Source organism: Methylobacterium mesophilicum SR1.6/6, assembly GCF_000364445.2.
Taxonomy (GTDB): Bacteria; Pseudomonadota; Alphaproteobacteria; order Rhizobiales; family Beijerinckiaceae; genus Methylobacterium; species Methylobacterium mesophilicum_A.
Genome location: NZ_CP043538.1, coordinates 977701 through 1035371, shown reverse-complemented (window position 1 = coordinate 1035371; position 57671 = coordinate 977701). Strand labels below are relative to the sequence as shown.

General features: G+C 68.7%; 51 protein-coding genes (2 of these 51 only partly in view). 39 read left to right on the top strand and 12 right to left on the bottom strand.

Going from position 1 to position 57671, the window contains the following annotated elements; all coding sequences use genetic code 11:
* The 3 genes in view from MMSR116_RS04740 to MMSR116_RS04730 are tightly spaced (at most 26 nt apart) and all read left to right on the top strand, a layout consistent with a single transcriptional unit that may run on beyond the window.
* On the top strand, positions 1-906 hold the 3' portion of the coding sequence (locus tag MMSR116_RS04740; RefSeq protein ID WP_010685104.1) for an L-aspartate oxidase. The gene continues 819 nt to the left of window position 1, outside the view; the window shows 906 of its 1725 coding nt (coding positions 820-1725); the start codon falls outside the window, past its left edge; it ends in the stop codon at positions 904-906.
* Positions 907-919: 13 nt separating this feature from the next.
* Positions 920-2545 carry a thiamine pyrophosphate-binding protein gene (locus MMSR116_RS04735; protein WP_010685103.1) on the top strand — a complete coding sequence of 542 codons (1626 nt, stop codon included), beginning with the start codon at positions 920-922 and terminating at the stop codon, positions 2543-2545.
* A 26-nt stretch (positions 2546-2571) separates the two neighbouring features.
* Entirely contained in the window at positions 2572-3570 is a 999-nt protein-coding gene (locus MMSR116_RS04730) for an ABC transporter substrate-binding protein (RefSeq protein ID WP_010685102.1), read from the top strand.
* Between the two features lie 18 nt (positions 3571-3588).
* Here MMSR116_RS04730 and MMSR116_RS04725 read toward each other — a convergent pair whose 3' ends face one another.
* On the bottom strand, positions 3589-4335 hold the full coding sequence (locus MMSR116_RS04725; RefSeq protein WP_010685101.1) for a sulfite exporter TauE/SafE family protein: 747 nt from the start codon (positions 4333-4335) through the stop codon (positions 3589-3591).
* A gap of 635 nt (positions 4336-4970) precedes the next feature.
* On the opposite strand from MMSR116_RS04725, the gene MMSR116_RS04720 reads away from it, so the two are divergent.
* The 9 genes from MMSR116_RS04720 (at position 4971) to MMSR116_RS04680 (ending at position 13720) form a co-directional block, all read left to right on the top strand.
* The gene (locus MMSR116_RS04720) at positions 4971-5288 is read left to right on the top strand and encodes a UxaA family hydrolase (protein WP_010685100.1); all 318 of its coding nucleotides are present in this window, start codon (positions 4971-4973) and stop codon (positions 5286-5288) included.
* 7 nt (positions 5289-5295) lie between these two features.
* On the top strand, positions 5296-6576 hold the full coding sequence (locus tag MMSR116_RS04715; RefSeq protein ID WP_010685099.1) for a UxaA family hydrolase: 1281 nt from the start codon (positions 5296-5298) through the stop codon (positions 6574-6576).
* A 151-nt stretch (positions 6577-6727) separates the two neighbouring features.
* Positions 6728-8092, top strand: a complete 1365-nt coding sequence (locus MMSR116_RS04710; protein WP_010685098.1) for a C4-dicarboxylate transporter DctA — start codon at positions 6728-6730, stop codon at positions 8090-8092.
* Between the two features lie 12 nt (positions 8093-8104).
* Positions 8105-9046, top strand: a complete 942-nt coding sequence (locus tag MMSR116_RS04705) for a hydroxyacid dehydrogenase (protein ID WP_010685097.1) — start codon at positions 8105-8107, stop codon at positions 9044-9046.
* A gap of 4 nt (positions 9047-9050) precedes the next feature.
* Positions 9051-10040, top strand: coding sequence for an Ldh family oxidoreductase (locus MMSR116_RS04700; protein ID WP_010685096.1), 990 nt, complete (start codon positions 9051-9053; stop codon positions 10038-10040).
* A 75-nt stretch (positions 10041-10115) separates the two neighbouring features.
* A complete protein-coding gene (locus tag MMSR116_RS04695) occupies positions 10116-10940 on the top strand; it encodes a GntR family transcriptional regulator (RefSeq protein WP_010685095.1) in 825 nt (274 codons plus the stop codon).
* Between the two features lie 91 nt (positions 10941-11031).
* The gene (locus MMSR116_RS04690; RefSeq protein ID WP_010685094.1) at positions 11032-12237 is read left to right on the top strand and encodes a molybdopterin-dependent oxidoreductase; all 1206 of its coding nucleotides are present in this window, start codon (positions 11032-11034) and stop codon (positions 12235-12237) included.
* 12 nt (positions 12238-12249) lie between these two features.
* Positions 12250-12591: a cytochrome c gene (locus MMSR116_RS04685; RefSeq protein WP_010685093.1), complete on the top strand. Its 342-nt coding sequence runs from the start codon at positions 12250-12252 to the stop codon at positions 12589-12591.
* A gap of 28 nt (positions 12592-12619) precedes the next feature.
* Positions 12620-13720: a YeiH family protein gene (locus tag MMSR116_RS04680; protein ID WP_010685092.1), complete on the top strand. Its 1101-nt coding sequence runs from the start codon at positions 12620-12622 to the stop codon at positions 13718-13720.
* 125 nt (positions 13721-13845) lie between these two features.
* Here the strand turns inward: MMSR116_RS04680 and MMSR116_RS04675 are convergent, their stop codons facing one another.
* The 4 genes from MMSR116_RS04675 to MMSR116_RS04660 all read right to left on the bottom strand — a co-directional run bounded on the left by MMSR116_RS04675 (position 13846) and on the right by MMSR116_RS04660 (position 18931).
* The gene (locus MMSR116_RS04675) at positions 13846-14466 is read right to left on the bottom strand and encodes a hypothetical protein (protein WP_010685091.1); all 621 of its coding nucleotides are present in this window, start codon (positions 14464-14466) and stop codon (positions 13846-13848) included.
* A gap of 743 nt (positions 14467-15209) precedes the next feature.
* Positions 15210-16529 carry an MFS transporter gene (locus tag MMSR116_RS04670; RefSeq protein WP_010685090.1) on the bottom strand — a complete coding sequence of 440 codons (1320 nt, stop codon included), beginning with the start codon at positions 16527-16529 and terminating at the stop codon, positions 15210-15212.
* A gap of 112 nt (positions 16530-16641) precedes the next feature.
* Positions 16642-17487, bottom strand: a complete 846-nt coding sequence (locus tag MMSR116_RS04665) for an aspartate dehydrogenase (protein WP_010685089.1) — start codon at positions 17485-17487, stop codon at positions 16642-16644.
* 160 nt (positions 17488-17647) lie between these two features.
* A complete protein-coding gene (locus MMSR116_RS04660) occupies positions 17648-18931 on the bottom strand; it encodes an MFS transporter (RefSeq protein ID WP_244625601.1) in 1284 nt (427 codons plus the stop codon).
* 198 nt (positions 18932-19129) lie between these two features.
* Between MMSR116_RS04660 and MMSR116_RS04655 the strand changes: the two genes are divergently transcribed.
* Positions 19130-20239, top strand: a complete 1110-nt coding sequence (locus MMSR116_RS04655) for an enolase C-terminal domain-like protein (RefSeq protein ID WP_010685087.1) — start codon at positions 19130-19132, stop codon at positions 20237-20239.
* Between the two features lie 31 nt (positions 20240-20270).
* On the opposite strand, the gene MMSR116_RS04650 is transcribed toward MMSR116_RS04655, so the two are convergent.
* Positions 20271-20987 carry a GntR family transcriptional regulator gene (locus tag MMSR116_RS04650; protein ID WP_010685086.1) on the bottom strand — a complete coding sequence of 239 codons (717 nt, stop codon included), beginning with the start codon at positions 20985-20987 and terminating at the stop codon, positions 20271-20273.
* 132 nt (positions 20988-21119) lie between these two features.
* On the opposite strand from MMSR116_RS04650, the gene MMSR116_RS04645 reads away from it, so the two are divergent.
* The 7 genes from MMSR116_RS04645 to MMSR116_RS04615 all read left to right on the top strand — a co-directional run bounded on the left by MMSR116_RS04645 (position 21120) and on the right by MMSR116_RS04615 (position 28396).
* Positions 21120-22085, top strand: a complete 966-nt coding sequence (locus MMSR116_RS04645; RefSeq protein ID WP_010685085.1) for a Bug family tripartite tricarboxylate transporter substrate binding protein — start codon at positions 21120-21122, stop codon at positions 22083-22085.
* 56 nt (positions 22086-22141) lie between these two features.
* Entirely contained in the window at positions 22142-23284 is a 1143-nt protein-coding gene (locus tag MMSR116_RS04640; protein ID WP_010685084.1) for a mandelate racemase/muconate lactonizing enzyme family protein, read from the top strand.
* Positions 23285-23295: 11 nt separating this feature from the next.
* Positions 23296-24189 carry a fumarylacetoacetate hydrolase family protein gene (locus tag MMSR116_RS04635; RefSeq protein ID WP_010685083.1) on the top strand — a complete coding sequence of 298 codons (894 nt, stop codon included), beginning with the start codon at positions 23296-23298 and terminating at the stop codon, positions 24187-24189.
* Positions 24186-25160, top strand: coding sequence for a hydroxyacid dehydrogenase (locus tag MMSR116_RS04630; protein WP_010685082.1), 975 nt, complete (start codon positions 24186-24188; stop codon positions 25158-25160). Before MMSR116_RS04635 ends, MMSR116_RS04630 begins: the two co-directional genes overlap by 4 nt.
* A 10-nt stretch (positions 25161-25170) precedes the next feature.
* On the top strand, positions 25171-26310 hold the full coding sequence (locus tag MMSR116_RS04625; protein WP_010685081.1) for a mandelate racemase/muconate lactonizing enzyme family protein: 1140 nt from the start codon (positions 25171-25173) through the stop codon (positions 26308-26310).
* 86 nt (positions 26311-26396) lie between these two features.
* On the top strand, positions 26397-26873 hold the full coding sequence (locus tag MMSR116_RS04620) for a tripartite tricarboxylate transporter TctB family protein (RefSeq protein ID WP_010685080.1): 477 nt from the start codon (positions 26397-26399) through the stop codon (positions 26871-26873).
* Entirely contained in the window at positions 26870-28396 is a 1527-nt protein-coding gene (locus tag MMSR116_RS04615; protein WP_010685079.1) for a tripartite tricarboxylate transporter permease, read from the top strand. The genes MMSR116_RS04620 and MMSR116_RS04615 overlap by 4 nt, the downstream gene beginning before the upstream one ends.
* A gap of 529 nt (positions 28397-28925) precedes the next feature.
* Here MMSR116_RS04615 and MMSR116_RS04610 read toward each other — a convergent pair.
* Both MMSR116_RS04610 and MMSR116_RS04605 read right to left on the bottom strand, forming a co-directional pair.
* Positions 28926-29999 (bottom strand): M28 family peptidase, encoded by a 1074-nt coding sequence (locus MMSR116_RS04610; protein WP_158168516.1) that lies wholly within the window; start codon positions 29997-29999, stop codon positions 28926-28928.
* A gap of 182 nt (positions 30000-30181) precedes the next feature.
* A complete protein-coding gene (locus MMSR116_RS04605; RefSeq protein ID WP_010685077.1) occupies positions 30182-31081 on the bottom strand; it encodes a LysR family transcriptional regulator in 900 nt (299 codons plus the stop codon).
* A gap of 109 nt (positions 31082-31190) precedes the next feature.
* Between MMSR116_RS04605 and MMSR116_RS04600 the strand changes: the two genes are divergently transcribed.
* From MMSR116_RS04600 to MMSR116_RS04570, 7 genes are all read left to right on the top strand, one after another.
* Entirely contained in the window at positions 31191-31955 is a 765-nt protein-coding gene (locus tag MMSR116_RS04600) for an amino acid ABC transporter ATP-binding protein (RefSeq protein WP_010685076.1), read from the top strand.
* 32 nt (positions 31956-31987) lie between these two features.
* Entirely contained in the window at positions 31988-32797 is an 810-nt protein-coding gene (locus MMSR116_RS04595) for an ABC transporter substrate-binding protein (RefSeq protein WP_010685075.1), read from the top strand.
* A 10-nt stretch (positions 32798-32807) separates the two neighbouring features.
* On the top strand, positions 32808-33473 hold the full coding sequence (locus MMSR116_RS04590; RefSeq protein ID WP_010685074.1) for an amino acid ABC transporter permease: 666 nt from the start codon (positions 32808-32810) through the stop codon (positions 33471-33473).
* The gene (locus tag MMSR116_RS04585; RefSeq protein WP_010685073.1) at positions 33460-34719 is read left to right on the top strand and encodes a M20/M25/M40 family metallo-hydrolase; all 1260 of its coding nucleotides are present in this window, start codon (positions 33460-33462) and stop codon (positions 34717-34719) included. The genes MMSR116_RS04590 and MMSR116_RS04585 overlap by 14 nt, the downstream gene beginning before the upstream one ends.
* Positions 34716-35654, top strand: coding sequence for an arginase family protein (locus tag MMSR116_RS04580; protein ID WP_010685072.1), 939 nt, complete (start codon positions 34716-34718; stop codon positions 35652-35654). The genes MMSR116_RS04585 and MMSR116_RS04580 overlap by 4 nt, the downstream gene beginning before the upstream one ends.
* 738 nt (positions 35655-36392) lie before the next feature.
* Entirely contained in the window at positions 36393-37778 is a 1386-nt protein-coding gene (locus MMSR116_RS04575; RefSeq protein ID WP_010685070.1) for a site-specific DNA-methyltransferase, read from the top strand.
* Positions 37778-38320 (top strand): DUF5681 domain-containing protein, encoded by a 543-nt coding sequence (locus tag MMSR116_RS04570; RefSeq protein ID WP_010685069.1) that lies wholly within the window; start codon positions 37778-37780, stop codon positions 38318-38320. Before MMSR116_RS04575 ends, MMSR116_RS04570 begins: the two co-directional genes overlap by 1 nt.
* A 277-nt stretch (positions 38321-38597) precedes the next feature.
* Here the strand turns inward: MMSR116_RS04570 and MMSR116_RS04565 are convergent, their stop codons facing one another.
* Positions 38598-43970 carry a DUF3320 domain-containing protein gene (locus MMSR116_RS04565; RefSeq protein ID WP_010685068.1) on the bottom strand — a complete coding sequence of 1791 codons (5373 nt, stop codon included), beginning with the start codon at positions 43968-43970 and terminating at the stop codon, positions 38598-38600.
* A 78-nt stretch (positions 43971-44048) separates the two neighbouring features.
* Positions 44049-44495 (bottom strand): hypothetical protein, encoded by a 447-nt coding sequence (locus tag MMSR116_RS31720; protein WP_244625600.1) that lies wholly within the window; start codon positions 44493-44495, stop codon positions 44049-44051.
* A gap of 1212 nt (positions 44496-45707) precedes the next feature.
* On the opposite strand from MMSR116_RS31720, the gene MMSR116_RS04560 reads away from it, so the two are divergent.
* Together MMSR116_RS04560 and MMSR116_RS04555 are read left to right on the top strand one after the other, a co-directional pair.
* Positions 45708-46151 (top strand): hypothetical protein, encoded by a 444-nt coding sequence (locus MMSR116_RS04560; protein WP_010685065.1) that lies wholly within the window; start codon positions 45708-45710, stop codon positions 46149-46151.
* Positions 46151-46750, top strand: a complete 600-nt coding sequence (locus tag MMSR116_RS04555) for an HNH endonuclease (RefSeq protein ID WP_083920264.1) — start codon at positions 46151-46153, stop codon at positions 46748-46750. Before MMSR116_RS04560 ends, MMSR116_RS04555 begins: the two co-directional genes overlap by 1 nt.
* A gap of 74 nt (positions 46751-46824) precedes the next feature.
* Here MMSR116_RS04555 and MMSR116_RS32195 read toward each other — a convergent pair whose 3' ends face one another.
* Positions 46825-48258 (bottom strand): SDR family NAD(P)-dependent oxidoreductase, encoded by a 1434-nt coding sequence (locus tag MMSR116_RS32195; RefSeq protein ID WP_010685063.1) that lies wholly within the window; start codon positions 48256-48258, stop codon positions 46825-46827.
* A 179-nt stretch (positions 48259-48437) separates the two neighbouring features.
* On the opposite strand from MMSR116_RS32195, the gene MMSR116_RS04545 reads away from it, so the two are divergent.
* The 10 genes from MMSR116_RS04545 (at position 48438) to MMSR116_RS04500 (ending at position 57134) form a co-directional block, all read left to right on the top strand.
* Entirely contained in the window at positions 48438-50045 is a 1608-nt protein-coding gene (locus tag MMSR116_RS04545) for an HAD-IIIC family phosphatase (protein ID WP_010685062.1), read from the top strand.
* Positions 50011-50328: a hypothetical protein gene (locus MMSR116_RS04540; protein WP_039893832.1), complete on the top strand. Its 318-nt coding sequence runs from the start codon at positions 50011-50013 to the stop codon at positions 50326-50328. The genes MMSR116_RS04545 and MMSR116_RS04540 overlap by 35 nt, the downstream gene beginning before the upstream one ends.
* Positions 50321-51361, top strand: a complete 1041-nt coding sequence (locus MMSR116_RS04535) for a ketoacyl-ACP synthase III (protein ID WP_010685060.1) — start codon at positions 50321-50323, stop codon at positions 51359-51361. Before MMSR116_RS04540 ends, MMSR116_RS04535 begins: the two co-directional genes overlap by 8 nt.
* Positions 51358-51585 (top strand): hypothetical protein, encoded by a 228-nt coding sequence (locus MMSR116_RS04530; protein WP_010685059.1) that lies wholly within the window; start codon positions 51358-51360, stop codon positions 51583-51585. The genes MMSR116_RS04535 and MMSR116_RS04530 overlap by 4 nt, the downstream gene beginning before the upstream one ends.
* 4 nt (positions 51586-51589) lie before the next feature.
* Positions 51590-52315 carry an SDR family NAD(P)-dependent oxidoreductase gene (locus MMSR116_RS04525; protein WP_010685058.1) on the top strand — a complete coding sequence of 242 codons (726 nt, stop codon included), beginning with the start codon at positions 51590-51592 and terminating at the stop codon, positions 52313-52315.
* Positions 52312-52962 (top strand): acetyltransferase, encoded by a 651-nt coding sequence (locus tag MMSR116_RS04520; RefSeq protein ID WP_010685057.1) that lies wholly within the window; start codon positions 52312-52314, stop codon positions 52960-52962. Before MMSR116_RS04525 ends, MMSR116_RS04520 begins: the two co-directional genes overlap by 4 nt.
* A gap of 99 nt (positions 52963-53061) precedes the next feature.
* A complete protein-coding gene (locus tag MMSR116_RS04515; protein WP_010685056.1) occupies positions 53062-54228 on the top strand; it encodes a DegT/DnrJ/EryC1/StrS family aminotransferase in 1167 nt (388 codons plus the stop codon).
* A 24-nt stretch (positions 54229-54252) separates the two neighbouring features.
* On the top strand, positions 54253-54552 hold the full coding sequence (locus MMSR116_RS04510; RefSeq protein WP_010685055.1) for a hypothetical protein: 300 nt from the start codon (positions 54253-54255) through the stop codon (positions 54550-54552).
* A gap of 379 nt (positions 54553-54931) precedes the next feature.
* Complete coding sequence (locus tag MMSR116_RS04505) at positions 54932-55525, top strand: GNAT family N-acetyltransferase (RefSeq protein WP_010685054.1); 594 nt, start codon at positions 54932-54934, stop codon at positions 55523-55525.
* Between the two features lie 544 nt (positions 55526-56069).
* Complete coding sequence (locus MMSR116_RS04500) at positions 56070-57134, top strand: glycosyltransferase family 61 protein (protein ID WP_158168514.1); 1065 nt, start codon at positions 56070-56072, stop codon at positions 57132-57134.
* A gap of 412 nt (positions 57135-57546) precedes the next feature.
* Here the strand turns inward: MMSR116_RS04500 and MMSR116_RS04495 are convergent, their stop codons facing one another.
* Positions 57547-57671: the 3' portion of a hypothetical protein gene (locus MMSR116_RS04495; protein ID WP_010685051.1), read on the bottom strand. Its footprint extends 43 nt past the window's final position; the window shows 125 of its 168 coding nt (coding positions 44-168); the start codon falls outside the window, past its right edge; the stop codon is at positions 57547-57549.

Sequence of the window (57671 nt, the reverse complement as noted above, 5' to 3'; positions counted from 1 at the left end):
TTCATGGAGGCCTACGACCCGCGGGCCGAGCGGGCGACCCGGGACGTGGTCAGCCGCTCGATCATGCGGCGGCTGCGTGAGGGCTTCGCCACGCCGAGCGGGGGCGTCCACATCCAGATGAGCCACCTCGGTCCCGACGACGTGCGCCGCCGGTTCAAGGGCATGGTCGAGCGCTGCGCCGATTGCGGCTTCGATCTCGCGGGCGGGCTCGTCGAGGTCATCCCCACGGCCCATTACATGATGGGCGGCCTCCAGTTCGCGGTCGACTGCACCACGGCGCTGCCGCGCCTTTACGCTGCCGGCGAGGATACCGGCGGCGTCCACGGGGCGAACCGGCTGGGCGGCAACGGCGTGGCGAACTCCACGGTGTTCGGAGGCTTGGCCGGCCAGTCCATGGCGCGGGCCGTGCGGCGCGAGGGGCGCCTCGCCGAGCCCGATCCCGCCGCCATCGAGGCGGGCCTCGCCCGCGCCTACGGCCCGCTCGGCCGGCCGGCGGAGTCGCTGCCGGAGATCCGCGAGGCGCTCTACGAGACGATGTGGGCCGATGTCGGCATCCTGCGGGACGCGGCCGGCCTCACAAGGGCGCTCGCCACCCTCGACGGGCTCTCCGACGCGGTCGCCCAGGCCGGCGCGCCGGACGGCGACCGCCGCTACGCGCTCACCTGGATGGACCGGCTGAACCTCGAGAACCTCGTCCTGGTCTCGCAGGCCGTCGCCCGGGCGGCGCTCGCCCGCACCGACAGCCGCGGCGCCCATTTCCGCGAGGATTTCCCGGAGGCCTCGGATCTCGCGACCTCGCACTTCACCGTGGTGCGCCAGCGCGGCGGCGCCCTCGACCTCGCGATGGAGCCGGTGCACTTCACCCATGTCCGGCCGGGGGGCTCCCTCCTCGACGCGGCCGCCTGAGGTGGCTTGAACCATGCAGACCCTGCGCGGCGCCGACATCGTGGCCCGGACCCTGGAGGCGCTCGGCGTCACCCGGATCTTCACACTCTCCGGCAACCACATCATGCCGGTCTTCGACGCCCTGCTGGAGACCGGGATCAGCCTCGTCCACACCCGCCAGGAGGCGGCCTGCGTCCACATAGCCGACGCCTGGGGCCGGCTGACCGGCGAGGTCGGCGTCGCCCTGGTGACCGGTGGGCAGGGCCACACCAACGGCGCGGCGGCGCTCACCACGGCGCTCGCGGCCGAGTCGCCGGTCCTGCTGCTCTCCGGCCATGCGGGCCTGTCGGAGCTCGGGCGCGGCGCCTTCCAGGAACTGGCCCAGGCCGACATCGCCCGGCCGATGACCAAGGCCGCCTGGACCGCCGGGTCGGTCGCCGCCCTCGGGCCGGACCTCGCCCGGGCCTTCCGGATCGCCCGGGAGGGGCGGCCCGGCCCGGTCCATCTGAGCCTGCCGGTCGACCTGCTGGACACGGCCGTCCCCGCCGCCTCGGTGCGGATCCCGGACCGGGCCGCGGCCGCCATCCGGGTCGCCGAGCCGGCGCCGGATCTCGTGGCCGACCTCCTCGCCGCCCTCGCGGGGGCGGAACGGCCGCTGATCGCCTGCGGCCCGGCGCTGTGCGACGCCTCCGGCCGGGCTGCCATGGCAACGCTGGAAGAAACTCTCGGCCTGCCGGTCGTCGGCATGGAGAGCCCGCGCGGGGTCAACGATCCGGCGCTCGGCGCCTTCGCCGAGGTCCTGGCGCGGACCGACCTCCTCGTGCTCCTCGGCAAGCCGCTCGACTTCACCCTGCGCTTCGGCGCGGCGCCCGCCCTCGCGCCCGACTGCCGCTTCGCCCTCGTCGATCCCGATCCGGCGCTGCTGGCCCGCGCGCCGGCCGACCGCCTCGCGGTCTCGGGCCTCGCCGATCCGCGGCCGGTGCTGGCGGCGCTCACCGCCCGCGCCACCGCCCTCCCCCGCCGGGACGCCTGGCACCGGGAGTCGCGGGCCGCCCTCGCCTACCGGCCGCCCGCCTGGGCGGATTTCCACGGGACGGGTCAGCGCCTGCACCCGGTGGAGCTGTGCCGGGCGGTCGACGCCTTCCTGGAACGCCACCCCGACGGCACGCTGATCTGCGACGGCGGCGAGATCGGGCAATGGCCGCAGGCCCTGGTCCGCGGCGGGCGCCGGCTGATCAACGGCGTCTCGGGCACGATCGGCGCGTCGATCCCCTTCGCGCTCGCCGCCGCCCTGGAGCGCCCCGGCGCCCCGGTGGTCGCGGTGCTGGGCGACGGCACCTTCGGCTTCCACATGGCCGAGTTCGACACCGCCGTGCGCTATCGAATCCCGTTCATCGCGGTGGTGGGCAACGACGCGCGCTGGAACGCCGAGCACCAGATCCAGCTGCGCAGCTACGGCCCCGGGCGGACGCGCCACTGCGACCTGCTCCCGACCCGCTACGACGCGGTGGTCCAGGCGCTCGGCGGTTTCGGCGCGCTGGTCACCGAGGCCGCCGACCTCCCGGCGGCGCTGGAGGCCGCCCATGCCAGCGGCCTGCCGGCCTGCGTCAACGTGATGATCGAGAGCGTGCCGGCACCCATGATCCGCCGCCCCGGCTGAGGGGACGTTTCTCGGGAGGAGATCTCATGCGCAGACGCGACGTTCTGGCGGGCGCCGCGGCGCTCCTGGCGGGTCCCGTCCCGGGGCGGGCCGCGGAGGTCGGCGCCGTGGCGATCGCCCGCCAGCCGAGCCTCGGCCACCTGCCGCTGATGGAGGAACAGGGCCTGCTCCAGAAGGCCGCGGCCGCCCGCGGCGTGGCGGGGCTCCAGGCCCGCTACCTCACCCTCGCGGGCGGCGCGGCGATGAACGACGCCCTGCTCTCCGGGACGATCCAGTTCGCGGCGGGCGGCGTGCCGCCCCTCGTGCTGCTCTGGTCGAAAACCGAGGGCACCGCCATGGCGGTGAAGGGCGTGGCGGCGATGAACAGCATGCCGCTCCTGATGAACACCAGCAATCCGAAGGTGCGCACGCTCGCCGACTTCACCGACCGGGACAAGATCGCGCTCCCCGCCGTCAAGGTCTCGGTCCAGGCGATGTTCCTGCAGATGGCGGCCGAGAAGGAACTCGGCGCCGCCCATCGCAACGACCTCGACCGGCTCACCGTCACCCTCTCCCATCCCGACGGGATGGCGGCGCTCCTCGGGGGCAGCGAGGTGACGGCCCATTTCACCGCCGCGCCGATCCAGGAGCTGGAGCTGCGCCGGCCCGGCATCCGCACGGTGCTCAACAGCTTCGACGTCCTGGGCGAGCCCTCGACCTTCAACGTGGTCTGGGCCTCCGCGGCCTTTGCGGCGGCCAGTCCCCGCGTCTTCGAGGCGTTCGGCGCCGCCCTCGACGAGGCCCTCGCGGGGATCGTGGCCGACAAGGCGGAGGCGGCCCGCGCCTACGTGCGCCTCGCCCGCGACGGGAGCGATGTCGGCCTCATCACCGAGATCCTGAACGACCCGCAGGTCTCCTTCACGGCGACGCCCCGGGCCATCGGCAAGGTCGCGGACTTCATGGCCCGCACCGGCTCGATCCGCCGCCGCCCGGACAGCTGGAAGGACCTGTTCTTCGCGGGCGTTCACGGCAAGGCCGGGAGCTGAGCCGCCCCGGCGGCCGCCTCAACCCTGCAGCAGGCCGGGCAGCGCCAGCGCGGTGGTGGTCAGCCCGATCGCCGCGAGCAGGGCGAGGACGAGGGTGCGGAAGCGCCGCTGGTCGATCCGGGCGAACAGCGAGAGCCCGGCGAGCACGCTCACCAGCACCACTGGCAGCGCCAGCGCCAGGTCGCCGACGAGTTCGGGGGGGATCGGGTCGAGGTAGACGAGGATCGAGAAGGCCCAGACCTGCATCACCAGGGTGAAGGACTGGTAGACCGCCCGCTGGGTGCGCCGGTCCCAGCCGCGCACGAGGCTCCAGGCCGTCGGCAGGGCGCCGGACAGGCCCGCGATGCCCCCCAGCACGCCGCCGAGGAAGCCGATCGCGCCGTCGCTCCAGCGATTGCCGAAGCCCACCCGGTAATCGGCGCGCAGCAGGGCGATGCCGCCGCTGTAGAGGACCAGGAAGGCGCCGATGGCGACCTTGATGAAGCGTGGATCGAGGTCGTGCAGCAGGTGGATGCCGATCGGCGCCCCGACGAGGCCGGGCAGGATCATCGCGAAGGCGGTGCCCCGCGGCGGCCAGGTGCGCAGCCGCAGGATCGAGATCACCTGCGAGAGGATGCTGCAGACGAGCACCAGGGCGGTCGCCTCGACGGGCGTGCGGATCGACAGCAGCGTGCCCGAGGCGATCAGCGCGAAGGCGAAGCCCGTGAGGCCCGAGATCACGCCGGCGCAGCCGACGCACAGGATGAGGAGGAGCGTCTCGTTCACCGCGGGCACCCGGCCCGGCCGATGCCCTGCGCGGGCGCGCTAACCATCCTCGTCCTCCCGGCCGGCGTCCCGCCGGAGGCGAGCCGCTCATGATATGTAACTTATATAAGACATGGCGTGAGGAGCAAGGCGTGATTGCCGCACGAGAGATCTGGGAGACTGCTCGCACGGACGCTCGCTGATCGCTTCGTGCGCTCGATGGGAAAGGCAGGCCAGACCTGACACGCGCCCTCCCTCCCTCGCAGAGGCTTGCGGATTCACACTTCTCTGTCCGACACTCAACCCTCTCGGAACAAAGCGCTTTTCCCTCCCTCTTGTGGGGAGGGGCCAGGGGTGGGGGTGGAGCAGAAGGCACCACCGGGCTCGATCCTGCGCCGCCCCCACCTCCAGCTCCACTCCACGAGCTCGAGCGATCCCGGGCAAGCCCGGGATCGCCAGGGGAGGAGCGCGCGTCGGCGTAGATGTGTGAATGTCGTAGCCCGCAGAGGGGAGAGGGACACGCGCGGAGCCGGATCGGGCCTCGAACAATGAAATCGACCTCCCCGGTCAATCACCCGTTGACGTCCGCCGCCTCATAGGTCTTATATAAGACTAGTCGCCGCCGAGAAGCCGACGACAGCTATCAGGAGGACCGCATGAGCAGCCACGCCGCGTCCGGCGAGGGGCACCGCAAGCCGCATCTTCTCGCCCATTCCCCCCAGGACAACGTCGCCGTCGCGGTGATCGAGGGCCTGAGCGCGAACACCGACGCCTTCGGGGTGGTCACCGAGAACGACTCCACCTTCGCGGTCCATGTCCGCCACGACATCCCGATCGGCCACAAGGTCGCGCTCACCGACCTGAAGGCCGGCGATACGGCCATCAAGTACGGCCAGGACATCGGCAAGGTCATCAAGGACGTCGCCAAGGGCGAGCACGTCCATGTCCACAACGTCAAGACGAAGCGCTGGTGAGGTGACGATGTTCAAGGAAGCCGCTCAGCTCGAACACGAGATCGCCACCCCCTTCGTCGGCGGTGCGCCCGATCAGTTCGCCACCCAGGCGCTCGCGACCAAGCGCGCCTCGGAGAACTACACCTCCGCCACCTTCATGGGCTGGCGCCGGGAGAACGGCCGGGTCGGCGTACGCAACCACGTCGTGCTCCTGCCGCTGGACGATCTGTCCAACGCCGCCTGCGAGGCGGTCGCCAACAATGTGAAGGGCACGATGGCGCTGCCCCACGCCTACGGCCGGCTCCAGTTCGGCGAGGATCTGGACCTTCATTTCCGCACCCTGATCGGCATCGGCTCGAACCCGAACGTCGCCGCCGTCGTGGTGATCGGCATCGAGGACCAGTGGACCAACCGCGTGGTCGAGGGCATCGCCAAGACCGGCAAGCCGGTGGTCGGCTTCGGCATCGAGGGCCACGGCGACATCGCGATCGTCGCCAAGGCGAGCTACCAGGCCAAGCGCTTCGTGCAATGGGCCACAGAGCTCCAGCGCGAGGAATGCCCGATCGCCGACCTCTGGGTCTCGACCAAGTGCGGCGAGTCCGACACCACCACCGGCCTCGCCTCCTGCCCGACCGTCGGCAACATGTACGACAAGCTGATCCCGCACGGGATCTACGGGGTGTTCGGCGAGACCTCGGAGATCACCGGCGCGGAGCACCTCTGTCGGGAGCGGGCGATCAGCCCCGAAATCTCCGACAAGTGGTACACGATGTGGAAGGCCTACCAGGACGACGTGATCGAGGCCCACAAGACCGACGATCTCTCGGACTCGCAGCCCACCAAGGGCAACATCGCGGGCGGACTCACCACGATCGAGGAGAAGGCGCTCGGCAACCTCGAGAAGATCGGCCACGAGTGCCGGTTCATCGACGCGCTGCAGCCCGCGGAGGCGCCCGCCAAGGGACCGGGCCTCTACTTCATGGACACGTCCTCGGCGGCGGCCGAGTGCGTCACCCTGATGGCGGCGGCCGGCTACGTGGTCCACACCTTCCCGACCGGTCAGGGCAACGTGATCGGCAACCCGATCGTCCCGGTGATCAAGATCACCGGCAATCCCCGGACCGTGCGGACCATGGGCGAGCATATCGACGTCGACGTGTCGGGCGTGCTCACCCGGGAGATGACCATCCCGCAGGCCGGCGACGCGCTGATCGACATGGTGGTGCGCACCGCCAACGGCCGGCTCACGGCGGCCGAGTCCCTCGGCCACCGGGAATTCGTGATGACGAAGCTCTACCGCAGCGCCTGACGCGCGAGTCGTTGACTCACCAGTCCCGCGCCCGCGGACCGCGATCCGGTCCGCGGGCGCGGCCCCGACGCCACGGGGTCTGGACCACGAGGGAGCGCACGACCGCGGGCGAAACCGCGGCGGCCTCCGTCCCGTCATTCTGGAGGAACGCATGAGGCTGCTTCGGTCGATCTACGGCCAGGTTCTGCTCGGCATCGCGCTGGGCATCGGCGTCGGCGTGGTCGCGCCCGACTTCGCGGTGGGCTGCAAGATCCTCGGCGACATGTTCATCAACCTGATCAAGATGATCGTCGCGCCCGTGATCTTCTGCACGGTCGTGGTCGGCATCGCGCATGTCGGCGACATGAAGAGCGTCGGCCGGATGGGCCTGAAGACCATCCTCTACTTCGAGGTCGCTACCACGGTGGCGCTCGCCGCGGGCCTCCTGTTCGTCAACCTGCTGCGGCCGGGCGACGGCGTGAACGCCACCGTCGACAGCCTCGACGCCAAGCTCGTGGCCGGCATCGCCGGCAAGGCCCACGCGCAGTCGCCGATGGAGATCGTCGCCAACATCATTCCGCACAGCGCGGTCGACGCCTTCGCCAAGGGCGACCTGATCCAGGTGATGTTCTTCTCGGTGCTCGTCGGCATGGGGCTGGCGATGCTGGGCCGGCGCGGCGAGTTCCCGCTCAAGGTGGTCCACGCCTTCGGCGACGTGCTGATGAAGGTCGTCGGCCTGATCATGCACTTCGCCCCCGTCGGCGCCTTCGGCGCGATGGCCTTCACCATCGGCAAGTTCGGGCTCGGCATCCTCGCCCAGTACGGGATGCTGATCGTCTCGCTCTACCTGACCTTCATCGTGTTCATCGCGGTCTTCCTCGGCGGCGTGATGCGGTTCTACGTCGGCCTGAGCCTGTGGAAGCTGTTCCGCTATAGCCGCGAGGAGCTGTTCATCCTGCTCGGCACCACGAGCTCGGAGTCGGTGCTGCCCCGCATCATGGCCAAGCTCAACGGGCTCGGGGTCGACAAGAGCGTCACCGGCCTCGTGATGCCGGCCGGCCTGTCCTTCAACATGGACGGCTCCTGCATCTACCTGACCATGGCGATCGGCTTCATCGCGCAGGCCCTCAACATCCCGCTGACCTGGGAGCAGGAACTCGGCATCCTGGCCATCGCGCTGGTGACCTCGAAGGGCGTGGCGGGCGTGGCCGGCGCCATCCTGTTCGTGCTCGCCGCGACGCTCCAGGCCTCGCAGCTCCTGCCGGTGGCGGGCATCGCCCTGATCATCGGGGTGGACCGCATCCTGAACGAGCTGCGCTGCGTGACCAACGCGGTCGGCAACATGGTGGCGACCCTCGTGATCGCCCGCTGGGAGGGCAAGATCGACCTCGCCCACGCCCGGGCGGTGCTCGACGGCCGCATCACCCCGAATCTCGATCTCCTCGACGACGAGGACGCGGTGGCGGACGCGATCCCAGCCCGCGAGCCGGCGGCGGCCTTCCGCCGCCCCCTCCCGGCCGCCGTGCCGGCGACCTGAGAAGGACCCTCCATGCCCAAGGTCATCATCAGCGAGTTCATGGACGAGGCGGCGATCGCGGCCGAGCTCGCCGGATTCGACGTCCTGTACGATCCCGGCCTCGTCGACCGGCCCGCGGATCTCGCCGCCGCCGTGGCGGGGGCCGACGCCCTGATCGTGCGCAACCGGACGCAGGTGCGCGGCGCCCTGCTCGATGCCGCCCGCGACCTCAAGGTCGTCGGCCGCCTCGGCGTCGGCCTCGACAACATCGACGTCCCGGCCTGCCGGGATCGGGGCATCGCGGTCTACCCGGCGACCGGCGCCAACGACGTCGCGGTGGCCGAGTACGTGGTCGCCACCGCGATGCTGCTCCTGCGGGGCGCCTACGGGGCCACGGCCCGCGTCGCGGCCGGAACGTGGCCGCGCAACGCCCTGATGGGCCGCGAGATCTCCGGCAAGCGCCTCGGCCTCGTCGGCTTCGGCGCCATCGCCCGCGAGACCGCCCAGCGGGCGGCGGCCCTCGGCATGGCGATCGCCGCCCACGACCCCTTCGTGGCCCAGGGCGACCCGGCCTGGAACCCGGCCTACGGCCCCGTGCAGAGCCAGGCACTCGACGCCCTGATCGCCCAGAGCGACGTGCTCTCGCTGCACGTGCCGCTCACCGATCAGACCCGCGGCCTGATCGACGCGGCGGCGCTGGCCCGGATGCCCGAGGGCGCGATCCTGATCAACGCGGCCCGGGGCGGCGTGGTCGACGAGGGCGCCGTGGCCGAAGCCCTGCGGTCCGGGCATCTCGGCGGCGCGGCGCTGGACGTGTTCGACCGGGAACCCCTCGACGCGGCGGCCGGCGCCGTCTTCGCGGACGTGCCGAACCTGATCCTGACCCCGCACATCGCCGGGGTGACTCAGGAATCGAACGTGCGCGTCTCCGCCGTCACGGCGCAGGCCGTCCGCCGCCATCTCACGGAGCGCTGAGCCGATGCCGAACCTCACTCTGTCGGAGGCGGAGGCCCTCGCCGAGGCGGCCCTGATCCGCTGCGGCACGGCCGAGGCCGCAGCGCGGAGCGTCGCCCGGGCGCTGGTCGGCGCCGAGGCGGACGGCTTGAAGGGCCACGGCCTGTCGCGGGTGGCGCCCTACGGCGCGCAGGTGCGCGCCGGCAAGGTCGTGGGCGACGCGGCCCCGCGGGCGGAGCGTCCGCGGCCGGGCCTGCTCGCGGTCGACGCCGCCCACGGCTTCGCCTATCCGGCCCTCGACCTCGCCCTGGAGGCGCTGCCCGGCCTCGCCCGTCAGCAGGGCGTGGCGGCGGCCGGCATCCGCCGCTCGCACCATTGCGGCGCGGCCGGACGCCCTGTGGAGGCCCTGGCCGAGCAGGGCTGCGTCGCCCTGCTCTTCGCCAACACGCCCGCCGCGATGGCCCCCTGGGGCGGGCGTCAGGCGGTGTTCGGCACCAACCCGCTGGCCTTCGCCTGCCCGCTGCCGGGCCGCGCGCCGATCGTGGTCGACCTCGCCCTGTCGAAGGTGGCCCGCGCCAACATCGTCGGGGCGGCCAAGCGCGGCGAGCCGATCCCCGAGGGTTGGGCCCTCGACGCGGAGGGACGCCCGACGACCGACGCCAAGGCGGCCCTCGACGGCACGATGGTGCCGCTGGGCGACGCCAAGGGCACGGCGCTCGCCCTGATGGTCGAGCTGCTCGCCGCCGGCCTCGTCGGCGCGCGCTTCGCCGGCGAGGCCTCCTCGTTCCTCGACGCCGCGGGCGACCCGCCGGGGACCGGGCAGTTGATCCTCGCCCTCGACGCCTCGGCGCTCAGCCCGGACGCGCCGGAGCGCTGCGCGGCGCTGGCCGACGCGATCGAGACGCAGGACGGCGCCCGGCTCCCCGGGAGCCGCCGGCTGGCGCTGCGCCGCCGGGCCGCCGAGGCGGGGCTCGACGTGGCCGAAGCCCTCGTCGCCGAGATCCGGGCTCTGTGAGGCGGATCGCCTGTGCGGGGGAAAAACCTGTGATTGCTCCCGTCGGCGGAGCCACGTAAGCGAGAGGAGGGAGAGGTGCTGGACACATCCTTCGACGCTCTACCCACGGATGGGGCTCTGCGTCGTCACGCGATGGAACGGTCAGGCGAAGGGCAGGCAGGTTCGGGACGCGCGGATTCGGGAGGCGCCCGCACGGTCGGCTTCCGGCCGCTCTACCGGCAGGTCTACGACACGCTGCTGAGGCGCCTGGCCGACGCGGTCTGGCAGCCCGGCCAGATCCTGCCGAGCGAGGGGCAGCTCGCCCTCGAGCTGGGGGTCAGCCAGGGAACGGTGCGCAAGGCCCTCGACGCGCTCACCGCCGACAGCCTGCTGGTGCGCCGCCAGGGCCGCGGGACCTTCGTGGCCGACCACGACGACAAGCAGAGCGTCTTCCGCTTCCTGAAGCTGCGGCCGGACGGCGACGGCACCGGCATGCCCACGAGCCGGGTCACGGGGATCGCGGAAGCCGCCGCCAGCGCCGACGAGCGCGGGCGCCTCGACCTCGTGCGGTCCGCCCGGGTGGTCCGGATCGAGCGCGTGCGCGCCGTCGACGCCAAGCTGTGCGTGGTCGAGACGATCAGCGTGCCCGCCGGCCTGTTCCCGGGCATCGCCCAGCTCGAGCTGCCCAACACCCTCTACAGCCTCTACGCCACCCGCTACGGCATCACGATCGCCACCGCCAAGGAGCGCCTGAAGGCGGTGGCGCTCGGGCCCCGCGAGGCGGAACTGCTTCAGGTGCCCGCCGGGACTCCGGCCCTCGAGATCGACCGCGTCGCCATCGACCTCGAGGAGCGGCCGGTCGAGTGGCGCCTCTCGACCTGCCTGACGCAGGACATCCACTACCTCTCGGTCCTGCGCTGACCGGGATCCCCTCCGCGGCGTCGCCCCGCGATCGCGGATGGGGCGCGCCGAACCGGAACTCCGCCGCGACAGCCTGAACGAGGAGCGCGCGATGACCGATCGTGGAAGACGGGACTTCATGCGGCTGAGCGCGCTCGGCGCGCTGGCCGCCGTCGGCGGCGTGCCGCGCGCACGGGCGGGCGACACCGCCACGCTGCCCTTCGGCAACGGCGAGCGGCCGCTCGTCGCCTATCCGGGCAAGCGGCCGCTCCTGCAGATGACCGCGCGCCCGCCGCAGCTGGAGACGCCGTTCGCGGTCTTCGACGAGGGCGCGATCACGCCCAACGACGCGTTCTTCGTGCGCTACCACCTCGCCGACATCCCGACCGAGATCGACGCGCAGGCCTTCCGCGTCGCGGTGACCGGGCAGGTCGAGCGCCCGCTCTCCCTGTCGCTCGCCGACCTCAAGGCCATGCCGCAGACCGAGATCGTGGCGGTCAACCAGTGCTCGGGCAATTCCCGCGGCTTCTTCGAGCCGCGCATCGCCGGCGGCCAGCTCGCCAACGGCGCCATGGGCTGCGCCCGCTGGACCGGCGTGCCGCTCAAGGCCGTGCTCGACAAGGCCGGCGTCAAGGCCGGCGCCGTGCAGGTGTCCTTCGAGGGCCTCGACGGACCGGTCCTGCCCGAGACGCCGGACTTCGCCAAGGCGCTGACCCTCGACCACGCCCGGGACGGCGCGGTGATGCTGGCCTGGGGCATGAACGGGCAGGACCTGCCCTGGCTCAACGGCTTCCCGCTGCGCCTGATCGTGCCCGGCTTCTACGGCACCTACTGGGTCAAGCACCTCAACAGCATCAGCATCCTCGACAAGCCGTTCGAGGGCTTCTGGATGAAGAGCGCCTACCGCATCCCCGACAATGCCTGTGCCTGCACGGAACCCGGCAAGGCGCCCGACAAGACCGTGCCGATCGGCCGCTTCAACGTCCGCTCGTTCGTGACCAACCTGACCGACGGCGCGCAGGTGACGGCCGGGCGCGTGCCCCTGCGCGGCATCGCCTTCGACGGCGGCTCGGGCATCAAGGCTGTGGCGGTCTCGACCGACGACGGCCGGAGCTGGGGCGAGGCCCGGCTCGGCCAGGATCTCGGCCGCTACGCCTTCCGCACTTGGACCGCGGAGGTCGAGCTGACGCCGGGCACGCACGCCCTGCGGGTGCGGGCCACGGGCAACGACGGCGGCACCCAGCCGATGGAGCCGCGCTGGAACCCCGCCGGGTACATGCGCAACGTGGTCGAGACCACCCGCGTTCGGGCGGCCTGAAGGAGGATCGGCATGTTCAGCCCCTGCCCGCTTCGCGCGTCGATCATCGCCGCCCTCGCGCTGGCCCCCGCGCTGGCCGCGACCTCCGCGCGCGCCGCGCCCGACACCTACGCGCTGCCGGAGCCGACGGCGCAGTTCCGGCCGGCCCCGGATGCCGCGCACGCGGCCGGCTTCCAGGCCGCGCAGGAGAACTGCATGACCTGCCACTCGGCCGACTACGTCGCCATGCAGCCGCCGAAGAAGGGGCAGGCCTTCTGGGACGCCGAGGTCGCCAAGATGATCAAGGTCTACCGGGCGCCGATCGCCGAGGAGCAGGCCAAGGCCATCGCCGCCTATCTCGGCACGGCCTACTGAGCGCCGACACCGGACAGGAGGCCGCGCGATGATCGCCAGACCCGCCGTGCTGGACCGGTCCGGGACCGCACCGTCCCGGTCGCGGCGCGCATCCGCCTGGGCCGGGACGGCCGGCACCCTGCTCCCGGGCCTGCTCCTGTGCCTGGGCCTGACCGTGGTGGCGCAGGGTCTGCAGGCTGGCGAGGAGCACCTGACCGGCCATCCCTACGTCGAGGCGCTGGTGCTGGCCATCTTGCTGGGGACGGCCCTGCGCTCCGCCTGGGTGCCGGGCGCGCGCTTCAAGGCCGGGATCGCCTTCTCGGCCAAGCAGGTGCTGGAGGTGGCCGTGACCCTGCTGGGCGCCGCGGTGAGCCTGGGGGCCATTGTCGCCTCGGGGCCGGCGCTGCTGGCCGGCATCGTCGGGGCGGTGGCGCTGACCATCCTGGCGAGCTGCGCCCTCTGCCGCGCCCTCGGGCTGCCGGTGCGCATGGCGCTGCTGATCGCCTGCGGCAACGCGATCTGCGGCAACTCGGCGATCGCCGCGGTGGCGCCGGTGATCGGGGCGGACAGCCGGGACGTGGCGGCCGCCATCGCGTTCACGGCCGTGCTGGGCGTGCTGATGGTGCTGGGCCTGCCGCTGTTCGTGCCGCTCGTCGGCTTCAGCGAGCACCAGTACGGCGTGCTGGCGGGGCTGACCGTCTACGCGGTGCCGCAGGTCCTGGCCGCGACCGTCCCGGTGGGCCCGCTCGCCACGCAGGTGGGCACGCTGGTCAAGCTGGTTCGGGTGCTGATGCTCGGACCGGTGGTGCTGGCCTTGTCGCTGCTCGCGCCGCGCCTGCCGGCGGCGGGGGCGACCGCCCGGACCATCCGGAGCCGGCCCGGCTTCTTCAAGCTGGTGCCGTGGTTCATCCTCGGCTTCCTGGCATTGGCGAGCCTGCGCTCGCTCGGGCTGATCCCGGACGCCTGGATCGCGCCGATCTCCCGCCTCGCCGGCTTCCTCACGATCGTGTCGATGGCCGCGCTGGGCCTCGGGGTGGACGTGCGTGTGCTGGCACAGGTGGGCGGCCGGGTCACGATGGCGGTCACCGCCTCGCTCCTCGTCTTGCTGGCCACCGCCATCCTGCTCATCCGCGGCCTCGGGCTCGGCTGAGCGGGCCGCTTCTCAACGACGACTGTTCGAAGGCGGATCGTATCTGGCCGCAGGTCGGCCATCGGCGCGAAGCGGCCGAGCCGGCTGAGCTGGAATCCGCTGATCCGGGATGGGTCAGGCCGAGGCTAATCTATGGCCGGGGCAGCGGCATCCCATTCACGATCCTGCTGTGCGAGCAGGGCGGCCCGACGGGATGCGATGGTCTCGGTCTCCGTCTCGGGCGCGTCTTCGGCCACCTGCGCGGACAGAGAAGCGGTCGTCCTGCTCCCGCCCAGGAGTTCGGCGAGCGTCGTGATGATGCGATCCACATCGCGGGCGATCATGCGTCCCGTGCCGAGGAGTTCGGTGCGTGAACGGCCGGCCAGATCCGCGCAGGTGCAACCGGCGCAGCCGAGCGCGGCGATCGCGTCGGCGGCCAGGGGCAGGCCTTCGACCGGCCTGTCTCGCAGGCGTCCGAGCCTCCGCTCTCCGGTGGCCCCCCTTGCGTGCCTCTCACGGGCACCCGGCAGCCAGCGCGCGATCTCGTTGAGGATGAGATCCCGAACGCGGTCGACGCGGACCGGACCGAACTTCCTGATGCTGGCGATCGCCTCCGGTGAAGCCTGGGCCAGTTGGCCGAGATCCCGATACCCGGCCTTGCGCAGGCGGGCCCGCAGCGAGGCCGTCAGGAATCCGCGGCCGAATCCCGGCGTCGCGAGATGCTGTAGCGCGTCAGGAGGCAGATCCTCGAACAGCGGGAGCCGCACGCTGATCTCGTCAAAGAGGGTATCGGACCTGGTTGAGCGAAGCGATCGGCCGGGCATCGCCGCCGATAGGGCGATTTCCGACTTCCCGCAACGGCTCGCCATCGACGGCGTTCAGGATATCCGCTTGTCCGCCGTTCGACCGGCTAAGAGCGCGCGAGGCTGGCCGCTCTCCGGCCGCTCGGGTCGGCCGCGGGGGCGCTGGATCGCTCGCCGTTTGCGGAGCCGGCCGGACTGCAGATCCGGAGGCACAGCGGACGTGACGGTCACGCCGAAGCTACCACGCCAGAGGACCTCCCCCTGGTATCTTGCCTACGAATGCTCGAGGGCAAACCCATCAGCGTCGAAATGGTCTCTCTCGCTTTTCCCTGAACTGAGGGAATGACTCAGGGAAGTCACTTGCCATTCTCCCTTGCGGGTATCTCAAGGACGGGAAATCCCTAATCGGATGAGACGGATAGCCGGCGCCGAGTTTTTCCCGTTCAGGGAAAAAGGGGCGATCCAGCAGGGATTATGAGCTCGGGAATTTGCTCTATGATCCGACGCCTACAGATGCTGGACCCGACGCCACTGGGGCGCATCAAATCGCGGCATCAACGCCCACGAATATGGGGGAGCGCTCTGGGACGGCGAAGCCGGGCTGTCGGCCAGATGGCGTAGAGCGGGCGGCGATTCAACCTGGAGCGTGCCGCCGGCATCTTCTCGCGAACTCCCGCCCGATCCGCGGCGTGAAGCGTCCCGGGAGCCTACGCCCGCTCGCCAGGCAGGATGGGGATCAGCGGGGGGCGCGTGCGGCTCAATCCCAACGCGAGCGCGGCGCCGATAGCCGTGACCAGGGCGAGCGGCAACAGGCCTAGCGCGTAGCTGCCACTCGCGTCCTTGATCACGCCCATCAGATAAGTCCCGATAAAGGCGCCGAGATTTCCGATGGCGTTGATCTGCGCGATGCCGGCTGCGGACGCGCCCGGCGGCAGCCATTCCGTGACCAGTGCCCAGAACGGGCCTTTAACGGCGTAGGTTCCCAGGATCGCCAGGAACAGGATCGCGACCGTCGGCCAGAACCCGTGTGCGGCCAGCGCCGCCGCGAGGCAGAGCGCGGTGAGCGCCTGCGGGCCGGCGACGTGCCAGGCCCGCTCCCCCGTGCGGTCTGAGCGCCGAGCCCAGAGCACCATCAGCCCGGCCGCGATCCCGAAGGGCACCGAGTTGAGCAGGCCGATCTCCATGGTCGTGAGACCGTAGGACTTGAAGATCTGTGGCTGCCAGATCGACAGGCACGCGCTCGCTCCGACGCTGCCGGCGAAGATCAAGCCCGCGGCGAGCACGCGCCGATCGCGGATGATCCGCCAGACGGACGGCCGGACCAGCGGCTGCTCCGCACGCTCGGCTTCCAAACGTCCGGTGAGCCAGCCGCGCTGTGCCTCGTCGAGCCAGGGCGCGCGATGCGGCCCCTCCGGCAGGAACCGCAGGACGAGCAGGCCGAGCACCACGGCCGGCGCCGCCTCGACGATCGACATCAACTGCCAGCCGCGCAGACCCAACCAGCCGTCGAGCCCGAGCAGCGCCGCTGAGAGCGGCGAGCCGACGAAATTCGACAGGGGTACGGCCACCGCGAAAAGGGCGATCACCCGGGCGCGATAGGCCTTCGGGAACCAGCGCGTCAGGTAGAAGATCACGCCGGGATAGAAGCCGGCTTCCGCCGCGCCAAGCAGGAAGCGCAAAGCGCAGAACGAGATCGGTCCGACGACGAGCGCGGTGGCCGCGGAAATCAACCCCCAAGTGATCATGATCCGGGCGAGCCACAGGCGGGCGCCGAATCGCTCCAGCATCAGGTTGGAGGGTACCTCGAACAGGAAGTAGGCCACGAAGAAGAGACCTGCGCCCAGTCCGAAGACCGAGGCCGAGAGTCCGGCATCGGCGTTCATCTGCAGGGCTGCGAAGCCGACGTTGACCCGGTCGATGAAGGCGACGAGGAAGCCCAGCATCAGCAGCGGCATGATCCGAAGCGTAACGCGCCGCATCGTCGCCCGCTCGATCTCGGACGGGGTCTCGTCGCTCGTCGAAGTCACAGGCCGCTCCGGGGTCTGAGGGGAATCCGCACACGGACGCTGGCCCGGGCGCATGCAGACGGCAGCATGGGCAGCATGGGCAGCATGGGACGTGCCAGCCGGGCCCGGCCTGTCAGGTGCCGACCCGGAGCGGGGCGGCGAGCTTGCGCAGGTAGGCGATGACCGAGAGGGCCGTGATGCGGCCGGTGCGGGGATTCTCGTCGGTCGGCACGTTCTCGATCGTCATCGCGAACCGCGCCGCGTCGGCGTCGACCTCGATGCGGTGGGTGTTGCGGTCGAGGACGGGATCGGCCCAGATCTCGAGCTCGGTCCGATCCGGCCCGATGCCGGCGAGCGAGAGCGCGACCGCGACGTTGAGGTTTGCCGGAAAGCCGCGGGCCGCCTCGCGTGGGCTGCCGGCGAAAACCCGCATCGGCTCGGTGATCCCGGCGATCTCGATGCCGTTCTCCACGAGGTAGGGCGCGCCGACGAGGCCGCGCACGGGCTTGCGGGTGATCATGCGCACGGTATGGATCGTCCCCTCCGCGGCGGCCGTCACGGCATCGAGGCCGAGCAAGGCGCCGGTCGGCACGACGATCTGACCGCCGTGGGCGCGGGCGGTCTCCACGAGGTCCTCGTGATCGAGCAGCGCCCCGCAGCTCAACACGACGGCGGTCTTGCCCGCCGTCACGAACGGCCGCACGATCGCTGGGAGGTGCTGCGACGGCGCGCATTCCAGCACGATGTCGGCCCGCGGCTCCAGGACGTCGAACGCGGTGACGACCTCGGGCGGCGCGGCGAGCGCCGCGAGCTCGGCGCGGGCTTTATCGGCATCGCGGACCGCGACGGCGCTCAGGCTCAGTCCGGGGATGGCCCCCCCGTCGAGGGCGCGCGCCACGGCACGCCCGACGGTGCCGAGGCCGGCGATCGCGACGCGCCCGCCGCGGACCGGTGACCAAGATTCTTCCTGCGGCGGCATGCTGAGTTCCCATCTATCGAGACCGGGGAGGCCGGCCGCCGCGACTCTCTGCATCGGCCATGCCGGGGATCATATCGATCGAGCACCAATTTGTATGAGCGGCAAATCCACGACTCGGCTCCGCTGCGCTGACGGTCGCGCCATGCAGCGCAGACGGCAATCAGGGCTCTGCCGTTACAGGAGTCGTCGGGTTCATAGGCGGCTCGGATCGCTTCGAGGAAATCACGGCCATCGGGCGTCCGAGCAGGACGACGGCCACTGTGGCGACCGCGGTCACACCTGCGAGCGGCAGGAGCGCCAACGGCCAGCTTCCGGTCGCATCCCTGATCGCCCCGGTCGCCCAGCTCGTGAAGAAGCTCGCGCCGGTGCCCACCGCGTTGATCTGCGCGATCCCCGCGACTGCCGCGCGCGAGGACAGCCACTCGGTCGTCAGCGCCCAGAAGGGGCCGCGCGACGCCGACACGCCAAACAGGGCGAGGCACAACAGGAATACGGTCGGGATCAAGCCGTGCACGACGAGGCACAGGCACAGGCCCAGCGTCGTCAGTGCGGTGGGCACGGCCGTGTGCCAGACGCGCTCGTCGCGCGCGTCTGAACTCCGGCCGCCCGCGTACATCGCCAACGCGGCGACGGCGAACGGGATCGCGTTCACGAGGCCGACCTCCGCCGTTGAGAGGCCGAACGATTTCAGGAATTGCGGCTGCCACAGCGACAAGCCGGCGTTGGCGGTGGCTTGCCCCGCGTAGATCAGCGACAGCACCAGCACGGTGCGGTCGCTCATCACCGCCCAGACGGAGGTCTTCTCGACGCTGATCCGTGCGGCAGCGTCGGCGGCGAGACGGCCGGCGAGCCAATCCTTGTGCTCCGGGTCGAGCCATCGCGCCTGCGCCGGCGAGTCGGTCAGCCAGACGAGGCCGACGAGGCCGATCAAGACGGCCGGCATCGCCTCGATGATGAACAGCCACTGCCAGCCCGAGAGGCCGAACCAGCCGTCGAGTCCGAGCAGCGCCGCCGAGATCGGCGAGCCGACGATGCCGGCCACGGGGCTCGCGACCATGAACAGGCCGATGACGCGCGCCCGCTCCCGGGCCGGGAACCACTGCATCAGGTACAGGATCACGCCGGGCACGAAGCCGGCTTCCGCCGCACCCAGCAGAAACCGCAGCACGCAGAAAGAGACCGGACCAGAGGTCAGCGCCATCGCTCCGGAGACGAGCCCCCACGTGATCATGATCCGCGTGAGCCACAAGCGCGCTCCGACCCGGACCATCGCGAGATTGCTCGGCACCTCAAACAGCAGGTAGGCGATGAAGAACATCCCGCCGCCGAGACCGAACGCGCTCGCCGTCAGCCCGACTTCCCGGTTCATCTGCAGGGCGGCGAAGCCCGCGTTGACCCGGTCGATGTAATTCGCGAGGTAACTCAGCGCCAGAAATGGCAGCAAACGCAGGCTAATCCTGCGCAGAGCTTCTCGGCCGACCGCATCAGCCGGCATCGACGGGATACTCACGGTTGTCCTCCCAGTACTTGGGCCGGCCCACGTCTCGACGCGCGGGTCACGGCAGCTCTAGATGGTGGGTGACCCGAACACGCCGGAGAGCGAAGGCCGCATCCGCGGCGGTCCCGGGCCGGAGGCGACGTCATGCGCATACGAGATGTCACTGTGACCCTCTTCGGCTGGGACGATATCCCGCCGACACGCTACTCCGGGCGTACGGCGCGCGCGGTCGGCAGCAGCCAACTCGGCCTCGTCACGATCCACACCGACGAGGGCATCGAGGGGCACGCCTTCCTCGGCTCGGCGTACGGACCAGCCGATCTCGACGCGCCACTTCTCGTGCGGGTGCTCAAGCCGGTGCTCATCGGGCGCGATCCCCTCGACCGCGAGCGCCTGAACCAAGAGCTGTGGGCCCGCGTGCGCGCGGCCTCCGTCCGGACGATCGGCGCGCTCGACGTCGCCCTGTGGGACCTCGCCGGCAAGGCCGCGGGACTGCCGATCCATCGGCTCATCGGCACCTATCGCGACCGCGTGCCCGCCTACGCAAGCTCGCAGATCCTCGAGGGGGCCACGGCCTACGTGGAGCAGGCGAGTGCGTATCGTGAGGCCGGCTGGAGCGCCTACAAGATCCACCCGCCTCAGGTATGGCGCGACGACATCGCGATCTGCGAGGCGGTGCGGGCCGAGATGGGTGACGGGTTCACGCTGATGCTCGACGCCTGCTGGGGGTATACCTACGAGCAGGCGCTGCGAGTGGGCCGCGCGATCGAGGCGGCGGGCTACTACTGGTACGAGGATCCGCTCGCGGATTCCGACCTCTACGGTTACGTCAAGCTTAAGGCCAAGCTCGACGTGCCGATCATGGCGACCGAGTACCCGCAGGCCGGCTTCGAGTCCTACGCGCCCTGGATCCTGCAGCGCGCCACCGACTTCCTGCGCGGCGACGTGGCGGTGAAGGGCGGCATCACCACGCTCGTCAAGGCGGCCCATCTCGCCGAGGCCTTCGGGATGAACTTCGAGGTCCACCACGGCGGCAACTCGCTCAACAACGTCGCCAACCTCCACGTCATCATGGCGATCCGCAACACTGAGTTCTTCGAGGTGCTGCTGCCGGATGCGGCGCAGAAGTACGGGCTCGCCGCGGACATCGCGGTCGATCCCGCCGGCATGGTGCACGCGCCTACGGCGGCCGGGCTCGGCGCGGAGATCGACCGCGATCTCATCCGGGCTAAAACCACGGCCGTCCTGACGTAGGAGCACGCTCATCGCGCTCACCTGTTCCCGATCATGACGCCGCGTGCGCCCGCGGCCGGCGGCTCGCCGCCGGGTCTTCGATGAGCCCGGCGGCGTCGGCGAGGCCGGCGATGTACCGGCCCGCCTCGCGGATATCCTGCCGGATCGCCGCGGCCGCCGCCTCCGCGTCGCCCGTGCGCAGGGCCGAGAGTGCGGCGGTGTGCAGGTCGCTGCCCTTCTCGAGCAGCACGTAGTCCGGGATGACGTAGGTCAGGACCGGGCCGCACCGGAGCCAGATGTTCTCGATCAACCCCTCCAGGATCGGCATGCGCGCGAGGGCGTAGAGCTCGAAATGGAAGCGCCGGTGCAGGTCGAGATACGCGTCGAGCTTCTGCTGCCGGATCAGGGTCTTCATCTCGGCGAGAAGCGCGTCGAGGACGCCGAGATCGCCCGGGGCTGCGCGCTCGGCGGCGCGCGCCGCGGCCCGACCTTCGAGGTCGCAGCGGATGGTCAGCAACTCGTCGAAACGCTCCACGTTCATGCGCGGGACCACGGCGCCACCTCCCTGCCCCGAGCTGCCGCGCTCCAGCACGTGCTCGGCGATCAAACGGTTGACCGCATCGCGGACCGGCGTGAGGCTGATGCCGAGTTCGGCCGCCACCTCGCGCAGGAGGATCCGCTCACCCGGCTCGAACCGTCCGCCGAGCATGGCGGTCCGCAGCTCGGCATAGGCCTGATCCCAGAGCGGCAGCCGCTCGACGTGTCTCATGGCGTTGCCCCCCACCCCTCGGCAACCCGCGCGGCGCAGATCAAGTCAGACCGACGCCGACGGGTTCGACCGCGCTTGACAACGTAGCCGCATTCCATCGTTATAACAAACAACGAAGACGTGAGGAACGCCATGCTCACCCGCCGCAGCCTCGTCGGAAGCCTCGTTCTGGGTGCCCTCGGCGCACGGACCGCCCTGGCGCAGTCGACCTTCCCGGCGCGCGAAGTCACCTTCATCGTGCCGTGGAACGCGGGAGGCTCGAACGACATCCTGGCGCGCGGACTTCAGCCGCTGCTCAAGGAGCGCGGCATCACGATGATCGTCGAGAATCAGCCCGGCGCCACCGGCACGATCGGGATGCGGCGCGTCGCGACGGCGAACCCGGACGGCTACACGCTCGGCATGGGGACGAGTTCGACGCTGGCCTACATGGCCGAGGGCAAGACACCCCTGAAGAGCAATCAGTTCAGCCACATCGCCCGCGTGTCGATCGATCCCTTGATGCTGCTCGTCCCCGGATCGAGCCCGCACCAGACGCTGGACGACTTCCTCGCGCACATGAAGAAGAACCCGGGCAGCGTGTCGATCGGCACGCCGGGCAACTACAACCTCAACCACATCTTCGCCTCGATGACCGCCCGGGCGGCGGGGGTCGCCTATATCAACGCGCCCTACACCGGCGGGGCCAAGGTCATCACCGACCTCGCCGGCGGGCAGATCCAGGCCGCGGTGCTCAAGCCCGCCGAGTCGCTCGGCCAGCTGCAGCAGGGTCTGGTGCGCGCGCTCGGCGTGTTCGCCGATGAGCGCCTCCGGCAGTTCCCCGACGTGCCGACCTTCAAGGAGCGCGGCTACGACGTGTTCCCGTTCGGCCCGGTGGTGCAGATGGCCTACGTGGTCGCCCCGGCCAAGCTCCCGCCGGAGGTGCGCACCAAGCTGATCGACGGCTTCAGCGCCGCGATCGGAGACCAGCGCTTCAAGGACTTCGCCGAGCGCAACGCCTTCCTGATCGCGCCGCTGACCGGCGACGCTCTGACCGCCGAGGTCGATCGGGTCGAGCAGTCGATCAAGGTCGTGGCCGAGAAGGTCTTCAAATCCTGAGCCGACCTCCCTTTCCGAGCGCTCGAACGATCTGAACAACGACCGGGACGGATAGCGTGACCAAGATCAAGACCATCACCTGCCACGTCGTGACCACGCCGATCAAACGGCCGTTCACCTCCTCCCGCGGCTGGCTGTACAAGACCCGCGGCACCTGCCTCGTCGAGATCGAGACGGCGGACGGCATCGTCGGGTGGGGCGAGTGCTACGGACCGTCCGCGGTGGCCAAGGCGTTCATCGACACTCAGCTCGCGCCCCGGGTGATCGGTCAGGACCCGTTCGACGTCGAGGTCGTCTGGGAGGACCTGTACAATCGGATCAAGGATTACGGGCCGAAGGGCATGTCGATCGCGGCGATCAGCGGCATCGACATCGCGCTGTGGGACATCATCGGCAAGAGCGTGGGCAAGCCGGTGCACAAGCTCATCGGCGGCGCCTTCCGCACCAGCGTCGACGCCTACGCGACCGGCCTGTACTTCACCGACATGGACCGCCTCGTCGAGGAGGCGGTCGCGGAGGCGCGCGGCTACGTCGAGGCCGGCTTCAAGGCCGTGAAGATGAAGATCGGCCTCGGTTCGATCGAGCGCGACATCGCCCGCGTGGCGGCGGTGCGCGAGGCGGTCGGGCCGGACATCCGCCTCATGGTCGACGCCAACCACTCGCTCACGGTGCCGACCGCCATCCGGATGGGACGGCGGCTGGAGGAACTCGGCATCGAGTGGTTCGAGGAGCCGATCTCGCCGGAAGATCTCGACGGCTACGTCGAGGTCACCCGCGCCCTCGACGTGGCGGTGGCCGGCGGCGAGAACGAGTTCACCCGCTGGGGTTTCCGCGACGCCATCGCGCGCAAGGCGATGGACATCGTCCAGCCGGACGTGTGCGCGGCCGGCGGCATCACCGAGTGCAAGAAGATCGCCGCGATGGCGACGGCGCACGGCGTCGAGTGCGTGCCCCACGCCTGGGGCTCGGTGGTCGGCCTGGCCGCGACAATCCACTTCCTCGCCTCGATCCCCGATCAGCCCCCCTGCCTGTTCCCGGTCGCGCCGATGCTCGAGTTCGAGCAGGAGGAGAACCCCTTCCGGGATCACCTGGCCCTCGAGCCGATCCGGCAGGTCGGCGGTAAGGTCGCGGTCCCCACGGCGCCGGGGCTCGGGGTCGAGGTCGACCGCGCCGTGATCGACCGCTATCGCGCCGCCTGAGGCACGCCGCGATGCGCCTCGTCACCTTTTCGAGCGACGGCGCGGAGCGGGCGGGTCTCCTGCTGGGCGACGCCAGCGGGCCGGACGACACGGTCGTCGACCTCGCCCATCCCGCGCTGCAGCCGGCGCTCGCCGGCTGCCCGCCGCAGGTCCTCGACCTCATCCGTTCCGGATTGGCCGACGCCGCAGCGCGCCTGCGCGCTCACGCCATTCCGGAGGCGGCACAGCTGCCGCTGCGATCGGTGCGCCTGCGCGCACCGTTGCCGAGGCCCGGCCGAATCTTCGGGATCGCGCACAATTACGTGGACGCGCTGGCCGAGCGCGGCGCCCCTCATCCGGCCGAGCCGTTCCTGTTCATGAAGGAGCCGTGGACGGTGATCGGTCCGGGCGAGCCCGTGGTGCTGCCGCCGGGCATCGGCGGCTGCACCTACGAGGCCGAGATCGCCGCGGTGATCGGCCGTCGCGCCCACGGGGTACGCGCGGAAGACGCCCTCAATCATGTCTGCGCGTACGGCGTGTTCAACGACGTCAGCGCCAGCGAGTTGATCCGCCGCGACGGCTTCGGCCCGGGCAAGAACATCGCGACCTTCGGCCCGTTCGGTCCCTACCTCGCGACCAGCGACGAGGTGCCCGACCCCCAGAGCCTGCGGATCGGGCTGTCGATCGACGGGGTGAGCCTGCAGGACTCCACCACGGCCCGGATGCTGTTCTCGGTGGCCGACCTCGTCGCCCACCTGTCGCGGCAGACGGTGCTGGAGCCCGGTGACGTCATCGCCACCGGCACGCCGGCGGGGATCGCGGCTCTGCGCCAGCCGCCGGCCTGGATCCGGCCCGGCTCGACGATGACTGCCTGGGTCGAGGGTCTGGGCAGCCTGATCAGCCCCATCGTCGAGGAAGGACCATGACCGAGCGCCCCGTGGTCCTGTTGACCAACCCGATCCATCCGGAGGCGGAGGCTATGCTGGCGGAGTATGCCCGCCCGGTCACCGCACCCGACCCGAGCTCCGAGACCCTGCGGGCGCTCATCGCCGAGGCGGAGGGCCTCGTGGTGCGCGTCAAGCTTCCCGACGATATCCTGGACGGCGCGACGCGGCTGCGCGGCATCGTCCGCCACGGCGTCGGCCTCGACATGATCCCCGTCGCGGCAGCGACCGCGCGCGGCATCCCGGTCGCCAATCTGCCCGGCAGCAACACGCAGGCCGTGGCCGAGTACGTGTTCGCGGCGCTGTTCCACCTGCGCCGCCAGGTCTGGCGTCTCGACGGCGGCCTGCGCGCGGCGGGATGGGGCGCCGTGCGACCGATCGCCGACGGCCTCGCCGAGATCGGCGGCAGCACCCTCGGGGTGCTCGGCCTCGGCGAGATCGGCGGCCGCGTCGCGCGGATCGCTCATCACGGCTTCGGCCTGCGCGTGCTCGGCGCCTCCCGCAGCGGCGCGACGCTCGGCGGTCTCGTCCAGGCGGTCGACCTGGAGACCCTGTTCGCGCAGAGCGACGCGGTGGTGATCGCCTGCCCACTCACCGAGGCGACCCGCGGCCTCGTCGATGCCGCGCAGATCGGCCGGATGCGCTCGGACGCCGTCCTCATCAACGTCGCCCGCGGGCCCGTGATCGACGCGGCCGCGCTCGCCTCCGCCCTGCGGACCGGTGCGCTCGCCGGTGCGGCACTCGACGTGTTTGACGCGCAGCCGTTGGCCTCCGATCATCCGCTTCTAGCCTGCCCGAATCTGCTGCTCACCCCGCACGTGGCCGGCATCACGCAGACCAGCTCGCGCGCCATGAGCGTCGGCGCCGTCGAGGAGATGCTGCGCATCCTGCGCGGCGAGCGACCGCGCAACCTCGTCAATCCCGACATCCTGTCCGCGACCCGGTCCGCCTAAGGGAAAACCCATGCGCATCACCCGCATCCAGTCCGTCCCGATCTCGTTCCGGGTCCCCGAGGGTCAGAATGTCCGCCTCGGCATCGGCCGCGCGGTCAAGCGCGACGCCGTGCTCGTGAAGGTCGAGACCGACGAAGGCCTCGTCGGCTGGGGTGAGGCCCATCACGGGCGCTGCCCGGGCGCCATCGCCAAACTCATCGACACGACCCTGTCCGACCTCGTCCTCGGGATGGATCCCCTCGACGTCAACGGCGTCTGGGCCCGGGTCTACCGGATGCAGCTCGCCAGCCACGGCATGGGCGCGGCCGCCGCGATGGCGCTGTCCGGCCTCGACATCGCCCTGTGGGACATCCGCGGCAAGGCGGCCGGATGGCCGATCTACCGGCTGCTCGGGGGAGGCCCCCGCGCGGTGCCGGCCTATGCCGGCGGCATCTCGCTCGGCTGGCAGGAGCCGGCCTCGCTCGCCGACGAGGCGCGCGCCCACGTGGCCGCCGGCTACCGGGCGGTGAAGCTGCGCGTCGGCGACAGCCCGCGGCGCGACATCGCCCGGGTCGAGGCGGTGCGGGAGGCGCTGGGCGCCGACGTCGAGATCCTGGTCGACGCCAACACCGGCTACTCGGTCGACGACGTCCGCCGGGTGATGCCGGCCTTCGAGGCGGCCGGAGTCGCCTGGCTGGAGGAGCCGTTTCCGCCCCACGATGCCTACAGCTACGGCGAGGCGGCACGGCTCGGCACGGTGCCGCTCGCCGCCGGCGAGAACCACTTCACGCGCTACGAGTTCGTGCAGGCGCTTCAGGCCGGCTATCTCGGCTTCGTCCAGCCCGACCTGTCGAAGACCGGCGGCATCACCGAGACGATGCGGATCGCCGCGCTGGCCTCCGCCTGGAAGATCTCGGTCAACCCGCACACCTCGGCCACCGGCATCAACATGGTGGCGACGCTCCACCTGCTCGCGGCCGTCGACAACCCCGGCTACTTCGAGGGCGACGTGGCCCGGCACAACCCCTTCCGCGACGACGTGGTCGGTCTGCCCTATCGGCTCGACGCTGAGGGCAAGGTGTGCCCGCCGGACGGCCCAGGCCTCGGCGTCGAGGTCGACGAGCGCTTCCTCGCCGCCAATCCGCTGATCGACGGCCCCTGCTACGTCTGATCTCCCTCGATGGATCGCGCGGCCCCACGACGCCCGGGGCCGTCTGCCGAGCAAGAATAAAAAGGCCAGGTCGACCGGAGGGACGCGTGCTTTACTCGATTCAACAGCACAGGGAGCGCTACGCCGGCACCCTGACCGCGCTGATCGGCCTGGGCGCCATCGCGGAATCGGCGACCTATGGCCTCGGCACGCTGGCGGCGATCGGACCGGGGGCCTTCCCGCTGGCCATGGGCGTCATCCTCGTGGTCTGCGGCCTCGGCATCGGGCTGTCGGAGGCGAGGGCTGCCGACGCGCACGACCACGACCGCGTCGACCTCAGTCGCCCCGAATGGCGCGGCTGGGGCTGCATCATCGGCGGGATGCTCGCCTTCCTGCTGCTCGCCCGCACCGCCGGCCTGTTCCCGGCGACGTTCACCTGCGTGTTCCTGTCGGCGATGGGTGACCGCACCTCGACGCTGCGCGGCGCCTGCCTCCTCGCAACTTTGATCGCGGCGTTCGGCTGCGCCCTGTTCTACTACGGCCTGCACATCCAGCTGCCGCCGTTCGCCTGGGGGCAGTCATGATCGGCACGGCGCTCACCGACCTCGCCCACGGCTTCGAGGTCGCCCTCCAGCCGACCAACTTCCTGGCCTGCTTCGCCGGGGTCCTGCTCGGCAACATCGTCGGCGTGCTGCCCGGGATGGGCGTGATGGCGGCGATCTCGATCCTGCTGCCGCTCACCTTCGCGATGCCGCCAGTGGCCGCGATCCTGATGCTGTCGGGTATCTTCTACGGCGCCCAGTACGGGGGCGCGATCTGCTCGATCCTGCTCAACCTGCCCTGCCATCCGCCGCACGCGGTGACCTGCCTCGACGGCTATCCCCTGACCAAGCAGGGCAAGGGCGGCACGGCGCTGGGCATCACCATGATGGGCGGATTCTTCGGCGCCTCGTTCGGCATCGTGATGATGATCTTCTTCGCGCCTCTCCTCGTGCGGGCGGCGCTGAAGTTCGGGCCCGCCGACGTGTGCTCGCTGATGCTGCTCGGGCTGCTCGCCGGCTCGACGCTGGCCCGCGGCTCGGCGCTGAAGGGCATCGCCATGACGACGCTCGGCCTCCTGCTCGGCATCTTCGGCACCGACGTCACCTCGGGTTTCGAGCGCTTCACCTTCGGCCTGCCCGAGCTCGCCGACGGGGTCGAGATCGTCGCCCTCGCGCTCGGGCTGTTCGGCATCGCGGAGTTCCTCAAGAGCGTGAACAAGGTCGAGCCGCTGCGCGGCGGCGCGAGCGTGCGCCTGCGCGACATGCGCCCGAGCGGGGCGGACCTGAAGCGCTCCGCCCTGCCGATCCTACGCGGCACGCTGATTGGCAGCCTGTGCTCGCTCATCCCGGGTACCGGCCCGACCATCGCCTCGTTCGTCGCCTACGCGGCCGAGAAGAAGATCTCGCGCACGCCGGAGCGCTTCGGGCGGGGCGCGATCGAGGGCGTGGCAGCGCCCGAGACCGCGACGCATTCCTCGGTCCAGGGCGACTTCATCCCGACCATGAGCCTCGGCATCCCGGGCGACGCCGTGATGGCGCTGCTGCTCGCCGCCCTGACCATCCAGGGCATCACGCCGGGGCCGCTCCTGATCTCGCAGCACCCGGACATCTTCTGGGGCCTGATCGCGAGCTTCTGGGTCGGAAACATCCTGCTGATGGGGCTCAACGTCCCCCTGATCGGCATCTGGGTGAAGCTGCTGACGATCCCCTACCGCTACCTCTATCCCAGCGCGCTGTTCTTCGTGTGCATCGGCGTCTACTCGACCAGCAGCAGCCTGTTCCACGTCGGTGAGGTGCTGGTGATCGGGATCTTCGGGTACCTCCTGCTGATCCTCGGCTTCCATCCCGCCCCGATCCTCCTCGGTTTCGTGCTCGGGCCGCGCTTCGAGGAGAACTTCAGGCGCGCCATGCTGCTGTCGCAGGGCGACCTGACGGTGTTCGTCGAGCGCCCGATCAGCGCCGCCTTCCTCGCCGTCTGCGCCATCCTGATCCTCGGGCAGCTCTACCTGCGCTGGCGACGCCGGGGCGCGCTGGTGCCCGACGGTCCCATCGTCATGGAAGGCTGAGACTGATCGAGTTGGCTGTGACTGCGAGGTCGCCCTGAACCGCACAACGTCCCCGCACGTTCGCACGCGCTTCGCGCCCCGCGGTGGCCTACTGCGGACCGGGCCTGATGTGGGCGCGATAGGTGGGCTATAAGGCGCCCCTCGCGGCCGTGAACGATCAGGCGGCCCGCTCAGCCCCCGCCATCGACCCGCCGCCGTGGGTACCGTTCGTTTGTGGCAACGTCTGATTCATCCCTGCCGTATTCGGCGGACTTCGCTTCCAAAACAGGTCGTCCGCCGAAGATGAGGACGTCTCAGGGAGTAGGCTGCTTTGCAAGCCTCTCTCAGCGTCCGCTCCCAGGCAGGCGCCCGCGTCGGCTGAACGACCAGCCTGGGCGCGAAGCAGCAGGGCGAATTCGCGGGTCGCCGAATGACGATCGGAAGATCGTGAGCTGGGCCGGGACGGCCACGCTGGCGAAGTCGATCCTGAAGAGCGCTCCACCGGCTGATCTGCAAGAGGCTTCGACGAGCAGCTCAGGAGACCAGGCGTTCATCCGTGAGGGCGGACCACACGAGGACAGCAGCGGCGAGGGGCCGCGAATCGTAATTGGCCCTCTCCAACCTTATCCCGCGTATCGGCCGCTGTCAGAACATGTTTGAGATTGGAATCGAGCTCGTCGAAGCCCGCCACGAGGCGTAAGGCGGGGATGTTGTGCTGGGCGAAGTTGGCATGGTCCGAGTTGGCCATGTGCGGGAGATACGTCCTGACCGGGACGCCGGCCGCGCTTGATCTCCGCTCGACCCAGGTCGCGAGCTTCGAAGACCCGCTGCAAAGGGCCGTCAGGTGGTCGGAGCCGGCGACGGAGTCGAGGTTGATGTTCAGGGCGAGCGTCTCGCGATCGGCCGTGGGCAGGTGTTCAAGGTAAACGCGCGAGCCCGTCAACGCCCATTCCTCGGCACTGAAGAAGGCGAGGCGTAACCCACGCCGGAAGCAACCCGCATGGGGTGCAAGCGCCCGCGCCACTGCGAGCGCCGCCGCGATACCGGTGGCATTGTCGATGGCACTCTCGGCGAGGTCGTGGCCGTCGAGATGCGCGCTCAGCACGACGGTCTCGGCCATTTTTCCCGGCAGATCGAACAGGATCGCGTCCGTACTGTCGGCAAACTCGTCCGCGGTAATCCTGAGGCGGGCCAGGGCGTAGCCGGATCCTCTCGGCGCGAGGCGAGCCGCAGCTTCGGGTGTGATACCGAGGGCGGGGATCCCGTCTTCGCGGCCGCGGCCACATGAACCCGCGACCGGGCGTGTTGGCAGAGGTCCGGCGATCAGGAAGCCCACGGCACCGGCCTGCTGCGCCCAGGCGTACTTCAGCCGCCGGTGGATGTGCCCCGCCGCAAACATGTATTCGTGCCGCACCAGGGCGATGCGGCCGGCCAGCACCGGAGCGAGCGCGGCGAACTCCGCTTCCGTGCCGCGTCCGACGGGCACGACCTCTGCCTCCAGTCCCGATGGTGGCGTGGCGACGGTGCGCACGAGTGGGTGGCAGCCGAGCGAGAGGACGCGCGCTCCCTCCACGACCTCCAGCGTGGTGGAGGCGGCCTGCCATCCGTCATAGGGCGTCGGCACGGTCTCGGCGGGACGTCCCGTCGCCGACTCGCCGAGGCGCCGGACGAGCTCGCGCGCCGCGGCCTCCGAGGGCGTACCCGCAAGGCGGCCGCCGCAATCGCAGAGCGCCGCGAATTCCGCCGGCAGGAGCCGGTCGGACAGGATCCCGGCGGCGACGGAGGCGGGCAGAGGCTCCGACAGCGTCATGGGCTTTGCTCCATCAGATAGGGACGAACATGCCGATCGATGGCCGTGGCGAACGCCTCGGCGAGGCGGGAGAGGCCGCTCTGGGCCGGCTTCAGAACGGCTACCTCGTAGGTGATGCGCGGCGCGAAGGGCCGGATGGCGATGTCGGGCGCCGCGTGGCAAGCGGCGCTGATCGGGTCGACGATGGCGATCCCCGCCCCCTCGGCCGCGAGGTTGAGCGCGGTCGCGAAGAACTCGCACCGGATCACGATCCGCAGCTCCGACCCGTCCGCGGCGAAGGCCTGAGCGATCGCGGGAGTGGTCCCGTGCGAGGGCAGCAGCCCGATCATGGGCGCCGCGTCGAGGAGCGCAGGCGTCAACGTCTCATGCGCGGCCAGGGGATGATCGGCCTTGAGGGCCGCCACCGCGGCGAATCGATAGCGGCGGACCACGCTGTCCTTCTTGTCGAAGGGCGGCTCGGCGATGCCCAAATCGAAGGCACGGGCCGCCACGAGGTCGCGGACCTCGCGTGAGGAGCGGGTCAGGAGATTGAGCGAGACGTCGGGCCGGGTCCGGTGAAACTCCGCGACGATGCGGGGCAGCCAGGCGATCCCGGGGCTCGGGTTGGTCGCCACCGTCAGGGAGCCGCGCGCGGCGGCCGCGATGGCGGCGGCGGCGTCATCGAGCTGCGCGACACCGGCCAGCGCCCGGACGGCCTCCTCGTAGAGGAGAGTCGCCTCCGCGGTCGGCACAACCTGCCGCCCATCCCGGCGGAACAGCGAGAAGCCGACCGCCCGTTCAAGCCGCGCCAGCCCGGCGCTGACCGCCGGCTGCGTCACGCCGAGGGCGCGGGCCGCCGCCGTGAGGCTCCCGTGCTCGATGATGGCGGTGAAGAGCTCGATCTGACGCAGGTCCATAACAATGATTTATCGAGCATCACCGGCTCTCGGCTCAAGCCTACAATTCAGGCGTGACATGCACTGTGAAATTGCGCCAGTCTGGATGCATCACGGATGGTGATGAATCATGGCGATTGCGGTCCGGCGGATCCTCGAGGGACAGGAGATCGGGAAGGCGTTCGGGTCGCACCGCGTCCTCGACGCCGTGGATCTCACGCTGCACGAGCAGGAGGTGGTGTGCGTCATCGGGCCGAGCGGCTCGGGCAAGACCACGCTGCTGCGCTGCCTCGCCCTCCTCGCCGCACCGGACCGCGGCCGCGTGCTCATGCACGACCGGGTCGTCGCGGGCGGGCAGCCGAACCGGACGGTGGCGCGGGCAGCCCGCGCGGTGCGTCCCGACATCGGCATGGTGTTCCAGCACTTCAATCTGTGGCCGCACATGAGTGTCCTGGCCAACGTCATCGAGGCGCCGATGCGGGTGCGAGGGCTGACGCGCGACGAGGCCGTGGCCCGCGCCGAGGCGCTCCTCGCCAAGGTCGGCCTGTCCGACAAGCGCGACGCCTATCCGGGTCGCCTGTCCGGCGGCCAGCAGCAGCGCGTCGCCATCGCCCGCGCCCTGGCCATGCGCCCGGCGGTGCTCCTGTTCGACGAGCCGACGAGCGCCCTCGACCCGGAACTGCGGCGCGAGGTGCTGACGGTGATGCGCGATCTCGCCGGCGAGGGCATGACCATGATGGTCGTGACCCACGAGATGGGCTTCGCCGAGAGGGTCGGCAGCCGCGTCGTCTTCATGGACGGCGGGCGGATTATCGAGGAGGGCGAGCCGAACGCCTTCTTCGCCGCGCCCCGCACGGATCGCGCGCGCCGCTTCCTGGCGCAGTTCGAGGACTGATCGACAGCCGCATTCACACGGAGGTTTGCACCATGACGCGTCGTTTCACCGGGCTCCTCGCGGCGTTCCTCGGCGGGTTCACCCTGCTCGGCTCGGCGCCCCCCGCCGCCGCCCAGCAGACGCAGTCACACCTCTACGAAGTCACCAAATCCGGCCGGCTGCGGGTCTGCACTTGGCCGCTCTACTACGCGATCTCGTTCCGCAACCCCGCCACCGGGGAGCTGGAGGGCATCGACGCCGACCTGATGAAGGAATTGGCGAAGGACATGGGGGTGAAGCTCGAGGTCGTCGAGACGGCCTTCGGCACCTTCATCGCGGATCTGCAGGCCAACAAGTGCGACATCGGGATGTTCGGCGTCGGGGCGACGATGAAGCGGGCGCAGGCCGTCGAGTTCTCGAAGCCCTACCTCATCACCAACGTCTACGCGGTGGTGAAGGAGGGCGGCCCGATCAAGCAGTGGGACGACATCGACAAGAAGGGCATCACCGCCGCGGTCACGCTCGGCTCCTACATCGAGCCGTTCATGCGGGGCTATCTCAAGACCGCATCCGTCAACGCCGTCGCGCCCCCGGCCACCAGCCAGGCCGAGCTGATGTCGAACCGGGCCGACGTCATCATGAGCGACTTCCCCACCGCGCTGCGCATGAAGAAGGAGTTTCCCGGCATCACCTACCTGCTGCCGCCGGAGAAGCTGGCGGTGACGCCCTACGCCTACGTGGTCGCGCCGGGTGACCAGATCTGGCTGAACTACGTCAACCTGTTCGTGGACACGATCAAGCTCGACGGGCGGCTCGCCAAGTTCGCCGAGAAGAACGGGCTCGGCCCGATCGTCGCACCGTAGGTCGCCCACGATGGGCAGCTATCAGTTCCGCTGGGACGTGATCCCGGCGAACCTCCCCTTCCTGCTGTCGGGCGCTCAGACGACCCTGATCATCTCGGGGCTGACGCTCGTCTTCGCGACGGCGGGCGGCCTCCTCGTCGCGGTCATGTCGGCCTCGCGCTTCTGGCCCCTCCGCGCGCTCGCACTCGTCTACGGCGAGGTCATCCGGAACACGCCGATCCTCGTCCAGCTCCTGTGGGCCTACTACGTTTTGCCGATCCTCCTCGGGATCCGCCTGGACGCCTTCGCCGCCGCGATCCTGGGGCTGTCGATTTATTCCTCGGCCTTCATCGCCGAAGTTTTTCGGGCCGGCATCCAGGCCGTTCCGGTCGGGCAGCGGGAGGCGGCGCAGGTCCTGGGCCTCACCCCGGGTCAGAGTTTCGTGCGGATCGTCCTGCCGCAGGCGGTCCGTTTCATCCTGCCGCCCCTCGCGGCCAATTTCGTGCAGCTGATCAAGTACTCCTCCCTCGCGGCGGTGATCTCCGTCGGCGAGATCACGCGGCGGGGGATGGAACTCTCGTCGTCGACCTTCCGGCCGCTGGAGATCTTCACCTTCATCGCGGTGATCTACTTCGCGATCTGCTGGCCGCTGACGCAATCGATCCGCATCTGGGAGCACCGCCTTGCCGCGCGATGACACCGACGCCCGACGCGCCCTCGCCGTCGACCGCGGCCCCGAGGTTGCCGCCATCGCGCGGCGGCTCATCGCGGCGGCTTCCCCGAACCCGCCCGGCGATACCCGCGCGGTCGCCGAAGTCGCCGCGGCCTGCATCCGCGAGGCGGTGCCCTCGGCCGAGGTCACGCTGCACGCGAGCGCGGAGGCAATCGTGAACGTCGTCGCCCGCGTCCGAGGCACGGGGCCGGGGCGGCGCGTCGTCCTCAACGGCCATCTCGACACCTACCCCGTCGGCGAGACTGACGCCTGGAGCGTCGATCCGGCCGGTGCGACCGCCGACGGGCGCCTGTACGGACGCGGGGCCGCCGACATGAAGGGCGGGATCGCCGCCTCCATCGTCGCCCTCGCCGGGCTCGCCGGCGTCGCGGACGCATGGCCCGGCGAGGTCGTCCTCACGCTGGCCGGGGACGAGGAGAGCATGGGCCCCCTTGGAACCCGGTGGCTGCTCGACACCGTGCCCCACGCCGCGGGCGACGCGGTGATCATCGGCGATGCCGGATCGCCGCGCGTCCTGCGGTTCGGCGAGAAGGGCTTCCTCTGGATCGAGGTCGAGGCGGCGGGGCGACCCGCCCACGGCGCCCATGTCCACCTCGGCGACAACGCGATCGACCGGCTGCGCGGGGCGCTGGACCGGCTCGGCGCGGCGCTGGCGGCGGTGCCCGTCGCCGCGCCCGCGGCTGTGACCGAGGCGATTGCCCGGTCGCGCCCCATCTCCGAGCCCCTGGCCGGGGCCGGCGAGGCGGAGACGCTCGGCCGCATCACCGTCAATCTCGGCCGGATCGAGGGCGGCACCTCGCCCAATCTCGTCCCGGCCCGGGCCCGCGCCGCGCTCGATATCCGCCTGCCCGTCGGCGTGGCGACGGAGGCGGTCGAGGCGGCGATCCACGGCGCCCTCGACGATCCGAGTCTGACGGTGCGCGTGCTACGCGACTTCGCGCCGAACCACACCGACCCGGACCACCCCCTCGTGCGCCTCTGCGCCGCCGCCGCCGAGGAGGTCCTGGGCGCCCCGGTCGCGGTCAACATGCGGGTCGGCGGCTCGGACGCCCGCTGGTTCCGGATGCGCGGCATCCCGACCGTCGTCTACGGGCCGACCCCCCACGGCATGGGCGGTCCGGACGAGTATGCCGCGATCGCTGAACTCGGCCAGGTGGCGCGCGTCCACGCGCTCACCGCCTTCGACTTCCTGAGGGACACGCAGCCTTGACCGACCCGCTGTTCACGCCGCCGGAGTCCTTCATGGGGCTTCCCGTTGGGCGCCCCGGTCCCGGATGCCGGGCGGCGATCCTCGGCGTGCCGTTCGATTGCGGGACCCATGCCTTCCGGGTCGGGGCGCGGCAGGGCCCGGCCGCCGTGCGCCGGCAATCCGGCCTCATCCGCCGGTTCCATCCGTCGCTGGCGGATGTCGACGTCCTGAGCCTGCTCGGTGCGGTCGATTGCGGGAACGTGGCGCTCACGCCGGGGCGGATCGACGACGCGCTGCCCCGGATCGAGGCGGCAGCCGGCGCGATCCTCGATGCGGGGGCCGTGCCGGTCGGGATCGGGGGGGATGGCTCGGTGTCGCTGGCGCTCATGCGGGCGGCAGGGCGCCGGTACCCGGGCCTCGTCGCGCTCCATATCGACAGCCACACGGACGCCTACCCATACGAGCCGGACGATCGCTACAATGCGGCGACACAGTTCACGAACGCCGCCGAGGAAGGCTGGGTCGACGCGTCGCGATCCTGGCACGTGGGCGTGCGCGGGTTCACCTATTGCAGCGGCGTCCTCGATCACGCGGCCCATCTCGGTTTCCGCGTCGTCACCGCGGAGACGCTGCTGCGGCGTGGCTTCGCGCAGACCATGGCCGAGTTCCGCAGCACCGTCGGCGAACGACCGGTCTATCTCTGTTGGGACATGGACGTCTTCGATCCGTCGGTCGCCCCCGGCGTCTGCACGCCCACCTGGGGCGGCCTCACGGCACGAGAGGGGATCGAGCTGATCCGCAGCCTGAGCGGCCTGAATATCGTGGCGATGGACTTCAACACGGTCAGTCCCCCGCAGGACGTGAACGACATGGCCGCGCATCTGTGCGCGCACATGATCATGGAGGCGATGCTCCTGCTGGCACGACAGCACGAACTGATCCCGGACGCGATCTGAGCGTCGCCGGTCAGAACGAGCCGCAAGATGTCTCCTCGACCGTCATCAACCTGAGGAGCGCCGCGACGGCAGCAGTTGGGCGAGGTGGGCGTGGCCCCTCACGGGATGGGCTTCTCCTGTCCGGCTCGATCTTGCCGTTCGGCACCGACAAGAGCGGATGAGATCCTGCTCGGCCTGTGCCGCATGCAGCTCGCCGTTTCGCCGCTTGCGTCCAAGCCGAGACTGGGTCCTTCGGGGATGACCGGTCGGGAGGTCCAACCCTCCCGGCAACCAGATCGATGATGCAGGTCCCCCTGCGTTCGAACACGGCCCGCGATGTCATCGTTGACCGCAGCAGCTGTGGCTATGAAGCAACGGTCATCGTCGCGCAGCCTCCCCCATCGCTGCCAAGCTTCGGCTTCGATTGACAAGCCTCGGCACGTTCTTGTTATGTTCGGCGCAGGGATCGGCCCGTAGAGGGCATTACCCTCGCAAGTATGCGCAAGGCGCGATTCCATCGCCAGCATCACTCTTTGACATCGTCCTATGAAGCAGGCGGTCGCCTCACCAGTCGGCCGCAGGCATGACAGATGGAATGAAGAGCTCACGTTCCTCCGAGCTCCTCACAAAGGCGACCCAGAGATATCGAGCTGGCGGATTATCTGATCGCCGCAGACCTGATCGAAGATCGATCGTTCTGTTTTGCCCCGCGCGACGCAGCGTCGTCGCTTTCTGTCTTGCAATCCCAAAGAGGTTTGCATGAAAGATTTACTTTCGAACCCGACAAATGTGCAAAAAAGCCTGGAATTTATGGCCGTAGACCGGCTCAAATTCTACTCTGGCAACGCTCGAACGCACTCTAAATCTCAGATCCGCCAAATCGCGCGAAGCATCGAGCGGTTCGGTTTCATCAATCCCGTCCTGATCTCTGACGATGACGAGATTATCGCGGGCCACGGCCGCGTTGAGGCCGCCAAGCTCCTCGGCCACAGCACCGTTCCCGTCTTGCGCCTCACCCATCTCGGGCCGGCCGAACGGCGGGCTTACGTGCTCGCCGACAACAAGCTCGCCCTCAACGCTGGGTGGGACCGTCAAATCCTGGCAAAGGAACTGCAAGGTCTCGTCGACTTAGGCTTCGACGTCGAGATCACGGGGTTTGGACTCGCCGAGGTCGATATCATTATCGACAGCGTCTTGGAGAGTGCCCCTGGTCCGGAGACAGGACCCGAAGATACGATCCGAAAACCTGGGGAGATGGCTTCTTCAATCACGCGCGTGGGCGATGTTTGGACGATGGGGCGCCATCGTCTGATCTGCGCGGACGCACGCGAGGCCGAGTCCTTCGTAAGCCTCATGGCGGGAGAGACCGCCGATCTCCTGTTCACGGATCCGCCGTATAACGTTCGGATCAATGGGCATGTCAGCGGGCTTGGCCGTACGCATCACGAAGAGTTCGTGATGGCAGCCGGTGAGATGACGAGAGAAGCTTTCATCGAGTTCCTGAGATCTACCCTCGGCCATGCGGCCGCTCACAGCCGCGACGGCGCGATCGCCTACGTCTGCATGGATTGGCGTCACATGGGCGAGCTGATGCAGGCCGGCGAGGCCGTGTTCTCCGAGCTGAAGAATGTGTGCGTATGGAATAAGACCAACGCCGGTATGGGAAATTTCTACCGTTCGAAACACGAGATGGTCTTCGTCTACAAAGTTGGAATGGCGCCACATATCAATACTTTTGGACTTGGAGATACAGGGCGTTACCGTACGAACGTGTGGGATTATGCCGGCGTGAACACGTTCAAGGCCGATCGCGCGGATGAATTACACATTCATCCAACCGTCAAGCCTGTCGCCCTGGTGGCAGATGCGATCCGCGACTGCTCGAAGCGGGGCGGGATCGTCCTGGACGCTTTTGGCGGATCCGGCACGACGCTGATCGCGGCTGAGAAAACCGGGCGACGAGCACGGCTGCTCGAACTCGATCCCCGCTATTGCGATGCGATCGTCGCTCGCTACCAATCCGTCACGGGTAAGGCAGCTATCCTATCCGATGGTCGAACCTTCGAGGCGGTAGCCGAGGAAAGACGCAGCGCGCCATCAATTCAGTCCACGCCTACGGAAATTGAGCTAGAGGAGGCCGCCTGATGAGCGGACAGAGCACAAGGGCACGGAAAAACTACGCGGTTGGATACGCCCGGCCGCCAATCGCAACGCGCTTCCAGAAGGGGCAGAGCGGCAATCCGGGTGGTCGTAGGAAGAAGGACGACCACTACGTACATACGGATGAGCTCATCATGGAAGAGGCCTTCAGGCTCGTGACCGTCCGCGAGGGCGACAAAGTCATAAAAATTCCTGCTCTTCAAGCGATCCTGCGCAGCCAGATTCAGTTGGCGGCCAAGGGTAACCAAGCAGCCCAACGAGCAGTGTTAGATTATGTGCTTCGCGTAGAGAACAAACACGAAGCTCGGCATGAAGAGCTTCTCCAAGCCCTATTCGCGTTCAAAGCCGAAGCGAGTAATCAGCGCGCCCGGTTGATTGAGAAAGGGCTTCCGATCGGGCCCGACGTTCCACACCCCGATGACGTCTCGCTCGATTTACATACGGGCGATGTCTATTTCCACCATCCCGACTTCGCCGAAGAGGCACGTCCACATCGTCGCGTAGACCAGGTTCGGATCACGACCTAAACTCGAACAAGATCGAGCTGAAGGCGAGATCACGTTGAGAACTCTCTCCGCGGGCTTTAGAGCTGGCGGAGGGAGTGAAGCGCTTGCCGCCTCGTGAGTCGCTGGGTCTTGGCGCAATCTTCGGCATATGTAGACGACGCAGTTAGATCGTCCGATATGCAAACGCGCTATCAAGCCTGCCGCTTTAGGCGTGGAACGCCCTGTCGCCTGAGACGATGCGGCCTCACAGCCTCACATCAGCATCAGGGCCGAGAGTATTCGGACACTCATCGTTGTGTCACGAATGGGTAGCCTGACGCGCTATCTCGCTGGCGCGTTCGAACCGTGCCCGCACGGGAGCCTCGATGCGGGACAGCCCGAGCCTCTGCCCTATCAACCTAGCGCGCTCAGCCTCTGAGGCGTTGGATTGCAGGGTTCTCGCGAGCCCCACGAGTTCCGCCATCGGCGTGTCGCCATGGCTGCGCACGCTCGGATCGGCCGGCCGGTGTGGGTAGCTCGTTTGTGGCTCCACGCCAGGCGGCCAAAGGACAGGGCGGCCGTCGTCATCGCTTCGGGCGACCGAAGGGCCGATCTGAGCGGCGATAAGTTCTCGGATTTGGGACCCGACACGCAAAATTCCGTGGGCGCGAGCGACGCGCCGAACAATCACATCTTCGTAGAGCGGCGCTTCGCTGGCCAGAATATGCATGATGACTGCGTGAAGGGTCGGCCGATAGGAGGCGTCGTAGAACCGCCCCGATTCGATCGGCAGATCCAGGTCCGTCAGATCGGCGATCCTATAGTCTCGTACTTTCGGATTCGGCTCGAGACGCGCAACTGAGATCGCGGCCGGCATGATCTGGTCCGCATAGAGGCGCGGCGGTGCGAAGTCGCCTGACTGTATCGAATCGTTCGCCGGTTCGAGCGGAACTTCCTCGACAGACGAGACCGATAAGGGTTCGGCTTGAAGTTCTGGACCGTCCGGCCCGACAATAACGGGCTCGGCGCCTTCGTCGGGTGGAACCGCTGCAGCCGCAGTCCCCACACGGTCAGCTTCGAGATCCTCGCGCAAGCGCTGATCGAGCTTGGCCAGCGCCCCTTCAGCATCCATCCACCACGCGGTACTCCACACCCGGCGGATGCGCCAACCGAGGTCGGTCAGCACGTGCTCGCGCAGGCGGTCGCGATCTCGGGCGGTGGCCGAGCTGTGGTAGGTCGCGCCATCACACTCCACACCGGCGAGATAGCGCCCAGGGGCGTCTGGATGGACGATGCCGAGATCGACGCGGAAACCTGAGACGCCGATCTGCGTGTGTACGGTCCAGCCCCTCGCCTGAAGCGCCGCCATCACCGCGGCCTCGAAGGGTGATTCGACGTCGCTGCCAGTCGGCGCGAACGCCTCAGCCATCGCTCGGGCCCCGCGGTCGGCGAACTCGAGGAAGTGCTTGAAATCGCGCACGCCGCGCGCATGCGTGCGGCCGAGGTCGATTTGTTCGGGCCGGAGGGACGCGAACACGACGAGTTCGCGCCGGGCACGGGTGATCGCGACGTTCAAGCGGCGGTGGCCACCGTCCTTGTTGAGCGAGGACACCGTGCTGACCGGACGCCCGGTCTGGTCAGGCCCGACTGCGACCGAGAAGATGATGACGTCACGCTCGTCGCCCTGCACGTTCTCGAGGTTCTTCACAAAGACCGGCTCGTGCCAGCGATCCTTGTCGAAGTACGGTTCTAGCTCAGGGTACGACCGCCGCTGCTCGTCGAGCAGGTTCTCGATCAGGCGCTGCTGCTCGCCGTTGAAGGTGACGATGCCGAGCGAGCGGCGCTCTTGCGCGAAACCCGGATCGCGCAGGCGACGTACGATCTCGGCGACGACGGCGCGGGCCTCAGGCCGGTTCACGCGGCCCGATCCGCGTTCATAGACACCATCCGGCACGAGGGTGAGCCGAACGGCTCGGTCCTCGGTCTCAGGCGACGGGAACGTGACGAGCCGGCCGCTATAGTAGCGGGCATTCGAGAAGGCGATCAGGCTCTCGTGCCGACTGCGGTAGTGCCAATCGAGGTTCCGCCGCGGGAGGTTGGCCGCCAAGCACTCGTCCAGAATGGACTCCTGGTCGGTGACATCGGTCCCATCCTCGATATCGTCGACGCCGCGGTCGCCGACGTTGGTCGGCGGCAACTGCTCAGGGTCTCCGACGATCACGACCTGCTTGCCACGCGCGATCGCACCGACCGCGTCCCACGGGGAGATCTGCGACGCCTCGTCGAAGATGACGACGTCGAACGGCTCCTTGTCGGGCGGCAGGTACTGCGCGATCGAGAGCGGGCTCATCATCACGCAGGGGGTGAGCTGGGTCAGCGCTGTCGGCATTCGGCCAAAGAGCTTCCGCAGCGGCATATGCTGCGTCTTCTTCGTCAACTCGTGCGAGAGCGTGCCCCATTCCGGATCGGCCCCGAACGCCGTCGGCCCAGGAATTCCGCGGCCCAGGCGCGAGCGGACGACCTGCTTCGAAAGCTCGGTGACGCGCGCATCGGCGGCGCGGAAGCGCTGGATAGCGTCTTCGTGCAATTCCGGCAGGAAGCGCCGCAGAACCGGATCGTGGCTGACCACGCGATCAATCCACCAGCGCGCGTAGGCGGTCTCAAACGCCATCTCGGCCTGATCGGGTGCGACGCGTCCCTCTTCGAGCGCCTCGATCAGCGAGGTGAGGCCAGTCTTGCGCGCGTTTTGGGCGGCGGCCTGCCACGCACACCACCCTTGGGCTCGCCCGAGACCGGATGCCCAGCGCCGGGCAAGGACGATGCTCGCCTCGATCCAATCGGCGTCTGTCGGCAACGGCTCCTCGGGATCAGCACGCCCTGCAATCTGGCTGAGCGCTTTCATGGCCTCGGTCGCCCGGGAATGATCCTGCGCAAACACCGCATGGGCCTGGGCAATGCGACCGCCTTCGGCGAGAGCCCGGGTCTGGCGCTCGATTAGTTGCACAAGGTGGTCGCGCAGACCATCGATCCCGGGCGACAGGGGACCGAGGATGTCGAGAAGCTGCTCGAGCTTCTCGGCCCAGGCGATCGCTGGTTGAAACTCGGCAACTGGCAGTTCCGGGTTACTCCAGGGCAGCCCGAGCCGAGCGAGAACGAGCTCCTCCAGGCACCCGGCTTTCACATGCTTGGCGACTTCGATCAGACCGGTGAGGTCCGGTCCGAGATCGGCGGGCAGATCGCTCTCGGCATAGGGCTGCACCTGGACCACCACGCGCTTGAGCTTGCCGCCGCGAACGAGGAAATTCGACGCTTGCGCGGCGACCCATTCGGCGAGGAGCCCTGGCAGGTTCTGATCGAGAATGCCTGGGCCGTATCGGCCGGAGAGCCGACCGAGAAGCTGAGCCTTCGTTACCTGAAAGCGATCGCGCGCGACGACGGCTCGTCGCAGATCGCCAGCGCCGTCGGCGAGGAACGCAGCCCCGCAGCGTGCCTCGGGGCGGACGAGGTAGTTGCCGAGCACCATGAGCGCGCGCGTGCCGGCATAGGTCGAGACCAGGGAAGGCAGACCAATCGCCTCGGCGAAAGCCTGTCCGCTGACACGAAGCGCGCCGAGCGCCTGTTCAACGGTTCGACTCGCCGCACCCATGTCGTCGCGCCAGACGGGTGACCATCGGATGGCCGCGACACCTTGCAGCGGGTGATCCACGAGCGAACCGACGGCGGCCAGGACAGGCCGAAGCTCCCGGCAGCTCACACGCAAGGTCGCGAGCGTCGTCTCGTTATGCGCGAGGTGATCCGGCCACGCGAGCACGATTGGAGCATCACTGCTGCCGGCCGCGATCACACGACCGAAGGCCTCGTAGGCCGAGAACCCGTTCTCGCGCCGCCGGTGCAGCGCGTTTACGAGCCCGTTGAGTTCTTCGCGTAGGCTCTCGAGCTCACTCGTAGCCGCATTCCAAGCACCCTGCGTGGGCGTCGTCCGCTCGTGCCAGGCGCGGCGCAGCTGACCAAGCACGGCCGATTTTTGGGACTTGGTCGAATGCACCTCCAGGCAATAGTCGCCGAGGCCGATCTCCTGCAGGCGGCGCTGCACGACCTCCAGGGCGGCCGTCTTCTGTGAGACGAACAGCACGGTACGCCCATGGGCGAGGCACTGGGCGATCATGTTGCCGATCGTCTGGCTCTTGCCGGTGCCAGGCGGCCCGAACAGCACGAAGTCCTTGCCGCTGGCGGCGGCCAGGACCGCAGAGAGCTGAGAGGAGTCGGCCGAGAGCGGCGCAAACACGGTCTCGGGCGGGTGCTCCTGGTCGAGACGCGCCGGTTCCGGAAATGGTATGCTGTCGCCGTAGGAATGCTTTGGCGTCTCGATGAGGTGGCGCACAACCGGATTGCGCTTCAGGAGCTCGGCGCGGTCGACCAAGTCCTTCCACATCAGGTATTTGGTGAAGGAGAAGGCCGAGAGCACGACGTCCGGCACCACCTCCCAGCCGCGCAGCTCCTTCACGTGCTGGCGGACGATCCGGAAGATGCCGTCGACGTCGTACCCGGACCCATCTCGCGGCAGATCGCCTTCGAGCTCCGGCATGCGGAGTTTGAAGTCCTCGCGCAGCATCTCCAGCAGGGTCGGGTTGATCCGCACCTCGTCGTCGTGGAGCGCGAGCTTGAAGCCAGCTCGGACGCTGGAGCGCTTGAGCGAGACCGGTACCAACAGTAGCGGCGCGCGGTACGCGTCCTCGCCGTCCTTTTTCATCCACGACAGAAAGCCGATCGCGAGGAAGAGGATGTTGGCCCCGCCCTCCTCGAAACCGTTGCGAGCGAGCCGATAGAGATCGAGCAGGCGACGATCGAGATCGGCCTCGGTCGAGGTCGTGTAGATCTCCTTCCGGGCAAGCGCCGCCTCGAGGTAGCTGCGGCGACCATCGTCATGGTGTCGGCGCGCGTAGAGGTCGGCACTGCGCTCGTCGGACCCATTCAACACATCGGAGACGGGCTTCAACCGAAACTCGTGCCCCGCAGCGAGGCCATCCTCCAAGGCTCCAGGCGAGATGGATTCGAGGACGACGGAGCCTTTCCCGGGCTTGAAGTTCAGGAGCTTGTTCCGCAGCGTCAGGTCAAGAAGCTTGCGCTTCCAGCGTTCCATGCGTCCGACTGGGGTTTCCGGAGCTTCGTCGACGGGAGCTCGATGCTCATCGTCGAATACCGGCGTCGCGCCGAGCGGCTGGCTGATGAGTTGGATCGGCGCAGGATTGACCAGACCGGCTTTTACGCCGCCGAGATCCATCGGGCGGATGCCGCGCTGGCGGCAGCGCCGAACGTCGATGGCGACCTCAAGCGCCGCGGGCGCTTCGTCCTCGACCTGGACGCCACCTTGCGTTGTGGCGACCTTGAATGCCGCTGGCGGATTGTGGGTCAGCAGCGTCGTCTCGACGAGGATCAAATCCTGCAGATCGCGCCGCTTGCGCAGGAGCTGCATGTCGTCGACGGCCGCGCTCGAAAAATCTTCATCCTGGAGCCAGACGCCGACGAAGGCGTGACCGGCGGTCAACACGAGCACCGGATTGAGCCCGGCTTGCTCCAAGCAGGCCGCGTAGAGCAGCGAGAGATCGAGGCAGGTCCCGACCTTGCGCTCCAGCACGTCGCTCGGGCCGCGCACCTTCTGTCCGGCCTGCTCGAAGCTCGCCGGCGGCAGCACGTAGGCGATGCGCCTGTCCGCGAGCGCCGCCCAGATCGCCTCGGCCAGTTCCCAGGCGCGCGACTTCTTGCCGGTGGCCTAACCGTTCAGACCTGTCTCCCGTCCGGCGTCCCCCAGCTTGGTTGCTGCATCGCGCAGGACAACGTCGACCGCCGGGTCGTTGGGTCGGATGAATGCAGCGAGAAGCTCGGGCGCGCTTCGACCTCCGCCCCAGTGCGAGGGCGGTAACAGGCGCAGCTCTTCCATGAGCCGCGCTCGCTCGCCGGTCGCATCCTCCAGGATCGCCGTCAGTTCCAAGCGGCTGGCTTCAGTGAACCCTGCTAGCAGCGCGCCATCGAGGCGGAGGTCCGGCGTCTCGATGTGGTGGTCGGACCCAACCGGGATCCGATCGACGCGCAGCGTCAGCGGCTGCACGACCGCTGGACGGCTCTCGATGCGCAGTCGAACATCGAAGAGATCTTGCTCAGACGCATTCGTGATCACGATCTCCCGGACGACCGGAATCGCATTTTCATGGTAGGCCACGCTGACGTGCTCCGTTGCCGAGCACTTAATCGCGATTTCGTCTCGCACAGTCGATTCCATGGCGGACCTAATCAGTACGGCATCTGCAGCACGACACGACGGCTGGTGAAGCATTCACCCTGCTCTTCGCGGACGAGCTTCGTTCCGACCTCAAGTTACGTGCGTGAGCTGTGTCGCTCGCGCCGGCCTCCTATTCAAGGTTGCAAAGGACACGCTCGGCGGGATTTTCGCACCTTTCTCAAAGGGCCACTCGCACTACGAGCTTCAGTCGAGGGGCCGCATAAAGAAGGCGTCGTCGGCGTTGGTAGACCGATCGTTCGACCGGGGGCACGCCAGCAAGCACTTTTGCGCCGCGGCGCACATGCGAGAACGACAAAATCTCGGTCGCATCGCGCCCGTCAGCGCGATAGCGAAGGCTCTCTGGTGGAATATGTGTTCGCAATGCAGGTTAGGCGCGACGCCTGCTCGCCGGGCTGTACTGGCAAACTGCAAGCGCATCTGAAAGGTTTGGCAAACGAGTCAATTGTTGACGCTGTTCCGAGCCTGATCAGCCGCAAAACGCGTTCGATTCCGCGGTCTGGCAACCAGTCCCCGGGCTGGCCGATCCAATCCGAGGTGATGGGAGAAATTCGGCAACATTCGACTGGACTGCTGCGAAAATTGGATCATGAATGGTCATGCCGCGAAGCATTTTTCTTCTGCGAATCTAGTTGAGATGCCTTAATCATGGCTACGCAGAGCCGCATCTTCGATCCTCGAGTGATCGACCTGCGCCTGATCGAAGGAGGCGCGAGCGTAGTGATGATCGTAACCTGCGCCGCAGCAGCATCGCGTGCCGAAACGAGGGCGGGAGTTTCGTCTCTGGAATTCGATGAAAGAAACTTGATCGAGCGCATGGCACAACTATCGATGAAGGGAAGGTCACCAGAAAGGATCTTAGCATTACACTCTGGCTGAGGCGCGCTGCAGGCACACTTTCCCAGATATGGCAGCCAAATTGCCCCGCAGGCTTATAAGGCCGAGTGCGGGGTCAGGGCAGTGGCGGGGCTGACCCGTCGCGACCTCGAGGCACGCTGCCATGCACATTGAAACCTCAATCCAAATTTGCCGCCTGCCCTCTCCTTTTCGGATACGTGTTGGGGAACCAGTTGCTCTTGGACCGGCAGATTTGCGCTTCCCGCTCTTCCCATCGTTCGCGGCATGAGGGCGGCCATGTCGATCCGCAACATCTCCTGGGCGGCTGCCCTACGCGAATTAAAGGCTGACCGCGCCATCCGCTCTCTGGTGCGGGAGGAGCGCCTATGCACAAACACGAGTTTGCGCGGAGCACCTGCTCTCGCCATGAGCGTTTGGCGCGGACGCTCAAGCCGACGCTATGTCGTGGTTGTCCAGCCACTTGACGTACCTGACCTCACCTATGAGCAAGCTGCGGTCGTCCTCGCCGTCGCTCGGAATGCGCAAGGGCAGGCCTTGATCGTCGCTGCTCGCGCCTGTGAGGCGAACGATGCCGGCTTTCTCGGCTGGCTCGCGGCCTGTGCCAGGCTCGGCGCGCATGAACTGCACACTTATCGGTTAACCGAGACTGCGCTCGAGCGCGTCGCAGTCACGGCTGATCTCGGCGGTCCCACCGATGCCTCTGCTACCGAATTGATGTGATGGCACGGCGGGAATTCAGCAAGGCGGTGCTGCGCGCCGCCCTTGCCCGAGCTGACGGGCGCTGCGAGGGTGTGCTTACGGACGGCAACCGCTGTCCGTGCGCACTCCAGGTCGGTCGGTTCCATTACGACCACATCGTCCCGGCCGCGCTGACGGAGGACGCATCGCTGGAGAATTGTCAGGTGCTGTGCCGGCCCTGTCACGCAGCCAAGACTGTGGGCGACGTTGGCGTGATCGCGCGGGTGCGGCGAGTGCGCGACCGGCACGTTGGTATCGCGGATCCCCACCGCCGCCCGATCCCGGGCGGCAAGGCCAGCCCGTTCAAACGGCTGATCGGCGGTGGCGTTATCTGCCGCGACACTGGCGAGCGGCTGGATCGAGGAGGTAAGTTATCGACGCCCAAAGCAACGTACGCTGTCAGTCATGACATTCCGGACTTGCACAAGGTACAGCCGCGCACATTCCTGAGCGAGTACGAGCGGTTTGCGGCGGACCTGACGAAGCTACATACGGCCGAAACTGCCCTAACCTCAATTGTGGAAGGTGCTCCGCTAAAGCTTCCGGGCTCTTGCGCCCGTCCGAGAGGCCGCTGCCGCTGACGGGTGACGGAACTTCGTCGGATTGGGACGGGCTTGTCCGGCCCAGCAGTCCCCCATGCCCGACAACGCTTGGATCAGGCAATTGCCGACATCTGGCGGATTATCGGCAGCATTAGCGCGCTCGGGGCGGCGGCTGGCACGGGGAAGATAGTGGCCGTCTGATCAGTCTTCACCCGGGGCAGCCGCGCGATCACCGTCCGCAGGTTCGGGAGCGTGCGCGCCAGGGTTGCTGCCAGCGTCTCGCCCGCGATCTTGGCCATAACGTATTCCAGGATGTCGCGGGGCGCCTCGTCGATGGCGCTGGTCGACGGATAGAAGGCCGCCACCGCGTCGCCGCGCTCCAGGCAGAACTGGCTCAGCTCGTAGAAGGCGGTGTTGTAGACGCGCATCATCTCGTCCAGGCAGGCCGGCTCGAAGGGCGCGCGCTTCTGGCGGAAGATGCGGGGCGTCGCGAAATGGTAGAGCTGCGACGGCCGCATCGCCAGCGCCGCGAGCTGCGCGGCGGGGGGCTCGGCAGCGTCATAGCGGAGGACTTGGCAGCGCCCGCCGGTGTCGCGGATTTCCCGGGCGATCGTCTCCGCCTCTTCGGCGCCGGACGCGTAGGTGATGCAGACCGCCCCGCCCCCGGCGGCGATCAGCTTGGCGGTTGCGGCGCCGAGGCCCCGCGACCCGCCGACGATCAGGGCGGACACCGCAGCGAAGGCGCCGGGCTCCACGAGCGCCGCAAGGTCCTGCAGGCTCTCCTGCTCCACCGGCCGCGGGCGGACGAAGCCCTCAACCCGTGCGACGAGGCCCGGGCCGACGGCGTCCAGCGTCACCGATTGCAGCATCGGCTGGAAGCGCTTAACCGCGTAGCCGAGGCTCGAACCGGTGCCTCCCTCGGTGACGGTCACGTCGATCTTCGAGAGGATCGAGTGGAAGCCGGGCACGAACATGCCGACCAAGGTCGAGAGGCCCCCCAGGGCCGCGACCCGGCGGGGACCGAGGGCGCGGGCGAGGCGCGGTGCCAGGGCGGCGATCGCTTCCGGGCTTGGCAGCGCGAAGGCCCCGGCGAGACCCGTCAGCGTCGCCGGATCGCGGGCGACCGGCTCCGCGGGGATCGCGCCCGGCGCCGCATCGACCGGCCGGGCTGGGGCTCGCTCCGCCGCGAAGGTCCCCTGGATCGTTAGAGTGCGGACGCCGTTCACCGCTATGGACAGGCGCAGGTGCCCCGCGTCCGCCTCGTGGAGCGTCAGGACGGTGCGGTCCCCGACCAGCACGAACCGCTCGAACCGCATCTGCAGCGTCGCGAGCCGGTCGAGGGGATGGGCGTCGGCGCAGGCATCGAGGGCCCAGAGGGCGGCGTGGACGCCGTGGACGGCCCGCTCGCCGGCCAGCGTCCGCCGGGCCATCCGCGCGTCCATGTGCATCGGGTTCACGTCGCCGGTGGCCCGCGCGAAAGCGGCCTGATGGGCCTCGTTCCAGATCCGCGTCGTCGCGGCGGCGTCGTCCGAACCGGATCCGTTCATCGCGCAGCTCCTCCTCGGCCGGTCTCCTCCCTGGCCGGACTGGCTGGCCACCGGATGCTAGGCCCCTTGCTTTATGGCACGCGATCTCGCAAGAGGGCGGCGCTCGCACGCACGGAAAGGGGCCGGTCGATCGCCGGATGGCAGGCATCCGCAGGGTGTCGCAGGGACCGGTATCGAGGATGACCACGGCTCGCGCCCTGTCGATCGGTTTTGTCGGAAACGTCGTCACCAACCCGTTCGGGAAGGTGGCGGGCCGCCTCGCGGATCTCGCCACGGTCTCGTGCGAGCATCTCCCCATCGGGCAGATCGAGCAGGTGCTGGCGGGATCCGCCGTGGCCGACGTCCTGATCGTGCATCTCGACCATCGCTGGTTCTTTGACGTCGCCCCAGACGAGGCGGCCGTGGCCCGCGCGCGCGGCCTCGCCGAACTGGTTTCGGCGCGGCTCGCCCAGGCGCCGGGGACGATCATCCTCAACACCGTGCCGTTCAGGCCGGTCTCGTCCGTCGAGAGCGACCTCCACGACCAGTTGGAGGCGCTGGCGCAAGTCAACGGGGTGCTGTTCGAGCTCGCTCGGGCGCAGGAGCGCGTCAGCGTCGTCGACGCCGCCGGCGCCCTGACGCTGCTCGGCTTCGCCAACGCCTTCCGCGAGCGAAACCGGTACATGTACCAGATGCCCTACGCCCCGGCCGCCGTGGACGCGCTGGTCGAGCGCTACGCCGACGCCGTCGCGGCGCGGCTGCGGGCGCGGCGCAAGGTGGTGGTGGTCGATGCCGACAACACTCTCTGGGGCGGCGTCGTCGGCGAGGACGGCGTGGAGAACCTGGAAGTCGACAGCGACTATCCGGGGATCGTCCACACTCAGCTCCAGCGCCAGCTCCTGCGCTTGAAGAGCCTCGGGATCCTGCTCTGCGCGGTGACGAAGAACAACGAGGAGGATTTCCGCGCGGTCTTCGCCCAGCGCGCGATGCCCTTGCACCTCGACGATTTCGTGGCCTACCGCAGCAACTGGTCGGAGAAGAGCGAGAACATCCGCGACCTCGCGGCGACCCTGAACCTCGGCCTCGACAGCTTCATCTTCCTCGACGATAACCCGTTTGAGATCGAGGAGGTCCGCGCCCGGCTCCCCGGGGTCGAGTGCCACCTGTTCGACCGGACGCGCCCCGAGCAGGCACTCAGCCTGCTCGACGGAATCGCTTCCTTACGCGCTCGCAACGTCACCGCCGAGGATCTGGCCAAGACCGAGCAGTACCGCGGCGAGGCCCAGCGCCAGGAGCTTCAGCGCTCCGCCGCCTCGATGGACGAATACCTCGCCTCCCTCGAGATCCGCGTGCACGTTGCCCGCAACAACCCGGGCTCCCTGCGGCGGGTCACGCAGCTGATAAACAAGACCAACCAGTTCAACCTTACAACCCGGCGCTACACCGAGGACGAGGTCGCGACCGCCATGCGTGAGGGCGGCGTCTACGCCGCCCGGGTGGTCGACCGGTTCGGCGACATGGGCATCGTCGGGGTCGCCATCGTCCGGGGCGGTGAGCTCGAGACGTTCCTAATGAGCTGCCGGGCCCTCGGACGCCGCATCGAGGCCCAAATTCTGCGCCACGTCTGCCAGCAGGAGGGCGATCGGAACCTGAAGGCCCAGTATCGCCTGAGCGCGAAGAATCGCATGGTCGAGACCTTCCTGGACGACAACGGCTTCGAACCCCTCAGCGCTGGCCCCAATGGCAAGACGTACCGACTGACACGAGGACCGGATGACACCCCCTACATCCACATCGTCGCGGAGTGACCGCGGCGCCGTCGAGGCGGCTGCCCGCGCGACCTTCGCGCGGCTCGTCGAGACCTGGGGACGCCCGGATCTGGAGAATCCCGGGCCCGAGGACGACGTCTACGAGGGGCTCGATTCCTTCGCGGTGGTCGAACTCCTCCTCGAGACGGAATCCGAGATCGAGCGGACGGTCGGCCGCTACGTGCCGCTCGCCAACGAGAGCATCCTCGACAGCACGAAGTCGCCGCTCCGCCGCTTCCAGGGCTGGATCGACTACGTCGCCGAGACGGTCGAGCATGGCTGACCTGCGGTTCTCGCGCGCGACCCTCGCGGGGCTTGTCACCACGATCGGCGCGCGCGTCCAGGCCTTCGACGACGAGGCGGCCGGCCTCGGGCTCGCACCCGAGGAGGCGGAGCGCCTCAAGCGGGCCATGGGCTTCTCGACCCGGCACGTGGTCGCCGATCCCAGCACCACGACGGCGGATCTCTGCCTGCACTCGGCGCGGCAGCTCCTGAGCGGCCTCGACCTGCCGCCCGACGCCGTCGACGGCCTGATCCTGGTCACCCAGACCCCGGATTACAGCTCGCCGTCCACGTCGATCGGGATGCAGCACCGCCTCGGCATGCGGACCGACACGCTCTGCTTCGACATTCGCCTCGGCTGCAGCGGCTTTGTCTACGGGTTGTCGGTCGCCTACAGCCTGGTCGAATCCGGTCTCAACCGCGTCCTGCTCTGCGTCGGCGATGTCGCGAGCCGCATGGTCGCGACCGGGGACCGGTCGATCACGCCGATCATGGGTGACGCCGGCGCCGCGGTGCTGATCGAGCGGCGCGAGAGCGAGAGCTTCTTCCAGCTCCACAGCGACGGCTCGGGCGAGAAGGCCCTGTTCATCCCGCACAGCGGCCTCCGCGCCGACGCCGAGGACGCGGGCAAGCCCGGCACCATGCACATGGACGGGGCGCAGGTCTTCAACTTCACCCTCAAGCGTGTCCCGCCGCTGATCGAGGGCATCCTGGCCTTCTCGGACACGCGCGCCGAGGACGTCGACTTCCTGGTCCTGCACCAGCCGAACAAGTACATCCTCAAGAACCTCCAGCGCCGCCTGGGACTCGACGACAGCAAGCTCCCGACCGGCACCCAGTCGGTCTACGGCAACCAGAACTCGGCCTCGATCCCCGGCACGATCTCGGGCTTCCTCGCGGAGGCCTATGCGGGTCGGCGGGTGCGCTCGCTGCTCGCCGGCTTCGGGGTCGGGCTAAGCTGGGGAGCCTGCACGATCACCACCGACCGGATCTTCGCGCCCCCGGTCCTGACCTACGAGGAGACCACCCGATGACCGAGGGCGCATTCCTGGACGAGCTCGGTACGATCCTCGACCAGCCGGGGCCGCTCGCCCGCGGGCAGAGCCTCGGGGAGATCGAGACCTTCGACTCGCTCGGCATCCTCAACATCATGGCGCTCTACGACACGCTGGGCCTCGAGGTGGATCCGCAGCGGATCGCGGGGGCGGCGACCACCGACGACCTGATCGCGCTGGCCGGCGCGAAGCTGCAGGCCTGAGCCGGTGTCGGAGTTAGGGGCGCACGTCCTCGTCGTCGGGGCAAGCAGCGGCATCGGTCGCGCCGTCGCCGAGCGCCTCCGCGCGGGCGGGGTGCGGATCACCGCCCTCGCCCGGCGGGCGGACCGGCTCGCCGAGCTGGAGGCGCTCGGCTGCGCCGCCGTCTCGGCCGACGTCACCGACCTGCCGGCGATCGGCGGCGTACTGCAGGCGGCGGTCGCCGAGCGGGGTCTCCTGACCGGGCTCGTGTACTGCGCGGGCGTTCAGGTCATCAAGCCGATGCGCAGCCTGGGCGTGGAGGAGGTCGAGCGCCTCTATCGCACCAACCTCGTCGCGCCGACCCTGTTCGCCGCCGCCTTCGGCAGCGCCCGCGTCTCGACCCGGGACGCGGTCTTCTGCGCGGTCTCGTCCGTCGCGGCGCAGCGGCCCGAGCCGGCGATCGTGCCCTACGCCGCCTCCAAGGCGGGCCTCGACGCCCTGATCAAGGGCTTGGCCCGGGAACTCGCTCCCCGGCGCGCGGTCGGCGTCGCCCCCGGCTGGCTCGATACCGAGATGACCCAGGCCCATGCCCGCCTGTACGGTGCGGACTTCAAGGACGCGCTGGAGAAGCGCAGCCCCGCGGGCGCCGCGACCGTCGAATCCGTGGTCGACGCCATCGCGTTCCTGATGTCGCCCCAGGCCCGGCACGTCACCGGCGAGATCCTGCGGGTCGACGGCGGGGCCGTGCTGTGACCGGGCCGGGGCAGCGGCTCGCGCTGATCGGCGGCGGCGGCTTCTCCAAGGAGATCGCCGAGATCGCGCGCGCCCTCGGCCACACGGTCGAGGATACCTATTCCACCGCTCCGGAGGTCCAGGTCGGCCGCTACCGCGGCTATCTCGACGCGCTGCTCGCCGACCGGGCGGAGTATGACGGCGTCGTCCTGGCGGTCGGCGGCGTGAGCCGGCACGCGATCCGGGCGCGGGCCGAGCTGATCGCGTGGCTCGACCGGCACGGCCTCCCCTGCCCCGCCCTCGTCTCGCCCCGCGCGATCGTGAGCCCGGACGTCGCGGTCGGCGCCGGCGCCTTCGTGGCGCACGGGGTGATCGTCAACGCCGATGCCCGGCTCGGGCGCTTCTGCGTGCTGAACTCGGCGGCCATCGTCGGCCACGACACGGTCGTCGGCGACAATACCACGATCTCGCCGGGCGCTTTCGTCGGCGGCCGCTGCACGATCGGCGCCGACAGCCTCGTCGGGCCGCTCGCTAAGGTTCTTCAGGGCCTCACCCTGGGTCAGGGCGTCACGGTCGGCATGGGTTGCAACGTCCTGCGCGCCCTGCCCGACAACGCCACGATCTGGCCCCGGGCGGACATCGTGGCCCCGGCGCCGAAACCGGCCTGATCGGCCTCAGCTCCGCCCGATTGCTGCGTCAGTTCAGTCTTTCCAAATTCGATTTGTTCAGATGGTCGGCCTCGCGTCCGAACATCGCGAGGAGGTTCCATGAGCGCTGAGCCGCGATCGTTCGAGCAGCCGATCTACGTGACCCGTCCGATGCTGCCCGAACTCGCGGTCTTCACGAAGCATCTGGAGGCGATCTGGCAGTGTGCCATTCTCTCGAACGGCGGGCCGCAGCACGTGGAGCTGGAGAAGCGGCTCCACGCGCACTTGGGCGACGGCCACATCGCGCTGTTCAACAACGGCACCAACGCCCTGATGACGGCGGTCAAGGCCTTCGACCTTTCGGGCGAGGTCATCACCACCCCCTTCACGTTCGCGGCGACGCCGCACGTGCTTGCCTGGCATGGCATCCGGCCGGTCTTCGCCGACATCGAGGAGCATTCGATGACTCTCGATCCGGCCCGGATCGAGGCCGCGATCACGGAGCGCACCACCGGCATCCTCGCGGTTCACGTCTACGGCAATCCGTGTGACGTCGAGGCTATCGAGCGGATCGCGCGCAAGCATTGCCTCAAGGTGCTGTACGACGGCGCCCACGCTTTCGGGACGCGGGTCAACGGCCGGCCCGTCGCGAGCTACGGCGACGCGACCATGTTCAGCTTCCACGCCACAAAGCTCTTCCACACCGCGGAGGGCGGGGCCGTGGTCACGAACGACGGAGACGTGAAGCGGCGAATGGAGCTGCTCAAGAATTTCGGGATCGCCGACGAGGTAACCGTCAAGGCTGTCGGCATCAACAGCAAGATGAACGAGATTCAGGCCGCCATGGGCCTGTGCTTGGTCGATGCGATCGCGACCGAGAAGGCAAAGCGGCTGGACCTCGCGCATGTGTACCGGGATCACCTCGGCGGTGTGCCCGGCATCACCGTTTCACGGCCGCTGGACCTCGATACCGACAGCCTGCAATATTACTGTCTTCGAATCGACCGGGCCGTCGCAGGCGTGAGCCGTGACGAGGTTTACGACCGCCTCAAGCACTACAATGTCTTCGCGCGTCGCTATTTCTATCCGCTGTGCAGCCAGTATGAGCCCTACCGTCTCTTTCCGGACAGTGCGAGCGACAATCTGCCGGTGGCCAACAGAGTGGGCAACCAAGTCCTCTGCCTGCCCTTCTACGGCGAGCTCGGGACTGCCAACGCGGAGCGAATCTGCCAGATCCTTCGTCACATCGTGATGGACGGCGCCGTCGGTGCTGTGCACGCAGCCTGAGATCGGCCGGCGTCGGGATAATGAGTGTTTCTCGATCCGGCCCTTGAGCGCCCGACGCACGAAGGGATTGGTATGAGTGCCGTCCTCATCTCCAGTTTGCGCGCACGCGTCAGCCTGTTTCTGGCGCGGAAACCGGTCGATGCCGAGTATTATCTCAACTGCTATCCAGACGCCCGCGCGGCCGGAGTCGATCCGATCCGACACTTCGCCGAATGCGGGCATGCCGTGCCCATCTGCGCGGCGACCATGGAGCGGGCCATCATCAGGCTCTCACCGTTCCTGGCGCTGGCGGCCGTAGTCCTGCCGATCCGGCGCGACGACTGAGTCCAATGTTTCGTCGCCCATTATCAAGAGCTCTGGTGCGGCGATCTGGGTCTGGAGTTCCGTTTCGCTCGCTGGGTTGCACGTCTCCTGGCGGTCCGGGCCACGGGTTCAGGGCCCGACGCTGCGAATCTGAAGCGGATCGTCAACGCCACATTGAAGATTGGTGGCTTCGCCCACTTTACGGACCCGGCGGTAGCCCAAGTCATCCTATACCGGGATGCGTGACCCTCGTCCGCGTCTAACCCAATGGCTCACGACGTGTCGGCACCACGGCAGACCGTCCCAGAGGCGTCGCGTGACAAGGGCCTCTGCGCGTGGCAGGACTTGCCGAAATCCGTGCGTTCGTCGCGTTCCACTCACAGAGGCGTATCTATCCCGTATGCACATGCCCATCGACCGGATCCGTGAAACGCGTCCGCTGGACAGCCGGCGGCGCTCGCATCTGCGGCTGGCTGAGCCGAGCGACGCGGTTCTGATCTACCGGTTGCGCTCTGATAACCGTCTCAGCCGTTTCCTCAACGCGCCACCCACCACAGTGGAAGAGCAGGCAGCGTGGCTCACGCGATACAAGAACGACGAGGCCGCAGGCAGACAGTACTATTTCATCATCGTTTCCGATGGTCAGGATCGCGGCACGGTCCGGATGTACGATTTTCGGATCATCAAGGGATTGAAGTCATTCTGTTGGGGCAGCTGGATCATCGCGCCTCCTCCGGTCGTCGGCCTCGCAGGTTACTCCGCGCTCGTGATCTACGAACTGGGATTTGAGCATCTCGGCTTTGAGCATTGTCATTTCGACGTGCGTCGCGAAAATGAGAGCGTGATCAATTTCCACCTTCGTTCAGGCGCGAAGATCGTCGACGAGGGTGAGCAAGATTATTTCTTTCACTTCAGTCGCGAAGCTTATGACGCGTTCAGGTCGGCGCATGCGTCGGCCATTGAGCGGCACTCCGCCTTGTTGCAGACCTCCTGATCGGTGCGGCGACGAGCGACGGTGCTGGACACCCGATTCCGGCTGCATGATGCGTCGTTCGACGTAGAGGATACATATCTCAGCGATGTTGGAGTGGTTTGCCTTACGGATCGCGCGCCGGATTGTCGACAGTGACTATTATCTGACGCGAAATGCCGATGTGGCGGCGGCGGGCGTCGATCCGGTCGCCCATTTCGCCCGACACTGGTCCGCGGCGCCGTTGCGCGCGCCCAACGTGCGCATGGAGGCGCGGATCTACGCGTGGTCGCCCGTGCTAGTCGCCGTTCTGGCGATGCTCGGGCAGCGCCGTCAGGACATCACGGACTGCTTCCGCTACCGCATCAACCAGCTCGCGACCCGACGCGGCTTCGGCCTGCAGCTTCGGCTAGCGCTCGCGCTTGCGCGCTTCCTCGCCGTGCGGTCCGCATCGCCCGCACGTCCGAGCGGGGGAGCGGGCACTGATCTCGGCTCGATTTACCCGGTGGTGCGGATCGGGCAGGATGCGGTGCCCTGGATCGACTGCCGCAGCATCGCGGAAGCCGGCGTGTTCGACTTCGCGGATCCAGAGGTCGCCCTGTCCGCTCAGCCTCCGACTGCTCGTCGACTGTGCAGGCCGGAACTCTGGTGCGCGACGATCCTGGACGCGTCGATCTTCGGCTTCGCTCAGGTCGTCTCCCATTCTGCCTTCGTGGTCTACGAGCCGGAGGCGGACCCGACATTCCGCTACACGAGCCGCCAGTGCGAGTTCGTCATCACCTGCTTCGGCTCCAAGGGCGACCGGGTCCTGGCCCGTGTCCCGCAGGATGCCGATCGGGCGATCGATGCGGGCATCCTTCTGATCGGGCGATGCGGTGCGAACTACTTCCACTTCCTGATCGAGTACGCCACGAAGGGCTATATCGTCGACAACGCGTCGATACCGCAGGATGTGCCGCTCATCCTGAGTGACGATCTGTTCCCACAGGAAATGGACGCCCTCAAGCTGCTCTTCCCGAGCCGCCCATTCACGATTCGAGAGCACGGCAAGCGGCTCGACGTGAAGACGCTCTACGTTCCATCCTTGATGACCTTCATTCCAGACACGCCCGATGTCGAGTTCTGGACGGTTGCCGCTGTCAATCACGCGAGCCTGTCCTGGCTGCGCGGGCGGGTGCTCGACGCCGCGCCGGCGCCCGGCACCCCGCCGGGGCGAAAGCTTTATCTCGGTCGATCCGCGGGGCGTAACATCACGAACGCCGAGGAGGTGGAAGCCGTCTTTCGCCGGCACGGCTTCGAGATCGTCAACCCGGGTCAGCTCAGCTTCACGCAGCAGGTCGAGGCTTTCAGGACCGCGCGTTGCATCGCCGGGCCGATCGGTGCCGCCTTCGCCAACCTAGTCTTCGCATCCCCGGGCACGCTCGTCCTGGGACTTGTGTCGCCGTTCGCCGTGCAGTTCTCGACGTTTGCCAGCCTCGCGACGTTTGCCGGGTGTCGTTACCTGGCCGTCCCCGGCGAGCACGAGGCCTATCGCCCCGGAGCCGAGAAGAGGCGCCGCTCGCTCGAGCTGACGCATGGCAATTACCGCATCGATCTCGATTACCTGGATACGGTGCTGCGGACCTATGTCTGAAATCTTGCCCTTCCGATACACGTCGTCGCGATCTGGTCGATAGGGATGACAGCATGAAGACGCCATGGACCGATCTTGGCCTGCGGTTCGAGGCCGTCATCTCATCGCCTGTCGCTCACCTGCGGTCACACCGGTTCAGTCTTCGGCTCCTTGGCGCCACACCGCTCCCAGCGGAGGCGCAAGCCGGCGTCGGGGACGAAGCTCTCAGGCAGGAAGCGCGCGATCGGGAGCTCGGCCGCGTGCCCACACGGGCATTCCGCGCGTAGAGTCAGAACGCCATTCTCCATGCTATTCGCGATCGTGGCCGGCGTAATCTCGCGTCCGATGGAATCGTAGGCCCGGCGCGGGTTGCGCCTGTGCCGCGGTACCGGGGCGCCTACGCCCGGCGTATAGGTCTCAACGGGCACTCGCGTCATAACCCGGCCTCGACGAGCCCGCGGCTCTCGGCCAGCCGCAGCACGTTAATATCCGAGAAGATCAGGTCCTCGCTTTGCCAGCGCTCCAACTCGTCGCCGATCAGCGATACCGGCGGTCCGG

What these genes read in the sequence shown, in the direction of transcription:
- MMSR116_RS04735 (WP_010685103.1), top strand. Translation starts at nt 920, where the DNA reads ATGCAGACCCTGCGCGGCGCCGACATCGTGGCCCGGACCCTGGAGGCG.
- MMSR116_RS04730 (WP_010685102.1), top strand. Translation starts at nt 2,572, where the DNA reads ATGCGCAGACGCGACGTTCTGGCGGGCGCCGCGGCGCTCCTGGCGGGT.
- MMSR116_RS04720 (WP_010685100.1), top strand. Translation starts at nt 4,971, where the DNA reads ATGAGCAGCCACGCCGCGTCCGGCGAGGGGCACCGCAAGCCGCATCTT.
- MMSR116_RS04715 (WP_010685099.1), top strand. Translation starts at nt 5,296, where the DNA reads ATGTTCAAGGAAGCCGCTCAGCTCGAACACGAGATCGCCACCCCCTTC.
- MMSR116_RS04710 (WP_010685098.1), top strand. Translation starts at nt 6,728, where the DNA reads ATGAGGCTGCTTCGGTCGATCTACGGCCAGGTTCTGCTCGGCATCGCG.
- MMSR116_RS04705 (WP_010685097.1), top strand. Translation starts at nt 8,105, where the DNA reads ATGCCCAAGGTCATCATCAGCGAGTTCATGGACGAGGCGGCGATCGCG.
- MMSR116_RS04700 (WP_010685096.1), top strand. Translation starts at nt 9,051, where the DNA reads ATGCCGAACCTCACTCTGTCGGAGGCGGAGGCCCTCGCCGAGGCGGCC.
- MMSR116_RS04690 (WP_010685094.1), top strand. Translation starts at nt 11,032, where the DNA reads ATGACCGATCGTGGAAGACGGGACTTCATGCGGCTGAGCGCGCTCGGC.
- MMSR116_RS04685 (WP_010685093.1), top strand. Translation starts at nt 12,250, where the DNA reads ATGTTCAGCCCCTGCCCGCTTCGCGCGTCGATCATCGCCGCCCTCGCG.
- MMSR116_RS04680 (WP_010685092.1), top strand. Translation starts at nt 12,620, where the DNA reads ATGATCGCCAGACCCGCCGTGCTGGACCGGTCCGGGACCGCACCGTCC.
- MMSR116_RS04665 (WP_010685089.1), bottom strand. Translation starts at nt 17,487, where the DNA reads ATGCCGCCGCAGGAAGAATCTTGGTCACCGGTCCGCGGCGGGCGCGTC.
- MMSR116_RS04655 (WP_010685087.1), top strand. Translation starts at nt 19,130, where the DNA reads ATGCGCATACGAGATGTCACTGTGACCCTCTTCGGCTGGGACGATATC.
- MMSR116_RS04650 (WP_010685086.1), bottom strand. Translation starts at nt 20,987, where the DNA reads ATGAGACACGTCGAGCGGCTGCCGCTCTGGGATCAGGCCTATGCCGAG.
- MMSR116_RS04645 (WP_010685085.1), top strand. Translation starts at nt 21,120, where the DNA reads ATGCTCACCCGCCGCAGCCTCGTCGGAAGCCTCGTTCTGGGTGCCCTC.
- MMSR116_RS04635 (WP_010685083.1), top strand. Translation starts at nt 23,296, where the DNA reads ATGCGCCTCGTCACCTTTTCGAGCGACGGCGCGGAGCGGGCGGGTCTC.
- MMSR116_RS04630 (WP_010685082.1), top strand. Translation starts at nt 24,186, where the DNA reads ATGACCGAGCGCCCCGTGGTCCTGTTGACCAACCCGATCCATCCGGAG.
- MMSR116_RS04625 (WP_010685081.1), top strand. Translation starts at nt 25,171, where the DNA reads ATGCGCATCACCCGCATCCAGTCCGTCCCGATCTCGTTCCGGGTCCCC.
- MMSR116_RS04615 (WP_010685079.1), top strand. Translation starts at nt 26,870, where the DNA reads ATGATCGGCACGGCGCTCACCGACCTCGCCCACGGCTTCGAGGTCGCC.
- MMSR116_RS04605 (WP_010685077.1), bottom strand. Translation starts at nt 31,081, where the DNA reads ATGGACCTGCGTCAGATCGAGCTCTTCACCGCCATCATCGAGCACGGG.
- MMSR116_RS04600 (WP_010685076.1), top strand. Translation starts at nt 31,191, where the DNA reads ATGGCGATTGCGGTCCGGCGGATCCTCGAGGGACAGGAGATCGGGAAG.
- MMSR116_RS04595 (WP_010685075.1), top strand. Translation starts at nt 31,988, where the DNA reads ATGACGCGTCGTTTCACCGGGCTCCTCGCGGCGTTCCTCGGCGGGTTC.
- MMSR116_RS04590 (WP_010685074.1), top strand. Translation starts at nt 32,808, where the DNA reads ATGGGCAGCTATCAGTTCCGCTGGGACGTGATCCCGGCGAACCTCCCC.
- MMSR116_RS04575 (WP_010685070.1), top strand. Translation starts at nt 36,393, where the DNA reads ATGAAAGATTTACTTTCGAACCCGACAAATGTGCAAAAAAGCCTGGAA.
- MMSR116_RS04570 (WP_010685069.1), top strand. Translation starts at nt 37,778, where the DNA reads ATGAGCGGACAGAGCACAAGGGCACGGAAAAACTACGCGGTTGGATAC.
- MMSR116_RS04560 (WP_010685065.1), top strand. Translation starts at nt 45,708, where the DNA reads ATGTCGATCCGCAACATCTCCTGGGCGGCTGCCCTACGCGAATTAAAG.
- MMSR116_RS04555 (WP_083920264.1), top strand. Translation starts at nt 46,151, where the DNA reads ATGGCACGGCGGGAATTCAGCAAGGCGGTGCTGCGCGCCGCCCTTGCC.
- MMSR116_RS32195 (WP_010685063.1), bottom strand. Translation starts at nt 48,258, where the DNA reads ATGAACGGATCCGGTTCGGACGACGCCGCCGCGACGACGCGGATCTGG.
- MMSR116_RS04545 (WP_010685062.1), top strand. Translation starts at nt 48,438, where the DNA reads ATGACCACGGCTCGCGCCCTGTCGATCGGTTTTGTCGGAAACGTCGTC.
- MMSR116_RS04540 (WP_039893832.1), top strand. Translation starts at nt 50,011, where the DNA reads ATGACACCCCCTACATCCACATCGTCGCGGAGTGACCGCGGCGCCGTC.
- MMSR116_RS04535 (WP_010685060.1), top strand. Translation starts at nt 50,321, where the DNA reads ATGGCTGACCTGCGGTTCTCGCGCGCGACCCTCGCGGGGCTTGTCACC.
- MMSR116_RS04530 (WP_010685059.1), top strand. Translation starts at nt 51,358, where the DNA reads ATGACCGAGGGCGCATTCCTGGACGAGCTCGGTACGATCCTCGACCAG.
- MMSR116_RS04515 (WP_010685056.1), top strand. Translation starts at nt 53,062, where the DNA reads ATGAGCGCTGAGCCGCGATCGTTCGAGCAGCCGATCTACGTGACCCGT.
- MMSR116_RS04505 (WP_010685054.1), top strand. Translation starts at nt 54,932, where the DNA reads ATGCACATGCCCATCGACCGGATCCGTGAAACGCGTCCGCTGGACAGC.